Origin of the sequence: Mesorhizobium argentiipisi (SeqCode), from assembly GCF_037179585.1 — a bacterium.
GTDB classification, from domain to species: Bacteria; Pseudomonadota; Alphaproteobacteria; order Rhizobiales; family Rhizobiaceae; genus Mesorhizobium; species Mesorhizobium argentiipisi.
In genome coordinates, this window is the sequence record NZ_JAPYKO010000023.1 from 55,091 (window position 1) to 101,510 (window position 46,420).

The 46,420-nt window shown below is 62.2% G+C and carries 67 protein-coding genes and 1 pseudogene; 36 read left to right on the forward strand and 32 right to left on the reverse strand.

All coding sequences use genetic code 11. The features are described 5' to 3' along the window. Window positions 1-105: 105 nt before the first annotated feature. The 4 genes from O7A05_RS25660 to O7A05_RS25675 form a co-directional block, all read right to left on the reverse strand. The gene (locus O7A05_RS25660; protein ID WP_176477089.1) at window positions 106-855 is read right to left on the reverse strand and encodes an amino acid ABC transporter ATP-binding protein; all 750 of its coding nucleotides are present in this window, start codon (window positions 853-855) and stop codon (window positions 106-108) included. 128 nt (window positions 856-983) lie between these two features. After that, window positions 984-2,141 carry an amino acid ABC transporter permease gene (locus O7A05_RS25665; protein WP_337095725.1) on the reverse strand — a complete coding sequence of 386 codons (1,158 nt, stop codon included), beginning with the start codon at window positions 2,139-2,141 and terminating at the stop codon, window positions 984-986. A 4-nt stretch (window positions 2,142-2,145) separates the two neighbouring features. Beyond that, window positions 2,146-3,333 carry an amino acid ABC transporter permease gene (locus O7A05_RS25670; RefSeq protein ID WP_337095727.1) on the reverse strand — a complete coding sequence of 396 codons (1,188 nt, stop codon included), beginning with the start codon at window positions 3,331-3,333 and terminating at the stop codon, window positions 2,146-2,148. A 62-nt stretch (window positions 3,334-3,395) separates the two neighbouring features. Continuing rightward, on the reverse strand, window positions 3,396-4,424 hold the full coding sequence (locus O7A05_RS25675) for an amino acid ABC transporter substrate-binding protein (protein WP_337095728.1): 1,029 nt from the start codon (window positions 4,422-4,424) through the stop codon (window positions 3,396-3,398). Between the two features lie 461 nt (window positions 4,425-4,885). Between O7A05_RS25675 and O7A05_RS25680 the strand changes: the two genes are divergently transcribed. From O7A05_RS25680 to O7A05_RS25700, 5 genes are all read left to right on the forward strand, one after another. Next, a complete protein-coding gene (locus O7A05_RS25680) occupies window positions 4,886-6,058 on the forward strand; it encodes a cystathionine beta-lyase (RefSeq protein WP_337095729.1) in 1,173 nt (390 codons plus the stop codon). A 136-nt stretch (window positions 6,059-6,194) separates the two neighbouring features. Continuing rightward, the gene (locus tag O7A05_RS25685) at window positions 6,195-6,893 is read left to right on the forward strand and encodes an RNA polymerase sigma factor (protein WP_337095731.1); all 699 of its coding nucleotides are present in this window, start codon (window positions 6,195-6,197) and stop codon (window positions 6,891-6,893) included. A gap of 108 nt (window positions 6,894-7,001) precedes the next feature. Continuing rightward, the gene (locus tag O7A05_RS25690; protein ID WP_337095733.1) at window positions 7,002-7,526 is read left to right on the forward strand and encodes a DUF4142 domain-containing protein; all 525 of its coding nucleotides are present in this window, start codon (window positions 7,002-7,004) and stop codon (window positions 7,524-7,526) included. Beyond that, on the forward strand, window positions 7,523-7,831 hold the full coding sequence (locus tag O7A05_RS25695; RefSeq protein ID WP_337095734.1) for a cupredoxin domain-containing protein: 309 nt from the start codon (window positions 7,523-7,525) through the stop codon (window positions 7,829-7,831). Before O7A05_RS25690 ends, O7A05_RS25695 begins: the two co-directional genes overlap by 4 nt. 336 nt (window positions 7,832-8,167) lie before the next feature. Beyond that, the gene (locus O7A05_RS25700) at window positions 8,168-9,247 is read left to right on the forward strand and encodes an HPP family protein (protein WP_337095735.1); all 1,080 of its coding nucleotides are present in this window, start codon (window positions 8,168-8,170) and stop codon (window positions 9,245-9,247) included. A gap of 215 nt (window positions 9,248-9,462) precedes the next feature. Here the strand turns inward: O7A05_RS25700 and O7A05_RS25705 are convergent, their stop codons facing one another. Together O7A05_RS25705 and O7A05_RS25710 are read right to left on the reverse strand one after the other, a co-directional pair. Next, window positions 9,463-10,686, reverse strand: a complete 1,224-nt coding sequence (locus O7A05_RS25705) for an anion transporter (RefSeq protein WP_337095736.1) — start codon at window positions 10,684-10,686, stop codon at window positions 9,463-9,465. A gap of 557 nt (window positions 10,687-11,243) precedes the next feature. Next, entirely contained in the window at window positions 11,244-11,408 is a 165-nt protein-coding gene (locus O7A05_RS25710; protein ID WP_095768421.1) for a DUF3309 family protein, read from the reverse strand. Window positions 11,409-11,613: 205 nt separating this feature from the next. Between O7A05_RS25710 and O7A05_RS25715 the strand changes: the two genes are divergently transcribed. From O7A05_RS25715 to O7A05_RS25730, 4 genes are all read left to right on the forward strand, one after another. Next, window positions 11,614-11,781: a Thivi_2564 family membrane protein gene (locus O7A05_RS25715; RefSeq protein WP_337095737.1), complete on the forward strand. Its 168-nt coding sequence runs from the start codon at window positions 11,614-11,616 to the stop codon at window positions 11,779-11,781. 111 nt (window positions 11,782-11,892) lie between these two features. Beyond that, the gene (locus O7A05_RS25720; RefSeq protein ID WP_337095739.1) at window positions 11,893-12,132 is read left to right on the forward strand and encodes a hypothetical protein; all 240 of its coding nucleotides are present in this window, start codon (window positions 11,893-11,895) and stop codon (window positions 12,130-12,132) included. A 117-nt stretch (window positions 12,133-12,249) separates the two neighbouring features. Then, window positions 12,250-12,690, forward strand: coding sequence for a GFA family protein (locus tag O7A05_RS25725; protein WP_337095740.1), 441 nt, complete (start codon window positions 12,250-12,252; stop codon window positions 12,688-12,690). Between the two features lie 551 nt (window positions 12,691-13,241). Continuing rightward, complete coding sequence (locus tag O7A05_RS25730; protein ID WP_337095741.1) at window positions 13,242-13,787, forward strand: PAS domain-containing protein; 546 nt, start codon at window positions 13,242-13,244, stop codon at window positions 13,785-13,787. 26 nt (window positions 13,788-13,813) lie between these two features. Here the strand turns inward: O7A05_RS25730 and O7A05_RS25735 are convergent, their stop codons facing one another. Next, on the reverse strand, window positions 13,814-14,074 hold the full coding sequence (locus O7A05_RS25735) for a hypothetical protein (RefSeq protein ID WP_337095742.1): 261 nt from the start codon (window positions 14,072-14,074) through the stop codon (window positions 13,814-13,816). Window positions 14,075-14,243: 169 nt separating this feature from the next. Here O7A05_RS25735 and O7A05_RS25740 point away from each other — a divergent pair, with 169 nt between their 5' ends. Next, a complete protein-coding gene (locus O7A05_RS25740) occupies window positions 14,244-14,438 on the forward strand; it encodes a hypothetical protein (RefSeq protein WP_224516124.1) in 195 nt (64 codons plus the stop codon). A 103-nt stretch (window positions 14,439-14,541) separates the two neighbouring features. On the opposite strand, the gene msrA is transcribed toward O7A05_RS25740, so the two are convergent. The 3 genes from msrA to O7A05_RS25755 all read right to left on the reverse strand — a co-directional run bounded on the left by msrA (window position 14,542) and on the right by O7A05_RS25755 (window position 15,942). Beyond that, window positions 14,542-15,063: a peptide-methionine (S)-S-oxide reductase MsrA gene (gene msrA / locus O7A05_RS25745; protein ID WP_337095745.1), complete on the reverse strand. Its 522-nt coding sequence runs from the start codon at window positions 15,061-15,063 to the stop codon at window positions 14,542-14,544. Window positions 15,064-15,224: 161 nt separating this feature from the next. Continuing rightward, window positions 15,225-15,581, reverse strand: coding sequence for a hypothetical protein (locus O7A05_RS25750; RefSeq protein WP_337095746.1), 357 nt, complete (start codon window positions 15,579-15,581; stop codon window positions 15,225-15,227). Further along, the gene (locus O7A05_RS25755; protein WP_337095748.1) at window positions 15,574-15,942 is read right to left on the reverse strand and encodes a hypothetical protein; all 369 of its coding nucleotides are present in this window, start codon (window positions 15,940-15,942) and stop codon (window positions 15,574-15,576) included. The genes O7A05_RS25750 and O7A05_RS25755 overlap by 8 nt, the downstream gene beginning before the upstream one ends. Window positions 15,943-16,197: 255 nt before the next feature. On the opposite strand from O7A05_RS25755, the gene O7A05_RS25760 reads away from it, so the two are divergent. Then, a complete protein-coding gene (locus O7A05_RS25760; RefSeq protein ID WP_337095749.1) occupies window positions 16,198-17,178 on the forward strand; it encodes an IS1595 family transposase in 981 nt (326 codons plus the stop codon). Window positions 17,179-17,452: 274 nt separating this feature from the next. Here the strand turns inward: O7A05_RS25760 and O7A05_RS25765 are convergent, their stop codons facing one another. Continuing rightward, complete coding sequence (locus O7A05_RS25765) at window positions 17,453-17,632, reverse strand: hypothetical protein (RefSeq protein WP_337095750.1); 180 nt, start codon at window positions 17,630-17,632, stop codon at window positions 17,453-17,455. On the opposite strand from O7A05_RS25765, the gene O7A05_RS25770 reads away from it, so the two are divergent. The 5 genes from O7A05_RS25770 (at window position 17,631) to O7A05_RS25790 (ending at window position 20,460) form a co-directional block, all read left to right on the forward strand. After that, the gene (locus O7A05_RS25770) at window positions 17,631-18,275 is read left to right on the forward strand and encodes a hypothetical protein (protein ID WP_337095751.1); all 645 of its coding nucleotides are present in this window, start codon (window positions 17,631-17,633) and stop codon (window positions 18,273-18,275) included. The genes O7A05_RS25765 and O7A05_RS25770 overlap by 2 nt on opposite strands. 308 nt (window positions 18,276-18,583) lie before the next feature. Continuing rightward, window positions 18,584-18,910, forward strand: a complete 327-nt coding sequence (locus tag O7A05_RS25775) for a hypothetical protein (RefSeq protein ID WP_337095753.1) — start codon at window positions 18,584-18,586, stop codon at window positions 18,908-18,910. 156 nt (window positions 18,911-19,066) lie between these two features. After that, window positions 19,067-19,624, forward strand: a complete 558-nt coding sequence (locus tag O7A05_RS25780; protein ID WP_337095755.1) for a hypothetical protein — start codon at window positions 19,067-19,069, stop codon at window positions 19,622-19,624. A 186-nt stretch (window positions 19,625-19,810) separates the two neighbouring features. Beyond that, window positions 19,811-20,080, forward strand: coding sequence for a hypothetical protein (locus O7A05_RS25785; protein WP_224589212.1), 270 nt, complete (start codon window positions 19,811-19,813; stop codon window positions 20,078-20,080). 74 nt (window positions 20,081-20,154) lie between these two features. Then, entirely contained in the window at window positions 20,155-20,460 is a 306-nt protein-coding gene (locus tag O7A05_RS25790) for a hypothetical protein (RefSeq protein WP_224516117.1), read from the forward strand. Between the two features lie 88 nt (window positions 20,461-20,548). Here O7A05_RS25790 and O7A05_RS25795 read toward each other — a convergent pair. Both O7A05_RS25795 and O7A05_RS25800 read right to left on the reverse strand, forming a co-directional pair. Beyond that, window positions 20,549-20,889, reverse strand: a pseudogene (locus tag O7A05_RS25795) (DoxX family protein). A 274-nt stretch (window positions 20,890-21,163) separates the two neighbouring features. Continuing rightward, window positions 21,164-21,955 carry a tryptophan 2,3-dioxygenase family protein gene (locus O7A05_RS25800; protein WP_337095757.1) on the reverse strand — a complete coding sequence of 264 codons (792 nt, stop codon included), beginning with the start codon at window positions 21,953-21,955 and terminating at the stop codon, window positions 21,164-21,166. A 136-nt stretch (window positions 21,956-22,091) separates the two neighbouring features. Between O7A05_RS25800 and O7A05_RS25805 the strand changes: the two genes are divergently transcribed. After that, window positions 22,092-22,565 (forward strand): Lrp/AsnC family transcriptional regulator, encoded by a 474-nt coding sequence (locus O7A05_RS25805; RefSeq protein ID WP_337095759.1) that lies wholly within the window; start codon window positions 22,092-22,094, stop codon window positions 22,563-22,565. Between the two features lie 113 nt (window positions 22,566-22,678). On the opposite strand, the gene O7A05_RS25810 is transcribed toward O7A05_RS25805, so the two are convergent. From O7A05_RS25810 to O7A05_RS25825, 4 genes are all read right to left on the reverse strand, one after another. Beyond that, the gene (locus tag O7A05_RS25810) at window positions 22,679-22,852 is read right to left on the reverse strand and encodes a hypothetical protein (protein ID WP_337095760.1); all 174 of its coding nucleotides are present in this window, start codon (window positions 22,850-22,852) and stop codon (window positions 22,679-22,681) included. Window positions 22,853-22,996: 144 nt separating this feature from the next. After that, on the reverse strand, window positions 22,997-23,350 hold the full coding sequence (locus O7A05_RS25815) for an SPW repeat protein (protein ID WP_337095761.1): 354 nt from the start codon (window positions 23,348-23,350) through the stop codon (window positions 22,997-22,999). A 119-nt stretch (window positions 23,351-23,469) separates the two neighbouring features. After that, the gene (locus O7A05_RS25820; RefSeq protein WP_337095762.1) at window positions 23,470-24,543 is read right to left on the reverse strand and encodes a sensor histidine kinase; all 1,074 of its coding nucleotides are present in this window, start codon (window positions 24,541-24,543) and stop codon (window positions 23,470-23,472) included. A gap of 51 nt (window positions 24,544-24,594) precedes the next feature. Beyond that, window positions 24,595-24,837, reverse strand: coding sequence for a hypothetical protein (locus O7A05_RS25825; protein WP_337095764.1), 243 nt, complete (start codon window positions 24,835-24,837; stop codon window positions 24,595-24,597). Between the two features lie 268 nt (window positions 24,838-25,105). Between O7A05_RS25825 and O7A05_RS25830 the strand changes: the two genes are divergently transcribed. Further along, window positions 25,106-25,444 (forward strand): hypothetical protein, encoded by a 339-nt coding sequence (locus O7A05_RS25830; RefSeq protein WP_337095765.1) that lies wholly within the window; start codon window positions 25,106-25,108, stop codon window positions 25,442-25,444. Window positions 25,445-25,478: 34 nt separating this feature from the next. Here O7A05_RS25830 and O7A05_RS25835 read toward each other — a convergent pair whose 3' ends face one another. From O7A05_RS25835 to O7A05_RS25845, 3 genes are all read right to left on the reverse strand, one after another. Next, window positions 25,479-25,700 carry a hypothetical protein gene (locus O7A05_RS25835; protein WP_224584540.1) on the reverse strand — a complete coding sequence of 74 codons (222 nt, stop codon included), beginning with the start codon at window positions 25,698-25,700 and terminating at the stop codon, window positions 25,479-25,481. A 105-nt stretch (window positions 25,701-25,805) separates the two neighbouring features. Further along, window positions 25,806-26,015, reverse strand: coding sequence for a cold-shock protein (locus O7A05_RS25840; protein WP_140752028.1), 210 nt, complete (start codon window positions 26,013-26,015; stop codon window positions 25,806-25,808). A 237-nt stretch (window positions 26,016-26,252) separates the two neighbouring features. Continuing rightward, entirely contained in the window at window positions 26,253-26,801 is a 549-nt protein-coding gene (locus tag O7A05_RS25845; protein WP_337095801.1) for an HD domain-containing protein, read from the reverse strand. A gap of 172 nt (window positions 26,802-26,973) precedes the next feature. Between O7A05_RS25845 and O7A05_RS25850 the strand changes: the two genes are divergently transcribed. Then, complete coding sequence (locus O7A05_RS25850) at window positions 26,974-27,177, forward strand: CsbD family protein (protein WP_224714265.1); 204 nt, start codon at window positions 26,974-26,976, stop codon at window positions 27,175-27,177. Between the two features lie 49 nt (window positions 27,178-27,226). On the opposite strand, the gene O7A05_RS25855 is transcribed toward O7A05_RS25850, so the two are convergent. Further along, a complete protein-coding gene (locus tag O7A05_RS25855) occupies window positions 27,227-27,436 on the reverse strand; it encodes a hypothetical protein (protein ID WP_337095767.1) in 210 nt (69 codons plus the stop codon). Window positions 27,437-27,539: 103 nt separating this feature from the next. On the opposite strand from O7A05_RS25855, the gene O7A05_RS25860 reads away from it, so the two are divergent. The 4 genes from O7A05_RS25860 to O7A05_RS25875 all read left to right on the forward strand — a co-directional run bounded on the left by O7A05_RS25860 (window position 27,540) and on the right by O7A05_RS25875 (window position 30,543). Continuing rightward, complete coding sequence (locus tag O7A05_RS25860; RefSeq protein ID WP_337095768.1) at window positions 27,540-27,737, forward strand: hypothetical protein; 198 nt, start codon at window positions 27,540-27,542, stop codon at window positions 27,735-27,737. A gap of 391 nt (window positions 27,738-28,128) precedes the next feature. After that, window positions 28,129-28,668, forward strand: a complete 540-nt coding sequence (locus O7A05_RS25865) for an inorganic diphosphatase (protein ID WP_337095770.1) — start codon at window positions 28,129-28,131, stop codon at window positions 28,666-28,668. A 230-nt stretch (window positions 28,669-28,898) separates the two neighbouring features. Further along, window positions 28,899-30,209, forward strand: coding sequence for an NRAMP family divalent metal transporter (locus O7A05_RS25870; protein ID WP_337095772.1), 1,311 nt, complete (start codon window positions 28,899-28,901; stop codon window positions 30,207-30,209). A gap of 109 nt (window positions 30,210-30,318) precedes the next feature. Continuing rightward, entirely contained in the window at window positions 30,319-30,543 is a 225-nt protein-coding gene (locus O7A05_RS25875; RefSeq protein WP_337095773.1) for a hypothetical protein, read from the forward strand. A gap of 128 nt (window positions 30,544-30,671) precedes the next feature. Here the strand turns inward: O7A05_RS25875 and O7A05_RS25880 are convergent, their stop codons facing one another. Beyond that, window positions 30,672-31,580 (reverse strand): hypothetical protein, encoded by a 909-nt coding sequence (locus tag O7A05_RS25880; RefSeq protein ID WP_337095774.1) that lies wholly within the window; start codon window positions 31,578-31,580, stop codon window positions 30,672-30,674. Here O7A05_RS25880 and O7A05_RS34500 point away from each other — a divergent pair. Continuing rightward, a complete protein-coding gene (locus O7A05_RS34500) occupies window positions 31,501-31,779 on the forward strand; it encodes a GmrSD restriction endonuclease domain-containing protein (protein ID WP_415927054.1) in 279 nt (92 codons plus the stop codon). The genes O7A05_RS25880 and O7A05_RS34500 overlap by 80 nt on opposite strands. Window positions 31,780-31,811: 32 nt before the next feature. Here O7A05_RS34500 and O7A05_RS25885 read toward each other — a convergent pair whose 3' ends face one another. Beyond that, window positions 31,812-32,873 carry a YihY/virulence factor BrkB family protein gene (locus O7A05_RS25885; protein WP_337095775.1) on the reverse strand — a complete coding sequence of 354 codons (1,062 nt, stop codon included), beginning with the start codon at window positions 32,871-32,873 and terminating at the stop codon, window positions 31,812-31,814. 9 nt (window positions 32,874-32,882) lie between these two features. Then, entirely contained in the window at window positions 32,883-33,986 is a 1,104-nt protein-coding gene (locus O7A05_RS25890; protein ID WP_337095776.1) for a flavodoxin family protein, read from the reverse strand. A gap of 268 nt (window positions 33,987-34,254) precedes the next feature. On the opposite strand from O7A05_RS25890, the gene O7A05_RS25895 reads away from it, so the two are divergent. Beyond that, window positions 34,255-34,440: a hypothetical protein gene (locus tag O7A05_RS25895; RefSeq protein ID WP_337095777.1), complete on the forward strand. Its 186-nt coding sequence runs from the start codon at window positions 34,255-34,257 to the stop codon at window positions 34,438-34,440. Between the two features lie 33 nt (window positions 34,441-34,473). Here the strand turns inward: O7A05_RS25895 and O7A05_RS25900 are convergent, their stop codons facing one another. Both O7A05_RS25900 and O7A05_RS25905 read right to left on the reverse strand, forming a co-directional pair. Further along, entirely contained in the window at window positions 34,474-34,791 is a 318-nt protein-coding gene (locus tag O7A05_RS25900; RefSeq protein WP_337095778.1) for a hypothetical protein, read from the reverse strand. Window positions 34,792-34,822: 31 nt separating this feature from the next. Then, window positions 34,823-35,842 (reverse strand): SDR family oxidoreductase, encoded by a 1,020-nt coding sequence (locus tag O7A05_RS25905; protein WP_337095779.1) that lies wholly within the window; start codon window positions 35,840-35,842, stop codon window positions 34,823-34,825. A 163-nt stretch (window positions 35,843-36,005) separates the two neighbouring features. Between O7A05_RS25905 and O7A05_RS25910 the strand changes: the two genes are divergently transcribed. Both O7A05_RS25910 and O7A05_RS25915 read left to right on the forward strand, forming a co-directional pair. Continuing rightward, window positions 36,006-36,182, forward strand: a complete 177-nt coding sequence (locus O7A05_RS25910; protein ID WP_224584519.1) for a hypothetical protein — start codon at window positions 36,006-36,008, stop codon at window positions 36,180-36,182. Between the two features lie 165 nt (window positions 36,183-36,347). Then, window positions 36,348-36,674, forward strand: a complete 327-nt coding sequence (locus O7A05_RS25915; protein ID WP_337095780.1) for a DUF982 domain-containing protein — start codon at window positions 36,348-36,350, stop codon at window positions 36,672-36,674. A gap of 4 nt (window positions 36,675-36,678) precedes the next feature. On the opposite strand, the gene O7A05_RS25920 is transcribed toward O7A05_RS25915, so the two are convergent. Continuing rightward, a complete protein-coding gene (locus tag O7A05_RS25920) occupies window positions 36,679-37,398 on the reverse strand; it encodes a Crp/Fnr family transcriptional regulator (protein ID WP_337095781.1) in 720 nt (239 codons plus the stop codon). On the opposite strand from O7A05_RS25920, the gene O7A05_RS25925 reads away from it, so the two are divergent. Together O7A05_RS25925 and O7A05_RS25930 are read left to right on the forward strand one after the other, a co-directional pair. Further along, complete coding sequence (locus O7A05_RS25925) at window positions 37,363-37,794, forward strand: DUF6894 family protein (RefSeq protein ID WP_337095782.1); 432 nt, start codon at window positions 37,363-37,365, stop codon at window positions 37,792-37,794. The two genes, O7A05_RS25920 and O7A05_RS25925, sit on opposite strands and share 36 nt — an antisense overlap. 40 nt (window positions 37,795-37,834) lie before the next feature. Next, window positions 37,835-38,728 (forward strand): alpha/beta fold hydrolase, encoded by an 894-nt coding sequence (locus O7A05_RS25930; RefSeq protein ID WP_337095784.1) that lies wholly within the window; start codon window positions 37,835-37,837, stop codon window positions 38,726-38,728. Between the two features lie 67 nt (window positions 38,729-38,795). Here O7A05_RS25930 and O7A05_RS25935 read toward each other — a convergent pair whose 3' ends face one another. Beyond that, complete coding sequence (locus O7A05_RS25935) at window positions 38,796-39,020, reverse strand: hypothetical protein (protein ID WP_224584511.1); 225 nt, start codon at window positions 39,018-39,020, stop codon at window positions 38,796-38,798. A gap of 440 nt (window positions 39,021-39,460) precedes the next feature. Between O7A05_RS25935 and O7A05_RS25940 the strand changes: the two genes are divergently transcribed. The 5 genes from O7A05_RS25940 (at window position 39,461) to O7A05_RS25960 (ending at window position 41,054) form a co-directional block, all read left to right on the forward strand. Further along, on the forward strand, window positions 39,461-39,562 hold the full coding sequence (locus O7A05_RS25940; protein ID WP_082369942.1) for a KGG domain-containing protein: 102 nt from the start codon (window positions 39,461-39,463) through the stop codon (window positions 39,560-39,562). A gap of 147 nt (window positions 39,563-39,709) precedes the next feature. After that, window positions 39,710-40,204: a hypothetical protein gene (locus O7A05_RS25945; RefSeq protein WP_337095786.1), complete on the forward strand. Its 495-nt coding sequence runs from the start codon at window positions 39,710-39,712 to the stop codon at window positions 40,202-40,204. 26 nt (window positions 40,205-40,230) lie between these two features. Then, window positions 40,231-40,449: a hypothetical protein gene (locus O7A05_RS25950; RefSeq protein ID WP_337095788.1), complete on the forward strand. Its 219-nt coding sequence runs from the start codon at window positions 40,231-40,233 to the stop codon at window positions 40,447-40,449. Window positions 40,450-40,498: 49 nt separating this feature from the next. Beyond that, window positions 40,499-40,696, forward strand: coding sequence for a hypothetical protein (locus tag O7A05_RS25955; RefSeq protein WP_224584507.1), 198 nt, complete (start codon window positions 40,499-40,501; stop codon window positions 40,694-40,696). 37 nt (window positions 40,697-40,733) lie between these two features. Continuing rightward, complete coding sequence (locus O7A05_RS25960; RefSeq protein WP_095768382.1) at window positions 40,734-41,054, forward strand: plasmid stabilization protein; 321 nt, start codon at window positions 40,734-40,736, stop codon at window positions 41,052-41,054. Between the two features lie 40 nt (window positions 41,055-41,094). Here O7A05_RS25960 and O7A05_RS25965 read toward each other — a convergent pair whose 3' ends face one another. Then, window positions 41,095-41,553, reverse strand: coding sequence for an Lrp/AsnC family transcriptional regulator (locus tag O7A05_RS25965; protein ID WP_040981044.1), 459 nt, complete (start codon window positions 41,551-41,553; stop codon window positions 41,095-41,097). A 170-nt stretch (window positions 41,554-41,723) separates the two neighbouring features. Between O7A05_RS25965 and O7A05_RS25970 the strand changes: the two genes are divergently transcribed. After that, window positions 41,724-42,467, forward strand: a complete 744-nt coding sequence (locus O7A05_RS25970) for an AzlC family ABC transporter permease (RefSeq protein ID WP_337095794.1) — start codon at window positions 41,724-41,726, stop codon at window positions 42,465-42,467. Continuing rightward, complete coding sequence (locus O7A05_RS25975; RefSeq protein ID WP_337095795.1) at window positions 42,464-42,763, forward strand: AzlD family protein; 300 nt, start codon at window positions 42,464-42,466, stop codon at window positions 42,761-42,763. Before O7A05_RS25970 ends, O7A05_RS25975 begins: the two co-directional genes overlap by 4 nt. Window positions 42,764-42,768: 5 nt before the next feature. On the opposite strand, the gene O7A05_RS25980 is transcribed toward O7A05_RS25975, so the two are convergent. The 3 genes from O7A05_RS25980 to O7A05_RS25990 form a co-directional block, all read right to left on the reverse strand. Next, the gene (locus tag O7A05_RS25980) at window positions 42,769-43,269 is read right to left on the reverse strand and encodes a hypothetical protein (protein WP_337095796.1); all 501 of its coding nucleotides are present in this window, start codon (window positions 43,267-43,269) and stop codon (window positions 42,769-42,771) included. Window positions 43,270-43,435: 166 nt separating this feature from the next. Further along, window positions 43,436-43,837 (reverse strand): hypothetical protein, encoded by a 402-nt coding sequence (locus O7A05_RS25985; protein ID WP_337095798.1) that lies wholly within the window; start codon window positions 43,835-43,837, stop codon window positions 43,436-43,438. 90 nt (window positions 43,838-43,927) lie between these two features. Further along, window positions 43,928-46,045, reverse strand: coding sequence for an EAL domain-containing protein (locus O7A05_RS25990; protein WP_337095799.1), 2,118 nt, complete (start codon window positions 46,043-46,045; stop codon window positions 43,928-43,930). Window positions 46,046-46,420 lie beyond the last annotated feature (375 nt).

A 46,420-nucleotide genomic window follows, 5' to 3' on the forward strand; every position in this document is an offset into this window, starting at 1 on the left:
CCGGAGCGTCAACCAAAAATGAGCAGATCCTTGTCCGATCGCCCGAATGCAAAAAAAGCCCGGCTGTTTCCAGCCGGGCTTCCGAAAATTAGCGATTGCGCCCGCTCAGTGCAGGATCTGCGATAGGAAAAGTTTTGTGCGTTCATGGCGCGGATGGTCGAAGAACTCGGCCGGCGTGTTCTGCTCGACGATCTGGCCCTGATCCATGAAGATCACGCGGTTGGCGACTTTGCGAGCAAAGCCCATTTCGTGGGTGACGCAGAGCATCGTCATGCCCTCTTCCGCCAGCCCCACCATCGTCTCCAGCACTTCCTTGATCATTTCCGGATCGAGCGCCGAGGTCGGCTCGTCGAACAGCATGATGCGCGGATTCATGCACAGCGAGCGCGCGATCGCCACGCGCTGCTGCTGGCCGCCGGAGAGCTGGCCCGGATATTTGTTGGCCTGTTCCGGTATCTTGACGCGCTTGAGGAAATGCATGGCGATTTCCTCGGCCTGTTTCTTCGGCATCTTGCGCACCCAGATCGGCGCCAGCGTGCAGTTTTCCAGGATGGTGAGATGCGGGAACAGGTTGAAGTGCTGGAACACCATGCCGACCTCGCGGCGCACCTCGTCGATCTTCTTCAGATCGTTGGTGAGTTCCTTGCCGTCGACGATGATCTTGCCCTTCTGGTGCTCCTCCAGCCGGTTGATGCAGCGGATCATGGTCGACTTGCCGGAACCGGAGGGACCGCAAATGACGATGCGCTCGCCGCGCATCACCTTGAGGTTGATGTCCTTCAGCACATGGAACTCGCCATACCATTTGTGCATGCCGACGATGTCGATGGCGACATCGGTGGTGGAGATGTGCATCTTGGCGGCGTTGACCTTGATCTCTTCCGCGCTGACGGCGTTTTCGGTGGCCATGGCTGGTTCCCCTTTTATCGTTTGATTTGATGCATGTCGTCACCCCAAAACCGCTATACTTTGGGCGACATGCATCAGCGTTTGTAGCCGGTGTCGAGCCGGCGTTCGGTGTACATTGAATAGCGCGACATGCCGAAGCAGAACAGCCAGAATACAAAGGCGGCAAAGATTAGGCCGGACCTGGCGGTCTGCGGCGTCGCCCAGTTGGCATCGGCAAAATTCTGCTTCACCACGCCGAGCAGGTCGAACATCGAGATGATGAGCACCAGGCTGGTGTCCTTGAACATGCCGATGAAGGTGTTGACGATGCCGGGGATGACCAGCTTCAGCGCCTGCGGCAGCACGATCAGGCCCATTTTCTGCCAGTAGCCGAGGCCGAGCGAGTCGGCGCCCTCATATTGGCCTTTCGGGATTGCCTGGAGGCCGCCGCGGACCACCTCCGCCATGTAGGCGGCGGCAAACAGCGACACGCCGATCAAGGCTCGCAGATATTTGTCGAAGGTGACGCCTTCCGGCAGGAACAGCGGCAGCATGACGCTGGCGAAGAACAGCACGGTGATCAATGGAATGCCGCGCACCATCTCGATGAAGACGATGCACAGCCATTTGACGATCGGCATCTTCGAGCGGCGGCCGAGCGCCAGCACGATGCCCATCGGCAGCGACACGGCAATGCCGACGAAGGAGAGGCTGAGGGTAATCAACAGACCGCCCCAGCGCGCGGTCTCGACATACGGCAGGCCGAACGCGCCACCGATCAGCAGGAAGAAGGAGACGATCGGCAGCGCCACGAAGAGCAGGATGGCGTTCAGCCCTTTGCGCGGCACGCGCGGGATCAGCATCGGGACCAGCAGCGCCACGAACAGTATGGCGACCAGGATCGGCCGCCAGCGTTCTTCGATGGGATAAGTACCGAACATGAACTGGCCGAATTTGGCGTTGACGAAGGCCCAGCAGGCGCCGGTCCAGCCATCGGGCTGGATGCCGCCTTGCGCGGCCGTGGTGCAGACCGTGCGGTCCGGCCCGCTCCATTGGGCGTTGATGAAGGCCCAGTTGATAACCTGCGGCACGATCCACAGCACGATGGCGATGCCCAGCACGGTGAGGATGGTGTCGCCGACCGAGCCGATCAGGTTCTTGCGCACCCAGGCATAGGCGCCGCGTTCTTCGGGCGGCGCCGGCTGCGCCAGCACCATCTCGGTGCGCACCCAGGACATGTCGTGTTCCTGCATGGCCCTACCTCTCCACCAGCGCCATTCTGGCGTTGACGATATTCATGACAAAGGACGTCACGAGGCTCAGCACCAGATAGGCGATCATCATGATGAACACGCCCTCCACCGCCTGTCCGGTCTGGTTCAGCACCGTGCCGGCGGTTGCGGTAAGATCGGGATAACCGATGGCGATCGCCAGCGAGGAGTTCTTTGTCAGGTTGAGATACTGGCTGGTCAGCGGCGGAATGACGATGCGCATCGCCTGCGGGATAACCACCAGCCGCAGAATCGGGCCGGAACGCAGGCCGAGCGCCGCCGCCGCCTCGGTCTGTCCTTTGCTGACACCCCGGATGCCGGCGCGTACGATCTCGGCGATGAAGGCCGCCGTGTAGAAAGAAAGCGCCAGCAGCAGCGACAGGAATTCCGGCTTGATCCAGAAGCCGCCGGTCAGGTTGAACGTCGACTGCTTCGGGAAATCGAAGGCCAGCGGCATGCCGCCGAGGAGGAAGGCGAGCGCCGGCAGGCCGACGATGAGAGCGACCGACGTCCAGAAGACCGGGAATTGCTGACCGGTTGCCTTCTGCCGCTGCCGCGCCCTGTGGGCAACGAACCAAGCCATTGCAATGGCCAGCAGCAATGCGACGCCGATCAGCCAGGAGCCGTCCCCCCAGACAGCCCGCGGCAAGTAGAAGCCACGCTGATTGAGAAAGGAACCGAAGGGCAGATGGATGCTTTCGCGCGGCGGCGGCAGCACGGCGAGCACGCCGGAATACCAGAAGAAGATGACCAGGAGCGGCGGGATGTTGCGGAAGATCTCGACATAGACCGTGCAGATCTTGCGGATCAGCCAGTTCTGCGACAGGCGGCCGATGCCGATGGTGAAGCCGACGATCGTGGCGAGCACGATGCCGGCGACGGCAACGATGATCGTGTTGAGCAAGCCGACGACAAGTGCGCGGAAATAGGTCGAGTCGGACGTGTAGGCGATTGGCGTGTCGGAAATGTCGAAGCCGGCCCTGCTCCTGAGGAAACCGAAGCCTGACGCGATGTGCAAACGCTGGAGGTTTTCGATGACGTTGTGGACGATCCACCAGATCGAACTGAACAGTAGGATTACAACCAGCGTCTGAAAAAACAGGCTGCGTATTCTCGGGTCATTGATGAAGGAGCCGCGGCTCGGCTCCTCGCGAAGTATTTCCTGCGAAGCCATGGACCGTCCTCTGGAAAGAGAAACCGGGAGGCAGACGACCTGCCTCCCGGATCACGTTTCAATCAGCGGATCGGCGGACCGTATTGCAGGCCGCCCTTGGTCCACAGCGCGTTGATGCCGCGCGCGATCTTGAGCGGGCTGCCCGAGCCGACGTTGCGCTCGAACATTTCGCCGTAGTTTCCCACAGCCTTGATGATGTTGACGACCCAGTCGTTGGAGAGGCCGAGATCGGCGCCGTACTTGCCGTCGGGCTCGGTGCCGAGGATACGCTGAATGTTCGGGTCGGTCGACGTCTTCATCTCGTCGACATTCGCCTGGGTGATGCCGGCTTCTTCGGCGTTGAGCAGCGCAAAATATGTCCAACGCGCGATATGCGCCCACTGGTCGTCGCCCTGGCGCACGGCCGGGCCGAGCGGCTCCTTGGAGATGATCTCGGGCAGCACGACGTGGTCGGCCGGCGAGGACAGCGTCAGGCGGATGCCGTAAAGGCCGGACTGGTCGGTGGTGTAAGCATCGCAGCGGCCTGCGTCATAGGCGGCGTTGACTTCTTCCAGCTTCTCGAACACGACGGGATTGTATTCCATCTTGTTCTTTTTGAAGTAGTCGGCGAGGTTGAGCTCGGTCGTGGTGCCGCTCTGCACGCAGACGGCGGCGCCCGAAAGCTGCAGCGCGGAGTTCACGCCCGGCAGTTTCTTGGCGTTGATCATGAAGCCTTGGCCGTCATAATAGGTGACGCCGACAAAATCGAGGCCGAGCGCGCTGTCGCGGTTGCTGGTCCAGGTGGTGTTACGCGACAGGATATCGATCTCGCCCGACTGCAGGGCGGTGAACCGCTCCTTGGCGCTGAGCGGCGTGAACTTAACCTTGGAGCCATCACCGAAGACGGCGGCCGCGACGGCGCGACAGAAATCGGCATCGATGCCCTTCCATTCACCCTTGTCGTCCGGCGCCGAGAAGCCGGCCAGGCCCGTCGAGACGCCGCACTGGATAAAGCCCTTCTGCTTCACGGTATCGAGCGTGCCGGCCGAAGCGGCGGACGCCATGAACCCGAGCGCGGCGACGCCAAGGATGCCGATTGCAATGTGTTTCATGACCCACAGACCCTTTTCTGTCATAGGCGCCCCTGCTGCCAGGCGACGCTTGATCTTTTCGTTTGTGAACGCAGCTCCCACTTGAGGCCCACTCCCGGACCCGCATCGGTAACGATGCGCTGCCTCCCGTTCACGAAACGCATCGAAGGCGATTATTCCTGTGAGGTCAAGGGAAATGACCGAATCCCGGGAGGTTTGAAAAGCAATTGCCGCGAATGCCTGAATTGCGCACAGGAGCGCCATGAAACCGGCAAGCCATGCAAACAAATCAGTCAAGTTGCATCGCCGCGAATCCATGGCCGGGCAGTAAAATCCGCTTCGGCAATAGCCGTGCTTCTTGGGCGCGCACGCCGGTAGATTGGCCTAGCGAAAGACCGGCTTTTGGCGGGCCCGGCGCGGTTGCGCGGGCCTTGCCGCCGCTTTATGGCTGGTCCCTGACATCATTCGACAGGCGACGAACAATGGCTAGAGACGTCATCGAAATGGGCATCAACACGCTGCTTGCCCATTCCGGCAACAACCCGCGCGACTATTTCGGCTTCGTCAACCCGCCGGTCGTGCATGCCTCGACGGTGCTTTATCCCGACGCCGCCTCGATGGCAGGGCGCAGCCAGAAATACACTTACGGCACGCGCGGCACGCCGACGATGGATGCGCTCACGCTCGCCGTCGATGCTCTGGAAGGCTCGGCCGGCACGATCGCGGTGCCTTCGGGGCTGGCAGCGGTGACGGTGCCGCTGCTCGCCTTCCTTGCCGCAGGCGATCACCTGTTGATCGTCGACAGCGTCTATCACCCGACGCGCCACTTCGCCGATATGATGCTGAAACGGCTCGGTATCGAGGTCGAATATTACGAGCCGCGCATCGGCGCCGGCATCGCATCGCTGATCAAGCCCAACACCAAGGTGGTGTTCACCGAATCGCCGGGATCGAACACCTATGAGGTGCAGGACATCCCGGCGATCGCCAAGGCGGCGCATGCCGCGGGCGCTATCGTTATGATGGACAACACCTGGGCGACGCCACTCTACTTCAAGCCGCTCGACCATGGCGTCGACATCTCGATCCATGCGGCGACCAAGTATCCGGCCGGCCATTCCGATGTGCTGCTCGGCACGGTTTCTGCCAACGAGACCTATTGGAGGCAGCTCTACGAGAGTTTCTGCACGCTGGGCTGCTGTTCGGGACCCGACGACATCTATCAGGTGCTGCGGGGCCTGCGCACCATGGGGGTGCGGCTCGAGCATCACCGCAAGAGCGCGCTCGATATCGCGCGATGGCTTGAGGAGCAGCCGGGCGTCGCGCAAGTGCTGCACCCGGCGCTTGAAAGCCATCCCGACCATGCGCTCTGGAAACGCGATTTCTGCGGCTCGAGCGGCGTCTTCTCGGTCGTGCTCAAGGGCGGCGGACAGAAGGCGCAGCACGCTTTTCTCGATGCCCTCAAGATCTTCGGGCTCGGCTATTCCTGGGGCGGCTATGAGAGTCTCGCCGTTCCGGTCATTCTTGGCGACCGCACGCTTGCCAAAGGTTCGTATGCCGGCCCGCTGATCCGGCTGCAGGTCGGGCTGGAGGATGTCGAGGACCTGAAGGCCGACATTCTCCGCGGCCTCGCCGCGGCGGCTGCCGCCGAGTGACGGCCTGATCAGCGGAAGATTCCGACCAGACAAGCCTCTGCCCAAGGGTAGCATGGCCGGTGCAACCCGTTCGGGAACCTTTTGTCGGCAGGCGCATCCAATCGCGCATGTAACATTGCCGGGAGATCGGGGCGAGATGAGACAGCCTGCTATTGAAGCCGCCGAAATTGGTGCGGCCGAGGCCGGTGACAGAGCATTGGTCAGCCGGGCGCTTGCGCGCGATCCTGATGCGTTCCGCGCCATCATCAAGACGCACAACCAGCGGCTCTACCGCATCGCGCGCGGCGTGGTACGCAATGACGCCGAGGCCGAGGACATCGTGCAGGAGGCCTATATGCGCGCCTTCGCTAGTCTCAGCAGCTTTCGCGGCGAGGCTTCGCTTTCCACCTGGCTGTCGCGCATCGTCATCAACGAAGCGCTCGGCCGGCTGCGCAAGCGCAGGCGCACCGTGGCGATGCCCGGAAATCCGGAGGCGCAGATCATCCGGTTTCCCTTGAACCAAAACGACTTGAATCCAGGTGATGATCCGGAGCGGACGATGGCGCAGCGGCAGATCCTCGGGCTTGTCGAACGGGCGACCGACAGCCTTCCCGATGACTATCGTACCGTTTTCGTGGCCCGTGTCATCGAGGGCCTCAGCATAGAGGAAACCGCCGATCTGCTGGGCGTGAAGCCCGAGACGGTGAAGACCAGGCTGCACCGGGCGCGAGCGCTGGTGCGCAAGGCGCTCGACGATGAGATCGGCCCGGTTTTGCTCGACGCCTTCCCCTTCGCCGGTCGTCGCTGCGAGCGGCTGACGCAGGCGGTGATGAAAAGGCTGGGATTCGAGCCGTAATTTCGATCTCCCGATCTTTTTCCGGGAACGTTTCGTTGTCGCCCGCATCCAATGGCAGTCAACACCAAATGAAGCCCGAGGCCAGCGCCGCCGGGCGAAGGAGATCCCATGACTATGCGACCGACCGCCGCCCTCGCCGCCCTTTTCTTCGTGAGCACGTCCCCGCTGGCGCTAGCCGCCGAAAAGCCCACCGACCCGCAGATCGCCCACATCGCCTATACGGCTGGCACGATCGACATCGAAACGGCCAAGCTGGCGATCGAGAAGTCCAAGAACAAGGAAGTCGTGGACTTCGCCAAAGACATGGAGCGCGACCATGAGGCGGTGAACAAGCAGGCACTCGACCTGGTGAAGAAGCTGAAGGTCACACCCGAGAACAACGACACCAGCAAGGCGCTGGCCAAGGCCGCGAAGGAAGAACGCGCCAAGCTGGCGAAGCTGAATGGGGCTGCGTTCGACAAGGCCTATATCGACAACGAGGTGGCCTATCATAAGCAAGTCGACGGCGCGCTCGAAACCCTACTCATCCCTTCGGCGAACAATGCCGAGTTGAAGAGCCTGCTGGAGACCGGTCTCAAGATATTCCAGGGACACGAGCAGCATGCCGAACATGTCGCCGGCATGCTGAAATGAGGCCGCTGCTTCTTGCGCCGATGCTGGCGACGGTGCTCATCGCGTCGCCAGCGCTCCCGGCGACGATAGAGGTGACGATCGACAAGCTGGTCTTTTTGCCGGCAAGCGTCCAGGCCAAGATCGGCGACACGATCGAGTGGACGAACAAGGACGTGATCGCCCACACCGCCACGGTCAAAGGCGGCTGGGATGTGATGATCCCGGCAAAGTCGAAGGGCAAGGTTACGCTCAAGGCCGCGGGTGCGGTCGACTATTTCTGCCGCTTTCATCCGAATATGAAAGGCCATGTCGAGGTGGCGCCTTGATCAGCTGGTCCCTTTGATCAGTCACCTCGAAGGGAGAGGCGCGCGCAGCGCCTCGCTGGACTTTCCCGCAATGGTCATGCCGGATTGCGGTGCCGCACCAGCACACTTTTCGCCGAGGCTAGGACATTCGGGGGAATTGCCGAACCGATTCCGCAAACCGTCGTAAAGGCTTGACGCGATTGGCAAAGTGGAGGCCGTTGGCGGCACGCCACTGGCTCCGCATCGTGCAATAATATTCTCCTCGCCGCCGACGAAACGGATTGGTTTAGCTTTCCAACTTACGCCTTTGGCGGCATTGCCAACCGCACAAGATTTCCCCGTTTGACAGGGCCTGTCATGGCTTTTCGCCTTTTCGTTCCGATCCTTGCCGGCGCGACGCTTCGCGAACGGCTGCTTGCCTGCATCGGCGCGACCATCGGCATCGCGCTCACCGGCATGATCAGCGGACTTGCAATGGGCAGCGGCCCACTTGTGGCGATGCTGGTGGCGCCGATGGGCGCGTCCGCCGTGCTCCTCTTTGCCGTTCCGTCGAGCCCGCTGGCGCAACCCTGGTCGATCGTCGGCGGCAACACGATTTCGGCGCTGGTCGGCGTGACGGTGGCGCATTTTGTGCATGACACGGTGATAGCCTCCGGCCTTGCGGTGGCGCTGGCAATCGCCGCCATGTCGTTCACACGCTCATTGCATCCGCCGGGCGGCGCCGCGGCCCTTACCGGCGTGCTCGGCGGACCGGCCGTTGCCGCTGCCAGCTTCCTGTTTCCCTTCGTGCCGGTGGCGCTGAATTCGACCATCCTGGTGGCGCTCGGCTTCCTCTTCCATAAGCTGTCGCGACGCAACTATCCGCATGCGCATGTGCCCGCCGCCAGCGGGCACGGTACCGCCGACCGGCCGCCGGCAGAGCGCGTCGGCTTCCGGCCCGAGGATGTCGACGCCGCGCTGTCGGCGCTCGACGAGACCTTCGACATAGACCGTGACGACCTGGAGCGCCTGCTGCGCCAGGTCGAACTGCAGGCCATGGTGCGCTCGCAGCGCACGCTGCTTTGCCGGGACATCATGTCCGGCGATGTGATCTCGGTGACGGAAACAGCCTCCGCCGACGAGGCGCGCAAACAACTCATCGACCACAACATCCGCACCCTGCCGGTGCTCGACACGAACGGCCGTCTCACCGGCGCGGTCGGCTTGCGCGAGTTGACACGAGCGACCGACGCCGTGAAAGGGGTGATGTCGAAAGCCGGCACAGCCTCACCCGACACGCCGGCGATGAGCCTGCTGCCGGTGCTGACCGACGGCCGCAGCCATGCCGTGGTGATCGTCGATAGCGAGCGGCATATTCTCGGACTGATCACTCAGACCGACCTACTGGCGGCGGCCGCGCGCGTACAGGCATCGGCGCCGCTCAAAGCGGTGGCATAGAGCTAGACCGATCACCCAGGGATGTCCCCGCTCGCCATTCGATCGAGCGCCGCGCCGCTCGTCTTATCGCAGCCGGCCGGGTGACATGCGTCCATGTGCCATCATAGATCGGCTTGCGCCGCCGCGACGCTGGTGCGGGTACGGATGGCAGGCAAAGAGGATGCTTAGACCTGGACTTTCCCGGTCAGTGCTATCCGCGGCCGGGACAGCGCCTTTCAGGACCAGGCAAGCCAAGCGGTGCCGGCGAGAAGCGTCACCAGCGTCAGCGGCAGGCCGACCTTGAAGAAAGCGGAGAAGGAAAGCTCCTTGCCGGCCGCTTTTGCCTGCTCGGCGACGATCAGATTGGCGACCGAGCCGAGCAGCGTGAAGTTACCGGCAAGCGTCGAGCTCATCGCGACGACCAGCCAGGCGCGCTCCGGATTTTCCAAGCCGGGGATGAAGGGCCGGAGCGCCAGCACCGCCGGTACATTGCTCATGATGTTGGAAAGCACCGCGGTGAAGCCGGAGAGCCGCCAGACATCGTCGAGGCCGATATTCTTCGCCCAGGCGATCATATCGGGCGTGAGCAGCGCGCGCTCGGCGCCAGCCACCACCACGAAAAGGCCGGCGAACATGAAGAGCAATGGCCCGTCGATCTCGCGGTAGATGCGCCGCGGCTTGATTGCCCGGGTGACCAGCAGGAAGGCGCCGGCAATCAGCGCCGCCTTGGCAACGGGTACGTCGGCAAAGAAGGCGAGCGCCAGCAACACGCAGACGATGGTGGCCTTCAGCACCTGCCCGGGCAACATGCGGCCGCGATAGACTTCCGGGCTGAGCTCTGCAGGGCGAGAGAATTCGGTGCGGTAGACGATGCGCACGATGACGATGACGCAGAGCAGGCCGAACAGCGCCACTGGCGCGAGCGCCAGCGTGAAGGCCAGATAGGAAATGCCCGACAGCGCGCCGATCACCATATTCTGCGGATTGCCGGTGATGGTGGCGACGCTGCCGCAGTTTGAGGCCGTGCAGGTGGCGATGAGGTAAGGCACCGGGTTGCGATTGATGACCCGTGTGACATGGACCACGATCGGCGCCATCACCAGGCAGATCGCGTCGTTGACCAGGAAGGCAGAAAGCACGCCGGTCAACAGCGTCACCATCACCAAAAGCATGAAAGGCGCATGGGCATGCTCGATGGCAAAGCCGCCAAGCGCGCGAAACGCGCCTGAAACTTTCAGATGCGCGACCACGATCATCATGCCGAGCAGCAGCGTGATGGTGTCGAAATTGATGGCTTTGTAGGCTTCCTCGATGCCGATCGCGCCGATGGCGATCATGGCCGCGCCACCCAGCAGCGCGATGCCGGCGCGGTCGAGCCGCAGGCCCGGGATGCGGCCGACGGCGACGCCGGCATAGGTGGCTACCAGGATGAAAAGCGCGCCCGCGCCTGTCCATGTCATTGCTAAGAAAGTTCCCGTTGCCTGCCGTGCCCGGCAGAATCTGCCGTTGCGTGGAGCGGCCCCACATTTAGCAAGGGCAGCGCAAAGGGAAAGCGCGCAAGCACATGAAGTGCGATAACGCTTTCGTGGGTTTCACATTCATAAACCCTAATGTAAAGAATGGTGAATTAACATATATGACCGATAATCCAGGCGTTGGGGACTAAACGGATGAACACGGTCGTTGAAGCGGAACATCGCATTCCGTCAAAGGAGGAATTGGTGCGTCCGCAGGAATGCTCCCGCTGTCACGGGGCCAAGAAGGTTTTCGTTTGCGCGCGCTGGCTGAGCTCGAACGGTCATTGCTGCCCGGAAGGCACGCACAGGCTGAATTGTCCTGGACACAGCATCGTCTGCCTCGAATGCAGCGGGCGTCAGGGCTAGCGAGATCGTGGAGTGCCGGTCGGCCGCCAAACGCCGCAGTTGCGGAAACTTCCGGCATCGCCCGAGCCTGCTGTGATTAAATTCCGACGTAGCCAGACCTCGCGATATCTGAGGCCCGCTCGCGCCGTGGGCTGTCAGATCCGACCGAGCAGCACCAGGATGATCACGATAACCAGGACAAGCCCGAGGCCGCCGCCGCCATAATAACCGGTTCCGTAGAACGGTCCGCCGCCAAGCCCGCTGAAGCCGCCAAGCAAGGCGAGAATGAGAATGATGATGAGAATCGTGCCGAGGCCCATGGTCTCTTCCTCTTTCTGACTGTGCGGTCCCGCGCTTCGCTATTGAGGAAGTGAACTCCCGAACTGCGCGCATGTTCCGCCCGACGCTGGCGGCCGCCCGTTGTTTGCGCCGACGCGTCCGGCGGGCCTAAGCCGCGCGGAACGATTTCGCAGCTTGCAACGTTGGGGCCTGCCCATCCGGGCACATTGGGAAGGAGGCAGGCACATGGGCGCATCCATTCTTATCGGCATATTGATCACCTTCCTGGTGGTGATCCTGGTGCTCTATCTCGTGCAGCGCCTGCCACTCGACGCCCGCGCGCGCCAGATTGCGCAGATCATCGTCATCATCATCGGCATCATTTCGCTGCTCAAATATCTTGCGGTGTTCTAGCCGCGATCCATATTCGACACCCGGAACTTCAAAAGCCGGTGTCCCATGAGAACCCCGTCGATCGCATCCACCGCAGCCAAAATCTTGTGGGCCGGCGCAATGTTGTGCAACGTGAGCACCGCCTACGCCGGGCCAGACACGCGCGCGATGACTTGCGCGCAGACGCAGGCGCTGATCAAAGGCGATCATGCCGCGGTCTTGACCACGGGTCCGAACACCTATGACCGGTTCGTTCGGCAGTTCGGCAACGAGTGCGACTGGCCGGAAGTATCAGTCTCGACGACGGTTCCGACTAAGCACGGCGAGTGCCGCGCCTATCGGCGCAAGGAGCCGATCAAATTTCCCGACTGACCCTTGCTCCTTGCGCCGGCGCGGAACCATTACAAGCTCTTGCGGGTTTTAGCAGCCGGCAGCGGGCCCGGGCGCGAGAGAAACTTGGCTCTGCGCATAACCGCAGGAGGAACGGCAATGCCTGAAATCGCGCGCAGCGGCAGTTGCCTGTGTGGCGGCGTGCAGTTCCGCGTCACTGGCGAGCCGCTCCGGGTCGGCCTCTGTCACTGCAAGGACTGCCGCAAGACAAGCGGATCGGCCTTTCATGCCTACGCCGTATGGCCGCTACGAGCGTTCGAAACCACCGGAATTACCAGCAGCTATGGCACTCGAAGCTTTTGCCCCACCTGCGGAAGCCGCGTTCCGTTCGTCAGCGATGACGAGGCCGAGGTCACGATCGGCAGTCTGGACATTGCGCCAACCGAAGGGTTGGTGCCCAGCTACGAACTCTGGATCGGACGCCGCGAGCCCTGGTTGCAACCTCTGCCTGCGGCGCGTCAGTTCGAGCATGACCGGGTCGCCGATGATTCGGCTGCAGGTGATGAACCCGGCGTCGATCCACAGCAAAGGTCAGCCTAGGTCGGGCTCTTGGCGGACGTTGGTCGGGGACGACAACGACCTCCAGTCTAGCGGCCGCCACCGGGCAATCCGGAAATGTGCTCGACTGTGGATTGATATGCTCGGACTTTCCTCGAAGTTTTGCTTTTCAACCAGCGGTCGGTTGACGGCCAATCGGCCGCCGCTAACGTTTGCAGTGCGGCAGAACATGAGGCCATGGGCTGGATGGGCCCAGGCACTCGACGCAAAAAGTTTTGCTCGTTTCACAAAATATAAGAAATTTTCAACCATGCTTGTTGCGGCAATCCCACTCTGGAATTTTTTCGCCAGCTCGTCCGTCGCGTTTATCATGTGAAAGATCAAGCTGCGGTTGCAATACCAAAGTGAAAATTCTTTCGGCTCAAGAAATTCCCTTCCCGCTCTCTTTTCTGGTCATATCAAATAGGACGTCCCGCCTTTTTCACCCGCAGCAAGCCTTATGACTTCCCACCTTGTACAAAAGGCCATCTTTGTTTCTTCCCTTTTTTGCTACATAATACTGGCGAATCTTGAGACCGGACGGGGCGGTTTTCGTGAAGTCGGCGCCTGAACACGGCCGCACTATGCATATGCGGTATCCGCCGGTCGACGGGTTCTGGACCTGGGACATCAAACGTGACCGTGTCTATGGCGACGCCAATCTTTCAGACTATTTCGGCTTTACGCTCGACGAATTCTCGCACGGCGCGTCGCTGGAGCGATGCATGCAAAGCATCGATCAGGACGACCGCTCAAGGGTTCGGCTGGCTATCCGCAAGGCCGTGGAGCGCAGGTCCGGCTTCCGGGAGGTCTATAGGGTCCGTTCCGAAAAGATGGGATTGCGCAAGATCCTGGCCGTCGGCCAATGTTACGCCGACGAGGCAGGCGAGGCGGCCCTCTATCCTGGCTGGTTCATTGATCTAACGAACGATGCCGCGGGCGAGGAGCAGGCGCTGCGCGAGATCCACAACCATGTCGGGCGGGCCAAGGACATAGCGCGATCGATCGGACACGACCTGGTGTCCTATCTTCTGGATAATATCGAGGAAGAGGTCGAGCAACGGCTTGGCCCAAGGCTGAGGAGGCGAAGATCGTCCTGAAGCCACTTTCGCCGATTGTTTCAAGGCTAGTTTCGCTTGCCGCGCCTGCCGACTTCAGCCGTGACCATGCGCGCGAAATGCGACTGGGGCGATCGGCGTTCGATGAGCCTGGCCCGCTCCAGGGCCGCATCGCCGTAAAATTCGATCAGCACGCCGGCGGCCTTGGCGGCATCGGCCCTCAACCGGCCGAAATCGGCCTGCCCGCTCTCGATCGAGGACCCGCTCCTGGCAATCACGTCAAGCATGACTTGCAACTTGTCAGGAGTGCTGCCCTCGTCTTCGTGCATGCTCGCTATCCGATTGGGCGCGTAAAATATCGACATTTCCGCCCGATGTCCAACAGGTTCGTTGATCGGGCATCGGTGCAACCGAGTACAGCTTCGCCGCGAGCGGGGCCACAATCTTCATACAAGCATAATGAGCCAAACTTACCGCGCATGCATTTGGGGGGCACCCATGGACCAGCCTAGCAAAATGGAAAACCTGCAGTTTGCGCAGGGGATTTTGCGAGAACTTCGCCAGAAGGCCGAGGCTGATGGCGAGAAGCTTCTGACCTACCTGATCGACATGGCTTACCTCGAAGCAAGCGACCGCATCCGCGCTCACTGGATCGGCAGCCACGAACAGGAAGGCCGCCGCGCCAAGGGCTGAGCCTGCTCGTTCCGGGCGGCAGGCCGGAACGCAAAAAACCCGCCATGCCTTGCGGCACGGCGAGCGGATCAAAACGCGTATTGGCTATATCAAACAGCCCTAATTATGACGCGACCGCCTGTTGGCGGACCGGAAGCTTCCAGCCCGGCCGCGCGAAATGACAGGTGTAGCCGTTGGGATAGCGCTCGAGATAGTCCTGATGCTCAGGCTCCGCTTCCCAGAAGGGCCCGACCGGGGCGAGCTCGGTGACGACCTTGCCAGGCCACAGGCCGGACGCGTCAACGTCGGCTATCGTGTCCTCGGCGACCCGCTTCTGTTCATCGCTGGTGTAGAAAATCGCCGAACGATAGCTCGCGCCGATATCGTTGCCCTGGCGGTTCTTCGTCGTCGGATCGTGGATTTGGAAGAAGAATTCGAGGAGCGTGCGGAAATTGGTCCTGGCCGGGTCGAAAATGATCTCGATCGCCTCGGCGTGGGTACCGTGGTTGCGGTAGGTGGCGTTGGGGACATCGCCGCCGCTGTAGCCCACTCGCGTTGAGATCACGCCGGGCAAGCGCCGGATCAGATCCTGCATGCCCCAGAAGCAGCCGCCGGCAAGGACCGCGCGCTCGGTGGAAGAAGCCATGTCATACCTCCTTTGGATTGCTCCATAGATAGGCGCTGCGCCTGGATTCTTCCAGCGGCTCGAAGGGGCGAACGCGGACACCGGGATCGAAGTGTTGTCGTATCCGGCGTCGACGATCTGCCGATCAACGCCTGCGCGGCTTCGCCTCCGCCGCGCTTGGATTAGGAATCCGGAGCTTGGTTGAATCTTCGCACCACCACCTCGAACACGATGTCCGACAACTGCTCGACACTGGTTTTATTATCGGCATCGACACGTTGCGAAAAATCCTTGGGCAGCAGCGTCAGCACGACCTTCAGATACTGGTCCGGCTTTTCCGCCCTGACCGCGGCGATGACACCGACCCCATGGGCGCGGAAGTCGGCGCGAAGGGCGGTCGCGAAGTCGTCGACGAGCGTCTTTCGCGGGCGCTTCGGGCGGCTGGGCAAAGCGGCATCGACGCGGGAAGCCTGCGGCTTTCGCGCTGCCCGCTTCGCGCCAGCGGGCTTGCGCAGCACGGCCTCGTTTTCATCAGCCATGGGCAGCCGCATCGGATGCCGCGACCTTTGCCGCCTTAGCCTTGCGCAGCTTGCGCGCAGGTTTCCTGCGCGGCTTGGCACGTGTCGGCTTGGCGGGCTCGCCGTCGGCCGCCGGCGCGGCCATTGCCTTCAATGTCGCGATGGCGGCGCGGGCTGCCGAGGGGCTAAGGCCCTGGGGCGGAAAGCCGAAACCGGCGACGGCATCGACCGTGCCGCCACGCACCATGCCGATGCGCACGCCGGGCGCGACCTGCTCGACGCGGCCCGAACCGTGCGGCAGGCTTGCGCTCTCGAATTCGCCGATGGCGCTGACAATCTCGGCGCCGTCATCGGCGATAATCATGGTGGCATAGCGTGGCATGGAGGCCTCAAGGTGAAACCACCCCGGCAATCGGAAGCGCCGCGCTGTTTCGCGCGCCCCTCTTTCCTGCCAGAGCTTCGAAAGACAAGAAAACAAAAACCCGCCGGGCGGCGGGTCGTCGGCGCAAATCAGCACCATGGACAAAATAGTAGCATAGCTGCCCTCACCGGGCAATAGCCAATAGGCAAAATTTCCTAATTATATACTTGACGTACCAGAGCGGATTTGCGATAACAAACCCAAGGAGTTACCGCAATGTTCGATCTAACTGCCGAGATTTACCACGACGCCGACAAGGCCCGCGAACACTTGGAAGCCATCCATTGGCCGCACGGGCCCTATTGCCCTCATTGCGGCAATGCCAATCCCGAGCGCATCACCAAACTTGCCGGCAAATCTACGCGCCCCGGTGTCTACAAGTGCAACGAATGCCGCGCGCCGTTCTCTGTGACTGTCGGCACCGTCTTTGAGCGTTCCAAAATCCCGCTCAATAAGTGGGTGCTGGCTTCGCATCTCTACGCCTCGTCCAAGAAAGGCATGTCGGCGCACCAGCTCCACCGTATGCTCGGCGTCACCTACAAGACCGCTTGGTTCATGGCGCACCGCATTCGCGAAGCCATGAAGGAAGACGTGAAGTCGTCCGGCCCGCTTGGTGGCGAAGGCAAGACGGTCGAAGCCGATGAAACCTACATTGGCAAGCGCGAGACGCCGCGCACGCCGTCGCCGCAGCGTAAGGGTCGGCCCTATCTCAAATCTGGTGGCGGTGCACACAAGCGCATTGTCGTTGGTCTTGTCGAGCGCGGCGGCAACGTGCGCATGTTCCATTTGAACGACGCCACGGCTTCGACCGTGCGCGATGTTCTGGTGCGCAATGTGGACCGCGCTTCGAACCTCTACACCGACTCCTCGCGTCTCTATACCCGTACTGGCGAGGAATACGCCTCGCACAAGACGACCAATCATGCGGGCGGCGAATACGTTCGCTACGAAGGTGGCGAGACGGTCCATTCAAACACGATTGAGAACGTGTTTTCAGTCTTCAAGCGCGGCATGATCGGCGTCTACCAGCATTGCGGCGAGGCTCATTTGCACCGCTACCTTGCCGAGTTCGATTTCCGCTATAACCGCCGCGCCGCGTTGAAAGTGTCAGATACCGAACGCGCCGCCGATCTGCTCCGCATGGCTCGCGACAAGCGTCTCACCTATCGGCGGATTGGTGAAACCAGTCACGCCTAAGCAAAAAGCGCGAAAATTCCTTCGCCTTCGCAAGAAACGCCGACTCGACTCTGAGTAGGCGTTTCCCTCATTATTCGCGAGTCTTGCGATTCGTTCGCCACACCTCTTGGGCACACCTCTGAGCGCGGGCCACTGCCCGGGAAAGGAGGTGATACGCATGAGCAAGATTGGTCGAAACGCGGGTAACGGACGTTTCACGACGATTAAAACCGCCGTGACCCATCCGAGAACCCATATTGTTGAGACTATCAAAAAGCCGAAGTGACCTAGGTCACTAGTCTTCCGGGCGGTCGTTCTTCGCGGGATTGCCGCCCGGTTTCTGTTTTGCAGGCTTCTCGGTTAACGGCCGGTTAACCGGCTTCTTGGCCGTCCTATGGTCTGGCGGCGTTTTCAAAAGGCGGCGCAATACCTCGTCGCCCTTTTCCTGGTCTTTGTCTCTGGGGGTTATTGTCATGACAATCTCTGACTGGACTCCGCCTTCTCGCAAGAAGCCCTCACCACAATATTTAGGCGACCCCAATCAGGCAACCATATGGATAGCGGTCGGTCGAGCGTCCTCCGAATGGGAACACGGTGAAGTCATATTGTGCCGGCTTTTTCAGTTCTTTTGTGAGACGCCCTCGTTCGCGGCATCACAGGTATATGGTACTCCATCAAATTTCTTAGGCCGCCTAGATCTGGTTCAGATCGCCTCCGAAGAGTTCTTCCTAAAGCGCAAGGAAACGCAAAAGAATCTTGAAATGAAAGCAGAAGTTGAAAAATTGCTATCTGCTTTCGCGCAAGCCAACAAGGAGCGCAATAAGATCGTGCATGCCATGGTGCATGGCATGACACTGGAAAAGCACGGTATCAAACATTCTGGCTATTACCTAGGCCCTTCCTATTACTCGACAAGGAAGAGAAAGTTCGATCTTATAGAAGGATGGCCTATGGGCGCCGACTATTTTTATCGCTCGGCTGAAATCAACCTTTGCGCAGATCGGTTCAGTGAGCTTCTCCGTGAGGGGATGCAGCTTTGGCTGCAGTTGCAGGACGTTTATGGAGTTCCATCAGGGACGCAATTTGCGCCGCGAGAACACGCGCCCGAACGGCGCTGATCGCCTCGCAATGCGTTTCGATCAGACCCAAAATTTCCTCGTAGATATCTGCCAGCCTGTCGGTCGAATCATGTCTCATTTCAAGCTCGGTACGTCAAGTATATAATTAGGCAAAATTTCCTATCATTTGAAAACACCTCCCTCAAGACGCGCCCTCCTCCAACAACGACGGCGCCGCGTCCCACAGCCCTAGATTGAGCCGCCAGCCGAAAGCGGGGCGAAATTTCGTCGGAACCAACCTTGGTCCGATGGGTTCCACCCTTGGTCGCAGCGCGACAGACGAACCGTCTCGCACAGAGGAGAAGATCATGCTTACGAAGATCCTTGCAGCTTCGGCCCTGACGATCGGTCTCGCCACCGCGGCGATGGCCCAGACCGCCGGCACTACCAGCGGCAATGACAGCACGGGCGGCAGCGGCCAGACCATCACCGTCGACCCGAAGACGCCGGCCACGCCGTCGCCTGACCAGATGGCGCCCGATACCGGCACGACCGGCAGCGTGACCAGCGGCGACATGAATTCGAACGCCGACAAGAACTGTCCGAACAGTCCTCAGGGCTCGATGGGCGACGCTGGCAGCTCCACCGCCGGCACGACGCAGCCGAACGTGAACGACAAGAACTGCGGCAAGTAGGACTGCAGCTCGACAAAACGTTTCGTTGCTCCAATGGCCGTGGAAGCAAGCTCCTCGGCCATTGTCTCGTGAACGGCTCCCTGGTTGCAGGCATGGAAATCCCGGCGGGGAACCATGCAGCTTCCCGACCGTTGCAAGGGCACAAAGGAGAAACCCATGGCAGACAACGAAAGCAGCAGCGGCGGCGCGGCAAACGGCACCGGCACCCCGAGCACCAGCCCGGCCAGCGCGGCCCGTCCCCGTAACGCCGCATCGCGCAGCAGCGGCGCCTCGCGCAGCGGCGCATCGCGCAGTGGGAGCGCATCGCGCAGCAGCGCGGCTTCCTCCAGGGCGTCCGAAGGCACAATGAAGCGGCAGATCGCCGAGTTGAAGCGGGAGGTCGGCCGATTGAACCGCGCGCTGGCCGACAAAGCCGAGGAGCAAGCGGAGGCCGCGAATGGCTGGTATGAGAGCGCGGCCGAACGCGCGTCGAACCTCTATAGCGGCGCCTCCAACCGCGCCTCCAACCTTTACAGCGGCGCATCGGATCGCGCCTCCCGCGCGGCCCGGCAATTGCGCAGCCAGGCGCAGAGCGTTTCGGAAACGGTGCAGCAGAACCCCGGCACCTTCTCGACGGCGATGCTGATCGGCGGCCTGGTCGGACTACTGGCCGGCATGGCGATCAGCCGAACCGACGACCCCGAGCCGGACTGGCTGCGCCGCTGGCACACGTAGCAGCGGCTGAACCGATCAACGGTGTTTAGCGCGAGATGCCTTGCGGCCGCGCGGAAAGAAAGGCCAGGCCATCGCGCCCGGCCTTCTTCTTTGTTGTTCCCTGCCTCCGGCTGTGGCCGGTTGTCCCGGGCTGGTCATTAGCCGGAGCTTATGGGATCATTCCCTAAGGGAATCGCGGAGAGCAGCATGGACAGACCTGCCATGGCATCCGTCTTTCGGATGCGGCATGTGCCTGCAAGCATTTCGGGCGTTCGCAGCCTGGGCCGGGGCCAGGCCGATCCGATCTTCCATTCGAGACCACTGGGCGAAGCGATTCGTTTCATCGCCCAGGCCGAGGGTCAGTACGACCTCAGCGCCGTCGCCGTTTTCTATGGCGACCGCCAGACGCCGCCGCTCGGCAACCGCGAGATCAGGCAGCTCTGGAGCGAGTATGGCCAGCGGTGGATGGAGGCTTAGCCCGCGCCGGCGTCCCCGCTCGGATCGGAAACGCCGCTCATGCGTTCTTGAGGCGAGGTCAATGGGAGAACGCCATGAACGTCGCCAATCTCCAACTCGAGGGCCTGCTGATGGCCGTCGCCGCGGTCAACCATGTGCTCGTCAAGAAAGGCGTGCTCACGGTCGAGGAAATCGACATCGCGCTGCGCAAGGCCGAAGCAGGCGAGACCGGCGAGGAGCGTTCGGAGGCGATCTCCGCCTCGAACCGCGACGCCATCAATTTCCCGATCCGGCTGCTCGAGCTCGCCAACCAGTGCCAGCCGGAAGCGGACATGCCGTCCTTCTCCAAGCTGGCGCGCATGGTCGGGCAGATGAAGGAGCCGTATAACGATCAGATGTGAAGCCATGGGAAGGCGCCTTGAAATGCTGGCGCCGCCCCTCATCCGCCCTTCGGGCACCTTCTCCCCGTAAACGGGGAGAAGGAAGGGTTCAGGCCCGGCCCGGCCAGCCCTGGCGCAGCGCGAGCACGTTGCCCGGGCCGTGGACGGCGGCGTAGAGCAGGCCGGCGGCGAACGGGAAATGCGACATGAAGGCGCCGAACTCGGCCTGGTTTCCGGCCCAGTGGGACGGGCCATGGAAGGCAAAGCCCAGGAGCCGATCAGCGCCAACGGCGTCATGAAGGCGCCGGTGAGGAAGCCAATCACCAGCAGCGCTTCGAGGATCGCCGCGCACCAGGCCAGGAACAGCGGGAATGGAAAGCCGGCGGCGGCGATGTAGCCGGCGGTGCCGCTCATATCCATGAATTTGAAGGCGACGGCCATCGCGAACATGGCGGCGAAGATCAGGCGAGCAATGAGAATGGCAACGGTCTGCCAGGTCGATTGAGTGTTTTCCACGAGTGTCCCTCCGGATGGTGGAAGCAGTGATGCCCCCAAGGACGGGCGCAGGGAGAAGGTTCCGACAGGCGGTGGAAAAATTGTTCGAGGCGAGGACGCGGCGCCTCGCCTTCTCCCGTTGTGGGAGAAGGTGGATCGGCGCGACAGCGCCGAGACGGATGAGGGGTGTTCCAGCAAAGTGAGACGTCGGTGTTCCCTGGAACACCCCTCATCCGGCCGCTTCGCGGCCTCCTTCTCCCACAAGGGGAGAAGGAGAAACCTGCGGCGGATGGCTGATCGACTCCCGCACGGTGCCGTATTCGGCGCCCCAGCGGTCGGTCATGTCGCAGCGAATGTCCCAGAGCTCGGGGAAGAAGCGATGGCGGGCGCCGCCCTCGAGGATTTCCACCGGCCGTCCCTTCAGCGACTTGGCGCCCAGCCCGATCGAGCGGTGGATGAGATAGAGGTGATTGGCGCGGAATTTCTGGAACAGCTCGTCGAATTCGATCAGCGCCTCGCCCACCACATAGGAATCCCCGTGGTCGTAATGCTCGTCATAGATATCCGCCACGGTCAGCCCGCGGCCGTCGAGATAGGCATGCCTGAAGGCCCGCCAAAGATCCGGCGGCAGGCGCAGCAAAAGCTTGAAACCTGGCGATTCCTGGCCGCTGCCATTGCCGAGTTGCAGGCGGATCTGCTGATACTCTTTGGGCGACATGGTCTCCAGGAGATCGAGCTGCGCCGTCATCATGCGCATCAGCCGGTGCACGCGGCCCATCAGCGTGATGATGCGGTGGGTGTCCTGCCTCTCCAGATAGTCGAGCACATCGACCAGCGTATAGGCGATGAGCTTCATCCAAAGTTCCTCGACCTGGTGCACGATCTGGAACTGCAATTCGTCGGCATTGACCATCTCGGCGAGCGGCTTCTGGCAGGCGAGCAACCGGTCGCATTTCAGATAGACGCCGTAGTCGCGCATCTCGGGCGCCTCTATGCGGGCGTGATAGTCCGTCTTGTCCATGGCTTAGCCTCCTCGCGGCAGGTTTTCGACCTGGCGACAAGGATAGCGCTTTCGGCTTGAACATTGTTCCTTTCTGTTATTCAAGTGACGTGAAGTGAAGGACGATCTCTGCATCTTCCGTCATATTGGAGAACGAATGACGCTGGACGCTCTCGACCGTAGAATAGTCGCCGCGCTTGAGCGCGATGGGCGCATCTCGTTCGGCGAACTCGCCGAGGAGGTCGGCTTGAGCAAGACGCCTTGCTGGAAACGGGTGAAGGCGCTGGAAGAGGCCGGCGTCATCCGCGGATATTCGACCCGCATCGACCCGGCCAGGATCGGCTTCGGCATCGAGGCCTTCATTCAGGTGTCGATCGACTTCGAGGTGTCGGACGCCTTTGAAGCGGCGGTGAAGAAGCACCCGCTGATCCGCCGCTGCTACGCCACCACAGGCGAAGCCGACTATCTGCTCCAGATCGTCACCGTCGACATGATGGCGCTCGACCGGATGCTGCGCGAGGAACTCAGCCGCCTGCCCGGTGTGCGCCGCACGGTGACTTCGATGGCAATGCGCGAGATCAAGGGCGACATCTCGTTCGCCGAGGCGGCGGCGCGTGCGCAGAGGGGATAAGGCGAGCGCCAAATTGAGACGTCGGCTCGACGGTACCCTGTCTGCGATCGAGCCATGGACGCCGGCCGCGCAGGCCCGCGCCGCATGGTGTCTTTATGGCGACGCGAGGCGATCTACTGGTCGGAAAACGCGGGACGAGGATATGGGAACCTGACTATGGCCGGCTCGGGCTCCCGCTCCACCTTTTCCTTCTCGGCGTCGGCCTTGCGTTTCGGGCACTCCTCGAATTCATGGTCGCGGCCGCCGCAATAGGAGCAGCATTTGGCGGGGGTGTCGGGGTGGAGCATCGAGGCCATTCCCAAGAATGCACGAAAAGGTTTCCGGTTGCAGCAATTGCGTGAAGCCGCCGCAACAGCCGCCTTGCCCCATGCCCAAGAGATCAAAGTCCAAGGAGCCGCCGCTCGCGCGGCGGGCTCCCGTTCAGTCACCGCTCACGCATGCGCGTGGGGATGACGGAAGTCCCAGACGGCCCAGGCCGATGCCGCGACCACGAGCACGCCGAGGACGACATGCGTGGCCATGACATTCGTGTCAGCCGCGAAGCGCAGCAACCAGGGCGACACGATCAGCCAGAGCCCGAGGACCACACTTACCCATTCTTCCCACTCGGCGAACACCGAAAGCGTCGCCAGCGCCAGCGCGCCGAGGAGAACGCCGACGATCCAAGCGTTCCACGCGGGCACCATCGCCGCGGTGAATCCGATGACCCAGGGTGAGATGAACAGGCAGATCGCGAGGACCAGGGTAATCCAGTCCAGGGTCTTTCTTGCTTCCATCATTGCCATGACAACCTCCATGAATGAAGTTTGGCCAAAGCAAATGTATCCGCGTGGACATTGCACGCTCTGTTACATGATGTAATGCATTTTTACAGATCTGCAAGGGAGAGCCGGCCGCAGGCGCCTCAGCCCTTGAAATCGCTTTCGTCTTCGATACCGAGCTGAGGCACGACGATTGCCTCGATCGGTGCGTCAAGCGTCCATTTAAGGCCGTCGGGCGATCGCTCCAGGCTGGAGGAGCCGCTCAGCGACTGCGGCGCCACCCGCTGCAGCACCACTGTGCCGAACCCCTTGCGCTCGCCCAAGCCCTTGCGCTCTGGCGCCTTCTGCGCGGTTGCGGCCGTGCCGGATGTCTCATGCCAGAGAAGATGAAAGCGGCGCTGCGCCTCCGGGCCGGTCTCGACCTTCCAGGTGATTTCGATACGACCGCCCCCCGAGGCCAAAGCGCCATATTTGGACGAGTTGGTGCCGAGCTCGTGGAAGGCCATGCCGAGGTTCTGAACGGCATTCGACTGCAGCGTCAGAAGCGGCCCGGAAAGCGAGATGCGGTCTTCGTGGCCGAAGGGCTTCAAATGCTCCTGGACAAGGTCGAACAGGCTGGCGCCGGCCCATTCCGTGGTGACCAGAAGGTCGTGCGAGCGCGACAGCGCCATGATGCGGGCCCGGATCAATTCCTCGAACTCGCCTGGGTCGGTCGAGCGCTTGCTGGTTTCCCTAACCATCGACAGGATCACCGCGAACTGGTTCTTCACGCGGTGATTGACCTCGCGCATCAAAAGCCGGATGCGGCGCTCGCTTTCCTTGGCGGGCGTGATGTCACGGGCGATCTGCGAGGCGCCGATGATCTCGCCCGCGCTGTTCCTGATCGGCGACACGGTGATCGACACGGCGATCAGTGAGCCATCCTTGCGCTTGCGCGTCGTCTCGTGACTCCCCACGCCCTCGCCCCGGCGAATCCGACCGATGATCTCGGCCTCCTCGTTGTGCATATGCTCGGGGAGCAGCATCAGGATAGACTGGCCTACGGCCTCCTCGGCGGTATAGCCGAACATGCGCTCGGCCGCCTGGTTCCAGTCGGTGATGATGCTGTTGAGGTTCTTGCCAATAATGGCGTCATAGGACGAATCGACGATCGCCGCGAGGCGCGCGTCGGCATTGGCGTTTTGTCGGAATATCCCCCCATAACTTGTCATGTTCATTAATTAGGGCCGACGGTGAGGCACGGCAACGCGTCGGGTGATGGCATCTGCTTACCGTTTGGAGTCGCTGGAGCCATTGCCCACCCTCTCCGCCGATATCACGCCAAAATCCTGCGACTTCGCGCCTGCGTCGGCGGTCAGAAACCCGTCCGACGAAAGCCCACGGCGCAACAGTTCGCGCACCGCGGCCGATCGGCTCGGCATGCGTTTTTCGAAACGCCAGTTCTCCAGCGCCGCCAGCTCCTCGTCGGTCAGCATGATCTGCAACCTTTGCGGCCGTTCGAGATCAGCCATGCCTGCCTCCTTCACAGACAAAAATGCCACGAATGAGTAAGTGCCTCATTGTAAGTAGAAGTAGGATTCGCCGTATAGGGCGTCAAGGACGCTTATGCCGTAAAAGGCGGGATGAACTAACGAAACCAATGATGCACCGAAACCACATTTGTTGGTCTATGCTAACCGATTGATTTGTCTAGTCCTTTTAGCTTTTTTGCTTGCCATCCGGGATGGTTCGACGCATGATGGCGATTGAGGGATAACCTCCAGGGAAAGGAGGCATTCCATGTTCCAACGATTTTCCATCCGGTTGCGCGACGACGCTCATCACAGGGTCCAGTGGGCCTTGCGGATCAAGGGTATCGTCAACATCATCCGGCTTTCGGAAGAGATCAGGCTGAGCAATCTGACCGAGAACATCGCCCGCGAAGACATCGAAGATCTGGTGATGCAGGTCGCCCAACTCTATGGTGCGCCGATCGAGTTCGACGACGATGCCCGGACGGCGATTGATCTGCCCAGCGACTTTGGCCAAGACAACCGCAACGATCTCGAAAAGATCTTGGACAGCCGCACGTGCGGCGGCGATATCACCAGCGATCTGCTGCAGTTGACGCGGGAATAGCGCAGAACCGTCCAGGCCGGCGCCGGATTCGTGCTCACGCCTTCTTGTTGCGCTTCGAAACGGATTTCTTCGGCGGTGGCGCGGGAGCGTCCGCTTCCTGTGCCAGCCTGGCGGCGCGCAATCGCTTCGTCTTGGCCTCCCTGGCAGTTGCTTCCAGATCCACGATCTGCCGCGCGACACGAGACGTCATGTCGGTTTTGGCTTCCGTTCGAGACGGAACCGGCTTGAACAGACTGGTATCCGATAGGGACTTCATTTCTTCTCCTTAATCAAAAAAGGCCGGGCAAAGCCCGACCTTCTCCAACGCACCTACGAGGCCGATGCCAGTACATCCGTGGTCATGGACCCCGAGGCGCTGTGATCAGGCGGCTTGCAGGTTTTCGGCAGAACTTTTGCCGTTGCGGGCATCCTTCACGATATCGAAGCTGACCTTCTGGCCTTCGACCAGCGAGCGCAGTCCGGCGCGCTCAACGGCCGAGATATGAACGAACACATCCGGCTGGCCATTGCCGACTTCGATAAAGCCGAAGCCTTTGGTGGAATTGAAAAACTTTACGGTTCCAGAGCTCATTGCGATTTCCTTTCAATCGACGTAAATCATCGCCGCTTGGTCACCTGACCAAACGCCGGGTTCTTCGAAATTGAGAGGGAATATCGTTGGGCGCTGAAGCGCGAAAACAACGTTCGTTCAACAAGATCGATTGTCGGTATGTAGCGCTTAATTCTCACTTTTGCAAGAGAGGCCGAAATAATACTCGGGCCATGTCCGGGCCGGATGCGAAGCGGATTCGGCCTCTCGCCAGCGCGCCTAAGCGCTGGCGTTCAATCCGTGGAGCACCACAAGGCCGGTTTCATATCTGGCTGGAGAAAGCCCTGCCTGATGTGCCTGCCATAGATTGTCTTTCAGATCAGCTTCCTTGACCGACCTGGCGAGCGCGTTCGAGGCGGCGCGGCAGATGAACCCCTGCTCGCTTTCGTCCATCCGTTTCGTCAGCGCATCGACGGCCGCGACAACCGATGAACTGAAGCCGGCCTGCTCAAGCCGCTCAAGGGTCCAGCCCTCGCCTTTCTCTACGACGTCATGCAAATAGGCGACGGTCTTTTCATCCAGCGTCTCGACCGCATCGGCGACGCGCCTCAGATGTTCGATATAGGGTCGTCCGGTTTTGTCTTTCTGGCTACTATGGGCCTGCTCGGCGATCTTGGCTGCCCGGTGAAGCATGTTCCTTCCAATCATCAAAAATAAAGCCCGCCCCGGCGAGGGACGGCCGAGGCGGGCTGCTCGGGTCTGAACCCGGTCGGTGGCGCGCCTTTCGCGGGGGGAGCGGGGCTGCGCGCCGCCTGCATGCAAGAACATCGACACAGGGCGAATGTTCCCGCCGCATCCTGCGAATTTTGAGATGGGACGTTTGGCGCTTTCATATGACGCGGACCCCATCGAGCCCAATGCCGGACACAAGACAGCCTTGCGACAGGAACCTCGCGACCGCACCGCCGTTAGCCTTCCGTGTGCAACAGGAGGTTCGGCAATGGATTGGAACCGCGTCGAAGGCAATTGGAAGCAGGTGAAGGGCAAGGTCAAGGAACAGTGGGGTAAGCTCACCGACGATGACCTCGACCGTATCGCGGGAAAACGCGACCAGCTCGAAGGCAAGATCCAGGAACGCTACGGCCTCGAGAAGGATCGCGTGCGCCGCGACATCGATGAATGGTACAGCCGCCAAGGCTGGTAGCAGCCGATTGCCTAGCCAGGAAGGGCGCTGTCTCGCGACAACGCCCTTTTCAATCGCGGCGGAATTTTGCGAACGACACCGTGCGGGCCTGCTCCAGCCAACCGGAAGCGTGGAGGATGAAGCTCGCTTCGAAGGCCACCGTGGCCGAGAGCACCCTGCCCCTTCGGCACCGGCGAACCACACGGTGACGATCCTCGACCGGCAGAAGCTGCAGCAGAACGCCGAGCTCGATCCGACTTACCTCGAGCCACACTAGCATCAAACCGCATTGCCTGCCGCTGGCGAGACACCGTCAAAGATTAAATTGCCGGGGTGTATGAAACATGCAGCCGGCTCGACAGTTCGTATCGAGGAGGTGGCACATGGCTGGCCAAAACGACGGCAACGAAGCCCAAACCGGAGACGGGAAAGCGGCGCGGGGCGATGTCGAATTGCTTGCTCGTCGCCTAGCCAAGGATACGGACATCTCGGAGGACGAAGCTCGCGAATTGATCAGGCTCATCGGCACCGATTGGACTTCATTGGTACGCGAGGCCAGATTCCTTAAGGGCCGGCACTGATCAAGGCTCTTCTGTTTTCTCCTGCCCTTGCTGCTGCTGATCAGGCGTTGTTGTCTGCCATGCCGATCTCTTCCGGCTAAAAGAAATTCTGCCCCCACAGAGAAGCCCGTCCGGAGGGGTGAGCGGACGGGCTTCTATCGGGAGTGAGGGACCCCGATGGCGACAGGGATGCCGCCGCCGCGCCCCGAACCCGCCACCGGCGCTTATGTTCCGTTGCGGAGCGAAAGTGCCGGCGGAGCAATCGTATGAGTTAGCCTTGCCACCGGATTGCCGAGATTGGCCCCGCCTCCAACTGTCCCCGACGATCTACAACGCATCCTCGCCATGGAACCTTCGCCTGCCGGTGAAAGTTCACCTTGCGCAAGTGACCAGGCGCGGCGCCCGATTCGAAATGGCTGATTACCTCAGACTTCCGGCAACCTCTCGTAAGCTATTTCGTGTGGTCATCGAGACGCCGCGGGGATCGGCCGCGAAGCTAGCCTATGACCCGAAGACCGGCGTGTTCGAATACTCCCGCCCTCTTCCCGTGGGAAACACCTACCCCTATGATTGGGGTTTCGTGCCGTCGACATTGGGGGACGATGGCGATCCACTGGACGGGCTCGTCATCCATCAGGCCGCCGCCGCCCCGGGCGTTGTCATAAAATGCGATCTATTGGGCGCGCTCCGCGTGAAGCAGCAAGATCCCGACGGCTCGAAGGTTCGTAACGACAGGTATATCTTCTGCCCGCACAAGCAAGATGCACAGGACAAGCCCGTCACTATCACAGATGTCCCGCAGGATCTTCGCCGCGAAATAGAGCAGTTCTTCCTTTCGTCGGCGTTGGGCACCGGCAAGAAGATCAAGCTTAAGGGTTGGCAGAACGCCGCCGAGGCCAGGGCCTCGCTGGCGGAGGGGATGAAATCCTTCAAACGAAAATTCTCGCATTGAGCGGATGCCTGCCCCGCGCGGTTTTCGCACGGTCGGCTGGAAACGGCCGCTAATAAATGTGGATGAGGACCTCGGCCCGCATGCCGAGGTGACGGTCACTCTGGAACCGATCGTCCATCCGCCGGTTACTCTATGCCTTCGTTAGCCGGTGCTTATGCAATGCGGAACAGCCGTCCCGAATCCATGGCGCACCTCGCGCTGACCGCCGACCACGCGCCGGCGGCCTTGCCATGACCGAAATCGGTTCCCAAATCGACAGAGAACAAAGCAGCACGTTGGCGAAGGGTCCCTTCCAGCGGTTCCTCCGCACGATCGGGCCAGGCTTCATCACCGGCGCCTCCGACGACGATCCCTCCGGCATTGGGACCTATAGCCAGGCTGGCGCCCAGCTTGGGTTCAACATCGGCTGGGTGATGCTGTTCACCTTCCCCCTGATGGCGGCAATCCAGGAGATCGCCGCTCGCATCGGGCGCACCACGGGCAAGGGAATTTCAGGCAACCTCAGCCGGTATTATCCGGCTTCGCTGCTATATGTCGTGGTGGCGCTGCTTTTTGCCGCCAACGTCATCAACATCGGCGCCGATCTCAGCGCGATGGCGGATGCATTGAAACTGCTGGTGGGCGGCCCCAGCTCGCTCTACGTGGTTGCTTTCGCAATCGTTTGCGTCTGGGCAACCGTCTTCCTCGATTACACACGCTACGTGAAGGTCCTCAAATGGACGACGCTGAGCTTGTTCGCCTATGTCGTCGCGATGTTCGCGGCCAATGTCAGCTGGATCGATGCTGCCAGGGGCCTGTTTATCCCGCACATCGAATGGAGCGGCACCTTCTTCACCACTCTGCTCGCCATACTCGGCACAACGATCTCGCCCTACCTGTTTTTCTGGCAAGCTTCGCAGGAGGTCGAAGAGGAGGAACTCAAGCCGACAGCCAGGCCGCTGCGGTGGGCGCCGTGGCAGGCATCCAGAGCGTTCGGCCGGATACGCGCCGACACACTGGTTGGAATGGCCTTTTCGAACCTCATCGGCGCCGCGATCATCTTCACCACGGCCGCCACGCTCCACAAGGCAGGGGTGACGGATATTGCTTCGTCCACCGACGCGGCAAAGGCATTGGAGCCGGCTGCCGGAAAGTTCGCCTTCATCATCTTCTCGGCGGGCATCATAGGCACGGGCCTTCTGGCGGTACCGGTGCTGGCAGGTTCAGCGGCCTTCGCCGTCGGCGAAGCGCTGCGCTGGCCGGTCGGCCTTCAGCGCAAGCCGAGGTCAGCAGCGGCCTTCTACGCCACGCTCGCCGCGGCGACCGCCCTTGGCACCGGGATCATGTTTACCCCGATCGACCCGATCAAGGCGCTTTATTGGAGCGCCGTGATAAACGGCATGTGCGCCGTGCCGGTCATGGTCGTGATGATGCTGATGGCTGCCCGCAAGGACATCATGGGAGAATTCCCGGTCCAAGGCTGGCTGCGCGCACTGGGCTGGCTATCGACATCGGCAATGGGCATGTCGTCGGTCGGCCTGATCGCCCAATGGTTCTTGTGAGTGCCGCGACGAGGGAGGCCTGAGCTACAGCCCACCAGTCCTCTGGAGGGACACTGCGCGAACGGAATCTCGGTCAGAATTGAATGTTCAATCTCGAAGGCGGACCAGCATGACCAGATCGTCGCTTCACCCGCTCAAGGGCGCAGGCTATCTGATCTCAACGGTGAGCATGATCCTGCTGGCGACCGTCAGTTGGGACAGCGCATTGAAAAGTCCGACGGCCTGTCTGCTCGGGGGAGCCACCACCTCGATCATCGGCATGTTCTGCCGCTGGCTCTCCTACGAAATCGAGAAACGGCAGGAAGAGCGGCGAGAAGGCAACAAGGCTCGGTGAGGCCGTCGCAGCGGCGTTTGTCGCAGGAAGCGGGCGTGCGTTGGCCGACGTATCCTCGACGATAAACGCCCGCCGGCGAAGCCAGCGGGCGTAATTATCGATGGATGCCGAAGGCGGCTCGGGCTGTGTCAGCCGCGGACGAAAAGTGCTTCGTCTTCGTCGCGCTGCCTGCCGCCGAGCGCGCCGGCAACGCTGGCAATGAAAGCCCCAACGATCATCGAAAGGGCGCCGACGAGCGCGAAGGTGGCACTTGCCTTCCTGGCCGTGTCGGCGGCCGCCTTCGCCTTGTTCTTGGCATCTTCGATGCCGGCAAGGACGGTATCGACGCGCTTGGCGGCATCGGCCTGTGAAAGCCCGGTGCGGGAGGCTACCAGCTTTGCAAGATAGGCTTTGTCGTCGGCCGACACCTCGCCCTTGGCGGCACTCGCCACCAGGATGCGTGTTGCCTGCGCCGTCGTGGCGGCGTCATTCTGGCCAGCCGGGGCGACGGTACCGGTGTCGGCCGGGCGGAACAGTTGATCGACGAAATAGCCCAGGGTGTTGTTGTCGGTTGCGCCGGCGCTATTCGCGGCCGCCGACGAAGCGCCCGCGGCCGCGCCCGCCGCGACGTTGGACGCCGCCTGCACCCCCGCGCCGATGGTTGCGGACAAGGCTGAGCCGAACACGCCGGCCACCAACAGCGTCGCCAGCGCCCAGGCCAGGAAGCCGTGCGCCGTATCGCGGAAGTAGACCTCGTTGTCGTGAATGCCGACCCATTTCGTCCGTAGGCGGCCGGTCAAGTAACCGCCGAGCCCGGCCGAAAGCCATTGCACGACGATCAGCCAGACGGCGGCCGAGACTGCAAAGGTGGTGATCGACGTGCTGGCGCCGGTCCATGGCGAAACCATGGTCAGCCCCAGCCCCGAGCCGATCAGCATCAGGACCACTGTCAGCGTCGCCGCGGCGAAGGCTCCGGCGATGATCGGACCCCAACTCACGGCGGAGGATGAAGATTCGGCAGCGCCGGAAAGTTCGACGTCAGTTACTGCGGAATTCATCACACATCTCCTACCGCGCGAACAGCATAAGCAGGATGATGATCGGGATTGGAACACCCAGCAGCCAAAGCAATATACCTCGTCCCATAGTAACCTCCTGTTGCTCGCGAGACGAAATACCAATTCGCAGAACTGGCTTTCGTTCCAAAGGTTTAGTGACGGAGATCGACGGACCGCCCTCGACTTTGGAGCCTGCTGATTTCTTGCGGGAATTCGATCTCGATGGATGCTTCAGCCTCTTGGACGCAAAAGCAGGGTGACGAACAGCGTGATCAGGCTACTGATTACAATCCATATGCCGATCCCGTTGCCGAACGCCTTTGCTCGAGGCGCCGCGGTGCCAACACGGGCGGCATTGGCCGGCATCGTCTCCAGCGGTTTGGCTGCTTCCTTGGCTTGGCCCGAGGCAGCCCGCTCTTTTGCGTCCGCAATGACCGGCGCGAGGTCGCGCCGGCTGCCTCGCCGCACCGAATAGGCGCGGGTAATCTCGGCGCCGAAGAGAAAAATTTGTGCCGAATAATAGACCCAGACCAGCACCACCATCAGCGCGCCCGCCGCTCCGTAGGACGTCGCTATGGCGCTGGTGCCGATGTACCAGCCGATCATCGATTTGCCTACGGTGAAGAGCAGCGCCGTGACCAATGCCCCGACGCCCACGTCACGCCATTTGAGCTCCCGGTCCGGCAGGACCTTGTAGATGGCGGCGAAGAGCAGCGCGATCAATGCGAAGGAGACGACCGTGTTGATGCCGCTGACGATCAGCGTTCCAAACGGCAGGCTGCGGTTGATGATGTCGCCAAGCACGGCGATTGCAGTGCTGGCTGCCAGCGACACCAGCAACAGGAAGCCGAGCGCCGCCACAAGGCCGAGGCTCACCGCCCTCGCCCGCACCAGGCGCGAAAACGACACGCTGGTGGGCTTGACCTTCCAGATCTCGTTCAATGTCTGCTGCATCTCGCCGAAGACGCCGGACGCGGTGATTAAAAGCGTGACCAGCCCGATCAAGGTGGCCAAAGCGCCCGACCCGCGCTGCGAGGCGGTCTCGACCGTTGCCTTGAGAAGATCAGCGCTCTGCGGTCCCATGACGCCCGATATTTGTGCCGAGAGCGCCAATTGCGCGGCATCATTGCCGATGACGAACCCGGCGATCGCGACCACGATCAGCAGGATCGGCGCCAGCGAGGTGGTGGCGTAGAAGGCCATCGCCGCGCCGTGGCTCAGCGCATTGTCGGCAATATAGCCGGAGACGCTTTCCTTGAGGATTGTCCAGCCTTCGTTCGCCCAGCGCGGCATCTTCTTCCCCTATTTTGGGCGTGGGTCCTTGAGATCGGCTCCGATGGTGGGGAATTCCCCTGCCCGGCGCCTCGCCACCGCTTCGGCCAGGGCTAGCGCGGCGTTGTTTACTTCAACCTGAACGTCCTTGTCAGCGTCGAGCTCGTCATGGCTGGTTGCATAGGGCTTCCAGTAGCCAATATAGCGGTCGAGTTCGGCAATCTCGCCGACGGGATCGAGCTTCATCGAACGCAGCCAGTCGGCAAGCGCATGCCGCACGTTCGCAGCGCCTTCCGTATCGCCATGAACGACAACCGAAAACAACCGGCCTTCGAGATGACGGGGGTAGTCCCAGCCAGCGAGTTCGGCTTGCTTGGCAAGCGCTGCATCCTTGCCCTGCGTCAAAGACGGATCGGGATTGCCGCCGTCAGCGCAGACCAGCCGGTCCATCATCAGCTTTACCGGCGAGGAGGTCTGGTACCAGTTGACGGGCGTGACGATCATCACGCCATGCGCCTCGACCCAAAGGGGATAAATGTCGTTCATCCAGTCGTGCACCTGGCCGAGCGAATGGTTCGGATAGCACGAGCACGGCCAGTGGCAGAGCGCCGCCGCTGTCGAGAAGCACGCCTTGCAAGGGTAGATCCTGCGGCCATATTCGGAAGCGAGCCGCGACAGATCGAGCACTTCAACGGAAAAGCCCGGCCTGCCGGCAATGGCGCGGCGCGCCAGTTCGACAAGACGAAAGCTTTTCGACATTTCGCCCGGGCAAGTATGCTCGCTGCGTGAGGAGCCGTTGATGATCAGGATGCGCGACGGCGCAGTTTTGTCGTCGTGGCGCCGCTGCGCGGCCTTGACCGCATCGTGAGCGGCGATCCATTCGATGGAGAGATCGTAGCTTGGGTCGTGAAAACCCTCGCCCGCTTTGCGGGTCACCGGACTTTTACGTTCTTCGCTATAGGCCTGCCAAGCGATTTCGGCCAGCCTGCCGATGGCTTCGGCCTCCGGCTCGAAGGCCGGATCGTAGAACAGCTTCCTGTAGCGTTGCTTGAACTCGCTCTCGCCGAGACGCGGGCTGGGCATGCCCTTGCGCGGTTCGACGCCGCCACTGTTTGATTCCGTATCCACTGCCATGTAACTGCCCCACGCTCGGAGCGGGCCGGGTGGGACAAGAGCTCGACTGCCTTTTCGTTGGCCAGGGCGGGAAGCCGGAGAAACCAGCCCTGTTCTCTCTGCCACCAGGTCCGGCTGACGCGGCCCGCAAGTCACAATCCTGTATCGGTGCAATGGTTCCCCAATGGCAAAGGCAGCCTAGCAGGATCGCCAAAAGCAGCGGCGATTGGCAATTAGGAACAACGAGCCTATAATTAGCTGACTAAGTGATTCATGGCACGGCAAACCGATGGCCAAGAAGAAAAGCAGACGGTCCTCTTCCGGCGTTGCGGCAGCCTCTCGCGCCGAAATCCATGAGGCCGCTTATTACGCCCGCAGATGTGGGCTCACCCGCGACGAGGCATTGCGCATGATACGCGAAGCCAACAGCTCGCCGGCCCTGAAGACCGCCGGTGGCGAAAAGCGCAAACGCTGACCTTTCCATCGTTGAAGATTACGGCCGGCTGCGTCATTGGCCGGTCTGCGGCTGCACCTGGCCCGGCTTGATCACGGGCATATCGCTGCCGGTGGGCGGTGGAACCTTGGCATTCTGGTCGCCGGTCGGCGGCGGCTTCAGCACGCCGCCGCAATTGGTGAGCTGTTTCGACAGCTCGTCCGTATCGGCCTCTTGCTTTTGCTTTTGCTGCTGGTCGTTCGCGTCGGGCTTGGCCTGGCAGTTCTGCGTCGACTGATCCTTCGGTTGCGCGGCAGTCTGCGCCGCCGCGGGCAAAGCCGGGACCAGAGCGAAGGCCGCGATGAGAAGCGCTTTGTTCATGGGATCTTTCATGGGATCCTCCTCATGTCAGTGCTCGAGGGGGTCAGTAACCCCCGATGATCGGCAGGATCTCGCCGGTGATGTAGCTCGAGCATTGCGGCGAGGCCAGGAACACATAGGCCGGCGCGATCTCCTCCGGCTGGGCGGGCCGCTTCATCGGCGTCTTGGCGCCGAACTGCGAGACGTCTTCCGCTTCTTTCTCGGAGGGGTTGAGCGGCGTCCAGACCGGACCGGGCGCCACCGCGTTGACGCGGATACCCTTCGAGATGAGGTTGCCGGAAAGCGCGCGAGTGAAGGCGTGAATGCCACCCTTGGTCATCGAGTAGTCGACCAGTTCCTTCGAGCCCTCGATGCCGGTGACCGAACCGGTGTTGATGATCGCCGAGCCCGGCTTCATGTGCGGCACGGCCTCCTGCGCCATGTGGAAATAGCCGTATAGATTGGTCTTCAGCGTGGTATCGAAATGCTCCTCCGTCAGATCGGCGAAGTCGGCCGAGTGGATTTGGAAGGCAGCGTTGTTGACCAGCACGTCGAGCGTGCCGAAGGCCTTGACCGTTTCGGCCACCGCTTTGCGGCAGAAGGCGCGTTGGGCGACGTCGCCACGCAAGGTAATGCAGCGCCTCCCCTCCGCCTCAACCGCCTGCTTTGTCGTCTTGGCGTCACGATCCTCGCTGAGATAGGCGATGGCGATATCGGCGCCCTCGCGCGCAAAGAGCACGGCGACTGCCCGGCCGATGCCGGAATCGCCGCCGGTGATCAGCGCAACCTTGTCCTTGAGCTTGCCCGACCCTTGCCAGAACGGTGCGTCATAAAGCGGCGCAGGCTCGATAGCCCATTCCTCGCCGGGTTTCGGGTGGTGCTGCTTGGGAAAAGGCGGTACGGGATATCGGCGCGCGCCGGCCTGCATGGCGCCCGGCGATTTGGGTTTCGGCTTGCTGCGGTCGGTGGCGTCGACTTTGCGTTGCACGCCGCGCTGCCTGCGCGTCGTTTCGGCGGTGTCTGCCTTCTTGGTCGCCCCTGATTTCTGGGCCGCGTCGGATTTCGTTCGGCTGCTGATCGGCATGGCTGTCTCCTTCTGTTCGAAGGACAACGCATGCCGACTGAAAAGGTTGGCTCGGGTCGGGCCACGTCGCCGAGACGCTCGGGCATACATCAAAGTTAAATGCGCGGCACGGGCGGGAGTGCTAACCCGCCCGTCATTGGGGGAACTCTTCAGGAGGAGTCCCATGGACGTTCGAACTCTCATCGGCAGCCTCTCGGCCGCATTGCTGCGCCGGCGTGCCGTCGCACCGCCGATCCCCGTCAGGGTGATCCGCGCCTCGCTTGCGGATGTGCCGCTCCGGCCGCGTCCCAGGCCACCGCACCGGCCGGCGCCGCCGATCCGGCCCGCGAGCAACATGTAGCTCCGAACCGCCGGGCAGATGCAACCGACCGGCCATGTCATCGTTTACGACCATTCTCAATCTTGCGGGGCATTATGAAATCCTTGCGCATAAACACTCCGCTTTTTCTTCTCGTTGCTGCCATGATGACCGCCGCGCCCTTTGTTGGCCTTGCCTGGCGCACGCATGAATGGCTCGGATGGTGACGAGCCGATGAGCCGTTTCCTGCCGCTCACCATCCGCTTCGTCAGCGGCGGCACGATGGTGGTTACCACCGTCGCCGAGGCCAAGAAGGCGCTTGCCGGACATTGGAAGAACAAAGAAGCACCGGCCTACCTGGAAGCGGCCCGGCTGGTGGATGATGCGATCGCGGGCACCTGCCGGCCGGCCATCGCCTTTGCCGCCTTCAAAAAGGTCGCTGCGCAACAGGGCCTGCTGAAGCCTGCCAAGCCGAGCGCCGCACTGACTATGCTCGACACACTCTGGTCGCGCTCCAAGGCGCCACCCGGCTAGAGGCTTATCTCGGCTCGCGCGCCATGCTGAGGTAGGTCGGATCGAACTCGGCGATCGTGACCAGCCGCTCCCAATCGAGGATCGTGATCATATGGTTCGCCCAGCCGATGACGTTCATGCGTCGCAACGTGCCGATCACCCGGTTCATGTGGACGACGGACAGGCCGAGCACGTCGGCCAGTTGAGCCTGCGACAGCGGCAGGTAAAAGCTCATGTCGCGCGTCTTCTTCACCACCTGCAGCCTGACGAACAGCTCGCATATCAAATGCGCGAGGTGGGAGAGCTTGGAGCGGCGTCCCATGGCCACGATCCATTCGCGATGAATGGCGCCGTCGACCAGCGTGTCGAGCCACAACAGCCGGGTGAGATGCGGCGCCTGCTCGGTGATCGTCTTGAGCTTGCTATGCTCCGCTGCGGCCACATGGCAGGGAGATAGCGCGACGATGCCATGGTCCATCGTCTTCAGCAAAAACGCATGAAGGTCGACAAAATCGCCCGCGATCTGCAGCGAGGTGAACTGCCGGCCGCCGTCCTCCAACACCCTGTAGCGGGCGGCAAACCCGTCGACGATGAGCGTGCTGTAAGTCGGCCTGGTTCCCTCCGAGACGATATCCTCCCCGGTACCGACATATTTTTCGATCGACAAAGTCGACGTGAGCAGCGCCTTCTCTTCCTCCGAGAGAGCGTCGTGCTGGCCGAGATTGAGATAAAGCGATTCCAGCATCCGGCGCTCTCCGTGGCATCAGCTAACGCCGCAGACAGAGGCTGGTTGCAGGCGGCGCTCGCCAAGAGCCGGCGCGGCGCGGATTTTTTCTCAGGATCAGCCCTTTGGAACCATGACCACGCTCGTGGATTGACCTCGAAGTTTGCGGGGATAGACCTGCCGATGCAGCGCTTCTACTTCGACCTTTACAACAGCGAGCACAGCCAGGAAGACCCCGAGGGGCAGCTCTTTGCCAGCCGTGAGCGGGCCGGCATGGAGGCGCTGCGCATCCTGCACGACGTCGCCCGGGACGAAATGCCGGGCGGCAAGCATCTGACCATCACCGTCAAAGTGCTGGACGAAAAACGCGACCAGATTTTCGAAGCGTCGCTGACACTGGAATCCGCCTGGACGTGAGGCGGTCGATGCTGTCGGCGCCAGCCGCCGGAGGCAAGCAATGTTTCAGGATTTCGACACCCGCGAGGTCGACACAGGCGAAGCAAGGATCTTCGCCCGCCACGCCGGCAGCGGACCCGGCCTGCTCCTGTTGCATGGCTTTCCCGAGACCCACGTGATGTGGCGCGAGGTGGCTCCCGGCCTGGCACGGGATTTCACCGTCGTCTGCGCCGATTTGCGCGGCTATGGGCAAAGCTCCTGCCCGCCTTCGGCCGCCGACCATGCGCCCTATGCCAAGCGCGCCATGGCCGCCGACATGGTCGTGCTGATGGAAACATTCGGCTTTCGGCGCTTCATGGTCGCGGGTCATGATCGAGGCGGGCGCGTTGCCTACCGGCTGGCACTCGACCACCCGGACCGCGTCGAGAAGCTCGCCGTGCTCGACATCATCCCCACAGCCGAGGTCTGGGACCGGGCCGATACGAGGCTGGCGCTCGGCTATTGGCCTTGGTCGCTGCTGGCACAGCCGGAGCCGTTGCCGGAGAGAATGCTGGCGGCCAGCGCGGAAGCGGTCGTCGACAACGCGCTTTCCGGCTGGGGTTCGGCGCCTGATGCATTCCCGCCCGGCGTGCGGCAGGCTTATGTCGATGCGCTGCGCGATCCGGCGCATATCCACGCCATCTGCGAAGAGTATCGCGCGGCGGCCGCGCTCGACCGCCGGCATGATCGCGAGGACCAGGCAACGGGTCGTCGCATCGCCTGTCCGTTGCTGGCGCTGTGGAGCGAGCACGGGGCGCTTGCCGAGTGGTATCGGGATGAAGACGGACCCCTGGGCATATGGCGGAGCTGGGCCGACGATGCCAGCGGTGGAGCGATGCCTGGCGGTCACTTCTTTCCGGAGGAGTCGCCGATCGAAACGGCGGCCACGCTGGACGCGTTCTTTTCCGGAAGATAGAAGCGCTCTTTTCTCGGCGATGGTGCCGGCCGGCCAAGCGTCTGCTGCGCCCTGCCGGCGGCCTGGCTCAGGCCAGGATCAAATAGAGCAACGGAACCGCTGCCAGACCGATTGCCATTGCAATGAGCGTGGCGTGGCCGAGACGCTCCGCGCGCCTGGCAATGTCGGCGACCTCATCTTCGTCATTGATGATATCGAGGAACGAAAGATCGGCACGGGTGGCACGCTGGTTGTCGTTTGCAGGCAGGCTTTCGGCGTCCTGCCGTGCGGGCTTTGCAGAGATGTGGGTCAAAACGTCGTCTCGCTCCGAAGCCGGTCAAGCGGCCTTTCTTGTTCATGGATATTGGTGCCCGCCGGAATTGCGCGGGGCGACCGGCGGGCACCAGTACGGCCGGCGATGGAGGGGGCTTTCTCGACGGCCGCTCCCCAATTCGCAGAAAGCGGATTGGTTGCATAAGCCAGCCCAATGCGCCGGCCGCCTCGGACTTCAGTCCGATCCGGGTCACGAAATGTTTCGAGCGGAACATTGGTTCCCGGCGCCTGTTCCCCTTACTCGAGGACGCCGAACGCGTCCTTGAATTCACCCCGAAGAAAATCCGAACCAACGGAGAATTCGATATGCCCAATCAAGGCGGAACCCACGAACAGCACGTCAAGGCCGGCCAGCAGAGCCATAAGAACCGTGACGACCAGCATCGCGGCAGCGGACAGCAGCAGGCCGACAACCGCAATATGGGTCAGCGGGGCGCGGGCCAGCATCGAGGCGGCAGCGGCAACTTCGCCGAAGACCGGCAGCGCGCCTCGGAAGCCGGCCGCAAGGGCGGCCAGCGCTGAATTCAAATGGCGTCCGTGTCCTTCACGGACGCCATTTTCATTTGCCCGCGGGATCGACCCCGCGATGGAACTTCTGCCCCGCCCTCCAGTTCCTCTTCAGTCGGTTGCCCAGGGCTGCCGCCGCAGGATGTTTGAACGGAGGCACCAATGTCGCTGCAAACGCTTCATCCCGAACAGGTCGATGAGACCCGCATGCAGGCCTATTCCACCTTCGGTCCGTTGCTGATCCAAGTCCTGGCGCAGAAACTTGGGCACTGCCAGGGCATGCGCGAGTTGGACAAGCTCGAAAAATCGCTTGTTCGCCTGGTCGAGGAGACCGACGTTGCCGCTCCGCAGGCCGACGCCATGAAGGAGTTCGCAGTCGAGCTCGTTGTGTCGACGCTGCGCAACGTGCGCGAGCACCCAGACGCAAAGCATGATTTGGAGCAGATCGACGAACGGCGCACTGAAGGCCGCTCGGAGGATCCCGACACGCTGGAAGAACAGTTGCAGTCGGGCCTCGAGGACAGTTTTCCGGCAAGCGACCCGCCAGCCGTGGTGTCGACCGCGATCACCGGCGGGGCGAAGGACATCGTCGGCACCGACGAGGTGCTGCGGCGCAAGAAGGAAGCGCGCCGCAAGCAGTCGGAGACGGCCGGCTGACCCAAGGAAATCCAAGGAGGCCTGCGATGACCCAGGCAAAGGACAACATCCCCCACCGTCCGGGCGGGGCTCGTGCGTCGCAAACGGGCAGCCTGCCGACCAAGGGCGGCGACGATCCCGACGTGCGCTTCCTGGCGGAGAATACCGATCTGTCGCCGAAGCAGGCGCGCGAACTGATCCGGGAGCACGGGCACGACCGCGACAAACTCTTGAAGATCGCAAGGACCATGAAAGCGGAAGGCTGACGGTTCTCCAAGACGGAGGGCAAACGGCCTTCTCGAAAGCGAGGTTACCATGAGCAATTCTCCCAGAACCGGACGTCCCGGAACCTCCGATCAATGGCCGCGCTGGGAAGGCCCGAAGGCCAACAAGCCGCGCGGCTACTTGCCGGCCAAGGACGATCCCGATGAGGATCGCGACGCGGCCGGCGAGAACAACAAGGATCCGGAACGGTCGGATCTCGGCGACGTCGCCAAGAAGAAGGGTTCCTGAGACTCTCAATTCACTCAGCGCAACAAGGAGCAGGACAATGCCACGCGGAGATAAATCGAAATACACCGACAAGCAGGAACGCAAGGCCGACCATATCGCCGAAGGCTATGAAAAGCGCGGCGTGTCCGAGAAGGAAGCCGAGCGTCGCGCCTGGGCGACGGTCAACAAGGACGACGCCGGGGGCAAGAAGGCAGGCGGCTCCGGCCGCGGCAAGCACACCGGCCATCCGGCGGCGCATAAGGGCGGGAAGGCTGGCGGCAAGGCGTCGGGCGAGCGATCCGCGGCCGCGCGCTCCGCATCCGCGAAGAAGGCAGCGGCCACGCGCAAGCGCAACGCCGAGCACCACGCTCATCATTGAGGACATCCCCTTCTCCCCACGTGGGGAGAAGGCCAGAGCCTCACAGCGGCATCTCCGATGTCTGCTTGATCGTCTGGCTGGGCACGTCCGTCTTGACGTTCTGCACGCCCTTGATGCGGCTCAGATGCTCCGACTGGAAGCGGCGGTAGTCGTCGATGCCGGCGGCGACGATCCGGACCATCGCGTCGCAATCGCCCAGCATCAGATAGCATTCCATCACTTCCGGGAATTTCGCCACCTCGGCGGCGAAATGCTCGATCGTGTCCTCATCCTGCTGCTTCAGCCAGATGCGGGTGAAGAAGGTCTGGCCGCGGCCGATCTTGGCTGGGTTGAGCACCGCGACATAGCGATCGATGACGCCGGCCTCCTCCAGCAGCTTGACGCGGCGGAGGCATGGCGATGGCGACAAGCCGACCTCCTTGGCCAGATCGTTGTTGGCCATGCGCCCGTCGCGCTGCAAGGCACGCAGGATACGTCTGTCAATCTCGTCCAACTTCATGGATCAGGATTCCAATCTTTTTCCTAATTGCTCTATCTAATGCCAAATTCTGGCAAAAATACCGCATCTTCGCAACCCGATTGCCAGGCGTTTCGGCTATTGTCCGGCCATCGACAATTGCACAACCGAACGGGAGAACGGCGGCCGCAAGGCCAGCCGAAGGCAAAGCCATGAGCGTTTCCGAAGTCGCCCTCGCCGGGGAGCAAACCAGCAACGGCCGCGGCGCCGAGTTCCGGCGCGGGCTTGCCGCCTCGACGCCGGTGTTGCTCGGCATCATCCCCTACGCTCTGGTGCTCGGCGCGCAGGCGGCGCAGAAAGGCCTGAGCGTGGTCGAGGTACCGCTGATGACCGGCCTCAATTTCGCCGGCGGCTCGGAATTCGCGGCGATCCAGCTCTGGACCTCGCCGCCGCATGTCCTGTTGATCGCCGCCATCACGCTTCTGGTCAACAGCCGGCATTTCCTGATGGGCGCCGCACTCGCGCCATTCATCAAGCACCTGCCGAAGCGAAAGGTGTTTCCTGCGCTGTTCCTGATGTGCGACGAGAGCTGGGCGGTAGGCCTCGCCGACGCGCAGCGCCGTGCCGCCGCCGGCATGCGGCCGGCCTTCAGCCTGGCTTTTTATCTAGGCGCCGGCCTGCCCTTCTATTTCGCCTGGGTGGCGTTCACGACCTGCGGCGCGGCACTCGGCCCGGTGCTCGGCGACGTCGAGACATACGGTTTCGCGATGGCCTTCCCGGCCGTCTTCCTGGTGCTGCTTCGCGGCATGTGGAGGGGTTTGGCAGCGGCCCGGCCCTGGCTCGTCAGCCTGGCGGTGGCGGCGCTGACCTATCTCGTCGTGCCCGGTGCCTGGTATGTGGCGGCCGGCGCGCTGTCCGGCTTGGTGGCCGCCTGGTTTCTGGCAGGTGACAAATGATCGATCCGATGACCGCGCTCGCCATCCTGGCGATGGCCGGCGTGACATATCTGACCCGCATCGGCGGCTATGTGGTGCTGAGGAACCGCACGCTCAGCCCGCGCGCCACGACGGTGATGGAGGCGGCACCCGGCTGCGTGCTGATCTCGGTGATCGCGCCGGACTTCGTATCGAAGAACCCGGCCGATCTCGCCGCGCTGGCCATAACCGTGCTTGCCGCGTCAAGGCTGTCGATGCTGCCGACGGTGGTGATCGGGGTGGCCTCGGCGGGCGTACTGAGGTGGCTGATGGGCTAGCTGCCTCAGCCGCCGTAAAGCCCGAGCTCGTCCGGCTGGATCGAAGCGGCGTCGCTTTCGCCCGGGGCGTCCGTATGCTGCTTCAGCGTGGCATCCAGCCTTTCGCTGTCGCTGCCTCGCGGATCGACTATCGCCTCGACGAGCGCATCGAGAGAAACGCCAAGCTGGTCCAGGCCAAGCTGTCTCTCGATCTCGGCGATCGCCGACGGCGATTGCCGTTTCAACGCTTCGACGGCGTTCTTGATTGCCGTACCGTAGGACGACACGGACTCGTAATCGGTCTGATCGACGCCAAACTCCTTGCCCGCGCGTTCCATCAGTCGAACCTTCGTCGCCGTGATGTTGAGGTTGTCGAGGCTGAACTTGGATGCTGGGGCCGCGGGCTCCGCCTGTATGAGCGGCGAAGTAGTGCCGACGGCGCTGTGGATGCTGGCAGCCGGCCTGGCCGTTGGTAACAGGCGCTGCGGCTGCAGAGTCACAATGGCGATGTTGACGGTCGAGGACATTACGGGTCTCGCAGGCGCCCGTCCGTCATGGTCCGGACGCCGGACAGTCGAGCCAGACGTCATGTCCGAACAGAACGCTTCACAGGCAATAAGCGCAGTTGTCCTAAGAGTTCGATAGAAGGATGGCTCACCTTTTAACGATGAGCCGCGCTGTCACCCCCAAGACTTAGTCGTCCCCTCCGCCGTCATGGTCGCCGCTGCCCCCGCCGCCATCGTGGCCACCACTCTCGCCGCCACCGTCGTGGCCGCCGCTGTCTCCGCCGCCGTCATGGCTGGCACCGTCTCCGACTTCGTGGTCGCCGTCATGATCGTCGCCCTGATGATCGCCGTCCTGGTCGCCTTCATGCGAGCCGGTAGCGGCGCCGTCACCCTTGTGCCCGGCCTCGTCATTCTCGGCGGCTTCATTGTCGTCGCCGACGCTGGATGTATTGACCTGATCGTCGTCATGGTCGGCTGTGGACGCCCCCGTCAACCCGCCGCCATTGTCGGAGCCCGCATAAGACGGCTGCGTGGCGAAGATGCCCAGCATGCCGATTGCAGTTGCCGCAAACAAGGGAAAGGTTTTCATCCACGCGCTCCGATCCGTTTTGTGAGATCGGATCATCGTCGCGCCCGATTACGGCGCCCTTAAATGAGTGATTGCAATTTTAGAAACGTCTTATTTTTGTGCCGACCTGGCATGCGGCCGCGTCGGTGACGCAGCGCCGCTTACGGCTCTCGCCACGATCGCCTCCAGCGGCTCCGGCCGGTGCAGGAAATAGCCCTGGCCATAGGCGACGCCCATGCCCATGAGGATCTCCAGCGCGTTCTTTTCCTCGACCTTTTCGGCCACGACGGCGGCGCCCATCGAGCGGGCGATGCCGGTGATCGCCGAGACGATCTCGCGATCGAAGCGGCTGTCGGCGATGTGCTCGACGAACGAACCGTCGATCTTGATGGCATCGATGGGAAAGCGCCTGAGATACTCGAAGGAGCTCATGCCGGCGCCGAAGTCGTCGAGGCTGACGCGGCAATGGCGGAGCCTCGCCTTGCGTACGAATTCTTCCGCCGCGTCGAAATTGGTGACGGCGGCGGTTTCGGTGATCTCGAAGCCGATGGTCGATGGCGGCGCGCCGCTCCCGGCAATGGCCTCGTCGACGAATTCCCAGAGCTGCGGATCGGAAAGCGTCTGCGCCGACAAATTGAAGTCGAGCGAGATGGCCCCCGCGCGCATCGCCTCGCCATGGCGCGTCAGCGCGGTGCGGATGACCCAGCGGTCGAGCCGGGCGGCGAGGCCGAAGCGTTCGGCGACCGGCACGAAATCGCCGGGCGGGATCATGTTGCCGGTGTGGGCTTCGAGCCTGGCCAGCACTTCGACATGGCGGCTGTCTTCCCATGGCTGGCCGAGCCGGTGGATTTCCTGACCGAACAGCCTCAGCCGGCCGTCCTCCATCGCATCGACCAGATCGGCCGCCAGCCGCGCGGCGTTGAGGCCGGCGGCGCCCGACGTCGTCTCCGGCGAGAACAGCGCGAAGCGGTCGCGGCCGCCGGCCTTGGCGGCGTAGCAGGCATCGTCGGCGCAGGCGAGCGCGTCGGCCACGCTCATGTTGCGGTCGCGCACAAAGGCGATGCCGATGCTGGCGGCAAGCCTGCGCGAGGTGACCGCCGCGCCGAGATCGGCGTTACGCACGGCGGCAAGCACGGCACGGGCAAGATGCTCGGCGCAGGCATCATTGCAGTTCGGCACCAAAAGCGCGAATTCGTCGCCGCCGAGCCGCGCTGCATGCGCCGAAGCGGGCAGGCTGGCGAGGATTCCCGCCGCGACGCTCTTCAGCGCCAGGTCCCCGGCGGCATGGCCGGCATAGTCGTTGAGTGCCTTGAAGTAATCCAGGTCTACGTAGAACACGGCAAGCGGCAGCCGCTCGGCCATGGCGATGTTTTCGGCAAGCAGCCGGTCGAAGGCCGAACGGTTGAGTAGCCCGGTCAATGCGTCGTGACGCGCGGCGAAGGCAAGCTCCTCGGCACGCGTCTTCTCGTCGGTGACGTCGCGCACGGTACCTAGAATCTGACCGGCCGAGCCGACACCGGCAATGAAGCGCACCAGCGATTCGACATGGCGGACCTGGCCGTCACGCCGGACTATACGATATTGCGTGGCAGTCACGCTTTCAGAGCCCGGCGGCGGCAGATGGGCGCGCTCGGTGGCCTCCTTGTCGTCCGGGTGGAGATAGGTGTGCCAGAGTTCGGCCGTCACCTCGTCGGTATCGCTCACAAGCCCGAAGATGTCCCTGGTGCGGGCGTCCCAATAGCTCTTGTTGGTGCCGATGTCGTAGTGCCAGATGCCGGTACCGCTGGCCGCGAGCGCGAGCCGCAGGCGGACATTGACCTGCTCAAGCGCGGCCTCGGCCTCTTTCTGTCTGGTGATGTCGGTCTGCACGCCCATCAGGCGCAGCGGCTTGCCTTCAGCATCGCGCTCGACGATGCCGCCGCGGTCGAGCACCCAGACCCAGTGGCCGTCCCGGTGCTTCAGGCGAAGTTCTGTCTCGATGGATTCGGTGTGACCGGCGATATGGCGATCGCCGCTCGCCAGCGCCCGCTCGCGGTCATCGGGATGGGTGAGCTTCAGCCACAGATCGGAGCTGTCGGCGAGCTCGCCCTCGGCATAGCCCAGCATCCGCCACCAGGTCGGCGAATAGCAGCAGTCGCCGGTCGCGAGATTCCAGTCCCATAGGCCGAGATGAGCGCGATCAAGCGCCAGCGCCCAGAATTCGCCATTGCGTTTGTTGTCGTCCGCCATTCTTTGTTCTTGCCGTCCTGCCCCGGCAATACTGCATGAAAGCAGACAAGAAAGGGTTACCGGGGCTCCCAATTAAGGATGAGACGTCAGACAGGGCGGATTTGGCGCGAACCTTTCGCGCTCGTCATTCTAGGGCGGAGCAAGGAGCGAAGCGACGCGCGCAGACCTGAGAATCCATTCCGTGACATTAAGGCGTTGCAACGTTCAAAGAATTCTGCACCGTTGCGCCCTACGGCGTTGGTCACGGAATGGCAACTGTGTTCATGCGAATGCGGTTTTGTCGCGAATGATGGCGTTGAGGACGACCAGGAGCTTCCTTGCGACGGCGATGATAGCGAGCTTCTTGGAGCCCGACCGGGCAGCAAGTGCGGTGTA

Excerpts from the sequence above, each read along its gene's own strand:
- O7A05_RS25660 (WP_176477089.1), bottom strand. The coding sequence starts at position 855 with ATGCACATCTCCACCACCGATGTCGCCATCGACATCGTCGGCATGCAC.
- O7A05_RS25665 (WP_337095725.1), bottom strand. The coding sequence starts at position 2,141 with ATGCAGGAACACGACATGTCCTGGGTGCGCACCGAGATGGTGCTGGCG.
- O7A05_RS25670 (WP_337095727.1), bottom strand. The coding sequence starts at position 3,333 with ATGGCTTCGCAGGAAATACTTCGCGAGGAGCCGAGCCGCGGCTCCTTC.
- O7A05_RS25675 (WP_337095728.1), bottom strand. The coding sequence starts at position 4,424 with ATGAAACACATTGCAATCGGCATCCTTGGCGTCGCCGCGCTCGGGTTC.
- O7A05_RS25680 (WP_337095729.1), top strand. The coding sequence starts at position 4,886 with ATGGCTAGAGACGTCATCGAAATGGGCATCAACACGCTGCTTGCCCAT.
- O7A05_RS25685 (WP_337095731.1), top strand. The coding sequence starts at position 6,195 with ATGAGACAGCCTGCTATTGAAGCCGCCGAAATTGGTGCGGCCGAGGCC.
- O7A05_RS25690 (WP_337095733.1), top strand. The coding sequence starts at position 7,002 with ATGACTATGCGACCGACCGCCGCCCTCGCCGCCCTTTTCTTCGTGAGC.
- O7A05_RS25695 (WP_337095734.1), top strand. The coding sequence starts at position 7,523 with ATGAGGCCGCTGCTTCTTGCGCCGATGCTGGCGACGGTGCTCATCGCG.
- O7A05_RS25700 (WP_337095735.1), top strand. The coding sequence starts at position 8,168 with ATGGCTTTTCGCCTTTTCGTTCCGATCCTTGCCGGCGCGACGCTTCGC.
- O7A05_RS25705 (WP_337095736.1), bottom strand. The coding sequence starts at position 10,686 with ATGACATGGACAGGCGCGGGCGCGCTTTTCATCCTGGTAGCCACCTAT.
- O7A05_RS25710 (WP_095768421.1), bottom strand. The coding sequence starts at position 11,408 with ATGGGCCTCGGCACGATTCTCATCATCATTCTCATTCTCGCCTTGCTT.
- O7A05_RS25715 (WP_337095737.1), top strand. The coding sequence starts at position 11,614 with ATGGGCGCATCCATTCTTATCGGCATATTGATCACCTTCCTGGTGGTG.
- O7A05_RS25725 (WP_337095740.1), top strand. The coding sequence starts at position 12,250 with ATGCCTGAAATCGCGCGCAGCGGCAGTTGCCTGTGTGGCGGCGTGCAG.
- O7A05_RS25735 (WP_337095742.1), bottom strand. The coding sequence starts at position 14,074 with ATGCACGAAGACGAGGGCAGCACTCCTGACAAGTTGCAAGTCATGCTT.
- O7A05_RS25740 (WP_224516124.1), top strand. The coding sequence starts at position 14,244 with ATGGACCAGCCTAGCAAAATGGAAAACCTGCAGTTTGCGCAGGGGATT.
- msrA (WP_337095745.1), bottom strand. The coding sequence starts at position 15,063 with ATGGCTTCTTCCACCGAGCGCGCGGTCCTTGCCGGCGGCTGCTTCTGG.
- O7A05_RS25750 (WP_337095746.1), bottom strand. The coding sequence starts at position 15,581 with ATGGCTGATGAAAACGAGGCCGTGCTGCGCAAGCCCGCTGGCGCGAAG.
- O7A05_RS25755 (WP_337095748.1), bottom strand. The coding sequence starts at position 15,942 with ATGCCACGCTATGCCACCATGATTATCGCCGATGACGGCGCCGAGATT.
- O7A05_RS25760 (WP_337095749.1), top strand. The coding sequence starts at position 16,198 with ATGTTCGATCTAACTGCCGAGATTTACCACGACGCCGACAAGGCCCGC.
- O7A05_RS25770 (WP_337095751.1), top strand. The coding sequence starts at position 17,631 with ATGACAATCTCTGACTGGACTCCGCCTTCTCGCAAGAAGCCCTCACCA.
- O7A05_RS25765 (WP_337095750.1), bottom strand. The coding sequence starts at position 17,632 with ATGACAATAACCCCCAGAGACAAAGACCAGGAAAAGGGCGACGAGGTA.
- O7A05_RS25775 (WP_337095753.1), top strand. The coding sequence starts at position 18,584 with ATGCTTACGAAGATCCTTGCAGCTTCGGCCCTGACGATCGGTCTCGCC.
- O7A05_RS25780 (WP_337095755.1), top strand. The coding sequence starts at position 19,067 with ATGGCAGACAACGAAAGCAGCAGCGGCGGCGCGGCAAACGGCACCGGC.
- O7A05_RS25785 (WP_224589212.1), top strand. The coding sequence starts at position 19,811 with ATGGACAGACCTGCCATGGCATCCGTCTTTCGGATGCGGCATGTGCCT.
- O7A05_RS25790 (WP_224516117.1), top strand. The coding sequence starts at position 20,155 with ATGAACGTCGCCAATCTCCAACTCGAGGGCCTGCTGATGGCCGTCGCC.
- O7A05_RS25800 (WP_337095757.1), bottom strand. The coding sequence starts at position 21,955 with ATGGACAAGACGGACTATCACGCCCGCATAGAGGCGCCCGAGATGCGC.
- O7A05_RS25805 (WP_337095759.1), top strand. The coding sequence starts at position 22,092 with ATGACGCTGGACGCTCTCGACCGTAGAATAGTCGCCGCGCTTGAGCGC.
- O7A05_RS25810 (WP_337095760.1), bottom strand. The coding sequence starts at position 22,852 with ATGCTCCACCCCGACACCCCCGCCAAATGCTGCTCCTATTGCGGCGGC.
- O7A05_RS25815 (WP_337095761.1), bottom strand. The coding sequence starts at position 23,350 with ATGGCAATGATGGAAGCAAGAAAGACCCTGGACTGGATTACCCTGGTC.
- O7A05_RS25820 (WP_337095762.1), bottom strand. The coding sequence starts at position 24,543 with ATGAACATGACAAGTTATGGGGGGATATTCCGACAAAACGCCAATGCC.
- O7A05_RS25825 (WP_337095764.1), bottom strand. The coding sequence starts at position 24,837 with ATGGCTGATCTCGAACGGCCGCAAAGGTTGCAGATCATGCTGACCGAC.
- O7A05_RS25830 (WP_337095765.1), top strand. The coding sequence starts at position 25,106 with ATGTTCCAACGATTTTCCATCCGGTTGCGCGACGACGCTCATCACAGG.
- O7A05_RS25835 (WP_224584540.1), bottom strand. The coding sequence starts at position 25,700 with ATGAAGTCCCTATCGGATACCAGTCTGTTCAAGCCGGTTCCGTCTCGA.
- O7A05_RS25840 (WP_140752028.1), bottom strand. The coding sequence starts at position 26,015 with ATGAGCTCTGGAACCGTAAAGTTTTTCAATTCCACCAAAGGCTTCGGC.
- O7A05_RS25845 (WP_337095801.1), bottom strand. The coding sequence starts at position 26,801 with ATGTTCTTGCATGCAGGCGGCGCGCAGCCCCGCTCCCCCCGCGAAAGG.
- O7A05_RS25850 (WP_224714265.1), top strand. The coding sequence starts at position 26,974 with ATGGATTGGAACCGCGTCGAAGGCAATTGGAAGCAGGTGAAGGGCAAG.
- O7A05_RS25855 (WP_337095767.1), bottom strand. The coding sequence starts at position 27,436 with ATGCTAGTGTGGCTCGAGGTAAGTCGGATCGAGCTCGGCGTTCTGCTG.
- O7A05_RS25860 (WP_337095768.1), top strand. The coding sequence starts at position 27,540 with ATGGCTGGCCAAAACGACGGCAACGAAGCCCAAACCGGAGACGGGAAA.
- O7A05_RS25865 (WP_337095770.1), top strand. The coding sequence starts at position 28,129 with ATGGCTGATTACCTCAGACTTCCGGCAACCTCTCGTAAGCTATTTCGT.
- O7A05_RS25870 (WP_337095772.1), top strand. The coding sequence starts at position 28,899 with ATGACCGAAATCGGTTCCCAAATCGACAGAGAACAAAGCAGCACGTTG.
- O7A05_RS25875 (WP_337095773.1), top strand. The coding sequence starts at position 30,319 with ATGACCAGATCGTCGCTTCACCCGCTCAAGGGCGCAGGCTATCTGATC.
- O7A05_RS34500 (WP_415927054.1), top strand. The coding sequence starts at position 31,501 with ATGATCGGACCCCAACTCACGGCGGAGGATGAAGATTCGGCAGCGCCG.
- O7A05_RS25880 (WP_337095774.1), bottom strand. The coding sequence starts at position 31,580 with ATGAATTCCGCAGTAACTGACGTCGAACTTTCCGGCGCTGCCGAATCT.
- O7A05_RS25885 (WP_337095775.1), bottom strand. The coding sequence starts at position 32,873 with ATGCCGCGCTGGGCGAACGAAGGCTGGACAATCCTCAAGGAAAGCGTC.
- O7A05_RS25890 (WP_337095776.1), bottom strand. The coding sequence starts at position 33,986 with ATGGCAGTGGATACGGAATCAAACAGTGGCGGCGTCGAACCGCGCAAG.
- O7A05_RS25895 (WP_337095777.1), top strand. The coding sequence starts at position 34,255 with ATGGCCAAGAAGAAAAGCAGACGGTCCTCTTCCGGCGTTGCGGCAGCC.
- O7A05_RS25900 (WP_337095778.1), bottom strand. The coding sequence starts at position 34,791 with ATGAAAGATCCCATGAACAAAGCGCTTCTCATCGCGGCCTTCGCTCTG.
- O7A05_RS25905 (WP_337095779.1), bottom strand. The coding sequence starts at position 35,842 with ATGCCGATCAGCAGCCGAACGAAATCCGACGCGGCCCAGAAATCAGGG.
- O7A05_RS25910 (WP_224584519.1), top strand. The coding sequence starts at position 36,006 with ATGGACGTTCGAACTCTCATCGGCAGCCTCTCGGCCGCATTGCTGCGC.
- O7A05_RS25915 (WP_337095780.1), top strand. The coding sequence starts at position 36,348 with ATGAATGGCTCGGATGGTGACGAGCCGATGAGCCGTTTCCTGCCGCTC.
- O7A05_RS25920 (WP_337095781.1), bottom strand. The coding sequence starts at position 37,398 with ATGCTGGAATCGCTTTATCTCAATCTCGGCCAGCACGACGCTCTCTCG.
- O7A05_RS25930 (WP_337095784.1), top strand. The coding sequence starts at position 37,835 with ATGTTTCAGGATTTCGACACCCGCGAGGTCGACACAGGCGAAGCAAGG.
- O7A05_RS25940 (WP_082369942.1), top strand. The coding sequence starts at position 39,461 with ATGGGTCAGCGGGGCGCGGGCCAGCATCGAGGCGGCAGCGGCAACTTC.
- O7A05_RS25945 (WP_337095786.1), top strand. The coding sequence starts at position 39,710 with ATGTCGCTGCAAACGCTTCATCCCGAACAGGTCGATGAGACCCGCATG.
- O7A05_RS25950 (WP_337095788.1), top strand. The coding sequence starts at position 40,231 with ATGACCCAGGCAAAGGACAACATCCCCCACCGTCCGGGCGGGGCTCGT.
- O7A05_RS25955 (WP_224584507.1), top strand. The coding sequence starts at position 40,499 with ATGAGCAATTCTCCCAGAACCGGACGTCCCGGAACCTCCGATCAATGG.
- O7A05_RS25960 (WP_095768382.1), top strand. The coding sequence starts at position 40,734 with ATGCCACGCGGAGATAAATCGAAATACACCGACAAGCAGGAACGCAAG.
- O7A05_RS25965 (WP_040981044.1), bottom strand. The coding sequence starts at position 41,553 with ATGAAGTTGGACGAGATTGACAGACGTATCCTGCGTGCCTTGCAGCGC.
- O7A05_RS25970 (WP_337095794.1), top strand. The coding sequence starts at position 41,724 with ATGAGCGTTTCCGAAGTCGCCCTCGCCGGGGAGCAAACCAGCAACGGC.
- O7A05_RS25975 (WP_337095795.1), top strand. The coding sequence starts at position 42,464 with ATGATCGATCCGATGACCGCGCTCGCCATCCTGGCGATGGCCGGCGTG.
- O7A05_RS25980 (WP_337095796.1), bottom strand. The coding sequence starts at position 43,269 with ATGTCCTCGACCGTCAACATCGCCATTGTGACTCTGCAGCCGCAGCGC.
- O7A05_RS25985 (WP_337095798.1), bottom strand. The coding sequence starts at position 43,837 with ATGAAAACCTTTCCCTTGTTTGCGGCAACTGCAATCGGCATGCTGGGC.
- O7A05_RS25990 (WP_337095799.1), bottom strand. The coding sequence starts at position 46,045 with ATGGCGGACGACAACAAACGCAATGGCGAATTCTGGGCGCTGGCGCTT.